Origin of the sequence: Alistipes muris (assembly GCF_943193205.1) — a bacterium.
Classification (GTDB): Bacteria; Bacteroidota; Bacteroidia; order Bacteroidales; family Rikenellaceae; genus Alistipes; species Alistipes muris.
The window spans coordinates 57,672-99,014 of sequence record NZ_CALPDD010000009.1; the positions used below are offsets into that span (position 1 = coordinate 57,672).

Below are 41,343 nucleotides of genomic sequence, written 5' to 3' on the forward strand. Positions count from 1 at the left end.
GATGAGGTCCTGTTTGCGGAGGAACTCGCCTGCGAATTCCAGCGCGCGCTCGTCGATGATGGCTTTCATGATGGTGCCTTCGGTCTTGCAGTCGTTGATGGCGGCGTCATCGCTGCTGGCGGCCGAACCGATGGTCAGCGCGTCGACATAGGCGTCGACCATGCCTTCGTTGCCTTTGTAGGCACGTTTGCGGACTTCCTTGAGGTAGCGTTGAGCCCGGCTCAGGTCACCTTCCCAGGCAGCCAGTTCGGCGGCCATAAGATAGATGTCGGCATAGCGCATGACGATGGGTTTGCAGCCGTCGCCCGTACCGCCCGGATAGTTGTTCATCCATTCGTAGCGATACTTGCCCCAATAGAAGCTCGTGGCGTTGCGCATCTCCCAGCCGCCTTTGGTTCCGTCTTCGTTCTCGACGTCCTGGTTCCAGCGCATGGGCACGCAGGTGATGTCGCGGCGGGTGTCCTGTTTCTCGTATTTCCACCACAGCGTGGGGTTGGGGCCCGTCTGGCCGCCTTTCGACGACTTGTCGCCGATGAAAGGCGAGTTGGCGGTGTGGGGGTAGGCGTGGGCGTAGTTCCAGCGGCCGCGGGCATCGCCGAACGGCTGCACGTAAATCACTTCGCGGGAGCCGCTCACGTGCGAGAAGTCGTTGAATTTGTGCCACAGCTGCTCGAAGTCGGATTCGAGAGCCAGCGAGCCGCTGCCGATGACGTCCTCCAGGTGCCGCAGCGCCTTGGGATAGAGTTCGGCCTTGGACATTTCCTGCTTGGTCGAGAGACGCAGTGAACCGAAGTTGCCGGTTCCGGTCTTGCCGTCGTCGGGACGCCATGCGTAACCTGCGGCGTTGAGTGCGATACGGGCGTAGAGACCTTTGGCGAAAGCCTTGTTGATGCGGTCGGTACGCATGGTCTGCGTTGCTTCATAAGGCCAGTAGAGCATGGGGATGGCTTCCTCGAGGTCGGCCAGCATGGCCTTGTAGAGGTCGTCGCGCTCGGCCTTGGGGTCGTAGAGCGTGGCGGAAGTCAGCGGTTCGAGGTGCAGAGGCACTTCGCCCCACATCTTGATAAGTTCGTAGTAGAAGAACGCACGGTAGGTGAGCGATTCGCCCAGCAGATAGGCCATGTCGCGGTTGTGGGCGACGTTGCCGTACTGCTTCAGTCCCTGGATGGCAAGGTTGGCGCGCTCGATACCGATCATGATCTCGTTATAACCGTTGTTGGTGGTGTTCAACGAACTGTTATCGGTCTTTGTATCGTATTCGGCGAGGTTGCGTTCGTCGACTTTGGCGCCCGAAGCCGTCGACCCCGTTTTGAGCTCGATGTCGGTGTTGTAGCCGTACATGTGGTTCAGACGGGCGTTGTAGGAGTTGGTGTGGGCGAAGATTTCGCTGATGCCGAGTACCGTGTATTCGGCCGTGGTGTAGTTGGCGAATACCTTGGAGGCGTCGAACGACGACTGCGTTTCGACTTCCAGTATGTCGTTCAGACACGAGGTCGCCAAACCTCCCATCAGCAAGAGCGTGGAAATGCTGTATAATATCTTTTTCATATAGGTATGTCTTCTTGAAGTTTTTCAGGCTTTTAGAACGAGAGGTTGAGACCGAATACCCACGAGCGGCTCTTCGGGAACGCCGAGTAGTCGACGCCGGGGGTCAGCGGGGTCGCACGGCGCGTGTCGACCTCGGGGTCGTAGCCCGTGTAGGGGGTCAGGCAGAAGAGGTTGGTGCCCGTTGCGTATACGCGTACGCGGGTCAGCCGGATTTTGCGGGTCAGGTGTTCCGGAACGGTGTAGCCGATCGTCAGCGACGCCAGACGCAGGAACGAACCGTCTTCGATGGCCCAGCTCTGAGCGACGCGTTTGGTCGAGTAGGGGGTCCACATGGTTTTGCCTGCGTTCATCTGTGCCAGCAGGGCGGGGTCGTTCACCAGTTCGCCCGTCGCCCAGTCGATGTTGGTCCAGCGGTTGGAGGGCGCCATGGTGTTCAGTACGTTCTGACCCTGCGTGGTCTTCGTGGTCGAGAATTCGATTTTGTTGGCGTTGTAGATTTCGTTGCCGTAGGAATAGGTGAAGTTGGCGGCAACGTCGAAGCCGTAGGCATAGGCCGTCAGCGAGAAACCGCCGGTGAAGAGCGGCTGCGTGTTGCCGATGCGCGTGATGTCGTTGGTCGTAATCTTCGTGGGGTCGTCGTCGCTCACCTTGGCCAGACGGGGCGCACCCGGACGCAGGCCGTAGTCTTTGCCGAGGATGTCTTCGCTGCTGGCGATACCTTCTTTCAGGGTCCAGGTCTTGCCGTCGTAGTCGAAGTCGTCGACGGTGTACATGCCTTGGTTGACATAGCCGTAGATGTCGCCCAGCGGACGGCCTTTCTTTACGATGTAATCGTAGCCGATTTCGGTCGAGAACATACCTGCCGAGGCGGTGATCTGGTCCAGACCGCCCAGGTCGACTACTTCGTTCTTGTTGAACGAGATGTTGGCGTCGAAGTTGATGCCCCACTTCTCCTTGCGGACCAGCGCGGCGCCCAGCGTTACTTCGATACCGCGGTTCTGCACCTCACCGAGGTTGCGGTATTGTTCCGAGTAGCCGCCCGTGACGGGGAACTTGATCAGCAGGTCCTTGGTGTTCGATTGGTAGAGTTCGACGCTACCGGTCAGACGGCTGTTCCAGAATCCGAAGTCGATACCGATGTTGTGCGAGTAGGTCGTCTCCCACTTCAGGTCGGGATTCGACATCGTCGTGCCGTTGGACCAGATGACCGAACCTTGCGAAATCCACGAGGTCTGCGATGCGCTGAAAAGCGTCTGGGTCTGACCCGAGGGGATGTTGTTGTTGCCGGCCGTACCGAAGCTGTAACGGATTTTGAGGTTGTCGATCCACGTTGCGTTCTTGAGCCATTCCTCGCCCGAGAGACGCCACGAAGCGGCTACCGAGGGGAAATAGCCCCATTGGTTGCCCTTGGCGAACTTCGACGAGCCGTCGGCACGCATCGTGGCCGATACCATATATTTGCCTTTGTAGTCGTAGTTCGCGCGGCCGAAGAACGAGAAAAGAATGTCGTCGTTGGCGTATTTGTTGGCTACCGACAGCGGGTGCTCGCCCGAGGCCATGAATTTCCAGGCCATGTTCGAGTCGAAGAAGTCGGGCAGACCCTCGACTACGGTGTTCATCGTGTTCTGGCTCGTGCGGAGATACTCCATGCCGACCAGCAAGTTCAGATTGTGGTCCTTGGGCAGCAGTTTCTTGAAGTCGTACTGCAAGGTGTTGGTGTTGCGGATTTTATCGCGGTAGATGCCTTCCCACTCGGCCAGCGGCTTGTTCTGATAGCCCGCCGACGCGTAGCGCGATGCGTAGGACGAAATGCCGTAGAAGCGGTCCTTGACTTGTTTGTAGTCGTCCAGACCGGCTTCGATGCGCAGACGCAGGTTGTCGATGATTTCCCATTGGAAGGCGGCGTTGGCGTTCCACGTCGTGCGGTTGTAGCGCGAATCGTTTTCGCGGACGGCCTGGATGGGATGTACGTAGTTGCTGTAGTCGTCGGGGTTGTCTTCTTCAATGATGGCCGCATAGCGCGGAATCGGCGAGTAGACAATGGCGTTCTTCAGTCGCGAGTTGCCCGACTGCGAGCCGCGGTCGTTGAGACCGTTGGCGCCCGAGCCCGTCACATGAACATCCGAATAGCGCACGTTCACGTCGATGGACACACGCTTCACGGGTTTGAACTGGCCTTTGAAGCTGAGGTTGTTGCGTTTGTAGTCCGAGCCGATCATGATGGTCTTCTCGTCGTGGTGCGAGTAGCTGGCCGTCCACTTGTATTTGTCGCCGTTGCCCGATACCGAAAGGTTGTGATCGAATACCGTACCCGTGCGGCCGAACACCTGTTCCACCCAGTCGTTGGCCGGCATGTTGCGGTAGAGGTCCATGTCTTCCCAGGTGCCGTAGTTGGGCGTGTAGTAGCTCTTCGTGTTGCCTTTGAGTACCGAATATTCGTATTGCGTGCGCACGAAGTCATAGGTGTTCTGCGGAACCAGCGCATCCTTGTTGGCCATGTTTTTCACACCGCCGTAGATGTTGTAGTTGACCGTTATGCGGCCCGATTCGCCGCTCTTGGTCGTGACGATGATTACACCGTTGGCACCGCGCGAACCGTAGATGGCCGTCGAGAAAGCGTCTTTCAGCACGTCGATGGACTGGATGTCCGAAGCCGGGATGTCCGAGATGCTCTCCACCGGGAATCCGTCGACAATGTAGAGGGGCGAGCTGTCCTGCGTGATGGAGCCCGTACCGCGTACACGGATGCGGACGTCGGCATCGGGGTCGCCCTCGGTTGCGGTCACCTGCACACCGGCCATACGACCCGACATGGCTTCGCTCACCGAGGCTACCGGCATCTGGGTCAGCGCTTCGCTGTTGATGGACGATACCGAACCCACTACGTCGCGGCGTTTCACGGTGGCATAGCCTACCACCACCACGTCGTCCAGCTGGTTCGAGCTTTCCGAGAGGGTCACTTCGTAGTCGGTCTGCGAGGGTTGGAGCGTCACATAGCTGTCGTCATAGCCGATGAAGCTCACCCGGAGCTGCTTGGCCGAGGCCGGGACTTCGATCCGGAACTTGCCGTTCAGGTCGGTACTCACACCGAGCGTCGTCCCTTCCACCACGACCGATGCGGCCAGCACGGGCCCCATGGAATCCTTGACGGTGCCGGTGACGGTCCGGCTTTGGGCCGAAGCGCTCCCTGCCGCCAAAGAAACGAACGCCAAAACGAGCGCCAAGCGTAGTGCCGCCGTCTTGGTGAAAGAGTAGAATTTCTCTGTCATAGTCAGAAGTTTTTAGTTAGAGTTTTGGGAAATTTTTATCAATTCGTCGGGTTTCGGTTAACGAAATTAAGGATTCCGGTTCCGGCGGGCAGGTAAATTTTATCAATTGTCTGGTAGATTTTGTCAGCCCTGCCATGACAGACGGATACTCCGTCGGCCGGACAGAGTAGCCGGACGGTGCGTATCTCGTTCGTTTTTAGCCCTTAACTTCGTTTCGGCGGCTAAAAACAGGCCGCGGCATCGGTAAAGACATTTATTTAATTTGTCTTTGCCGATGCCGGCCCCGGTTCTTACTTGATTTCGGCGTAGGTGCCTGTCGCAGTCTGCGCTTTGGTGATGTCTTTCACCAGGTAGTGGAGGTAGATTTCCAGATTGGTGTAGAGACCTTGCGGGTCGAGCGTCTTTTCGTTGCCGTCGGCCTTGTTGTCGCTGTCCAGACCGAACAGGTCTTCATAGTAGTCCGGTATGCCGTCGCCGTCGGTGTCCTTGATGCGGTCTATCTCTTCTTGGGTAGCCGTCAGCGTCGGATAGCCTCCCTTGTCGTCGGGCGTGTCGATCAGACCGTACCAGCTTCTCTTCAGTCCGTTGGCGTTGGTCGTCGTTGTGCCTTCGCCCGAAGTGCCCGTGCCGTTCTTTACGTCGGTCAGTACTCGTGCATCGGCTTCATCCTGCCGGAGCGAAGCACCGCAGTACTGCATCATCAGGTTGAATGCTTCGTCGGCCGTGTGGGTCGTCACGCTGCAAGCCTTGCCGTCAGCTTCCACCGGGTAGGCGCTGCTGTTGTAGACGAACTGGTTCAGGTCGGTGGAGGCCGGATGTTTCGTGTTGATGTCCATCGCCTTTTTGTTGTCGGCGGTCAGCGTTTGGCCTTTGGATGCGTCGCCGACGGTGGTGTCGAACTTGTTGTTATTCTCAAGATAGAGGTGCGGAGCTCCCGTTACGGGCGTTGCCAACCCGTTTCCGTCATAGTAGACGTCCGCGTAGAAGAACCACAGACGCTGGCATGCCTTGCTTGCGCTTTCTACGCCGTTCTTGTAGCTCGGGCCGGTTCCTTTGTACGAAGCGGGGCCCCATTTGTAGTAGTTGCCGATGTAGTTCATCTTGATGCCTACGCCGCCGTATCCCGGGAAGTTGCAGAAGTTGTAGACTACGTTGTTGCGGAAGTCCACCAGACGTTTGTCGGACGTGATGCCTTTCTTCTTGGAGTTCTCGCGTCCCTGTTCCTGGTCGCCGTATTGTTCCGGGCCGTCGAAACGCGGGTTGCGCGAATCGTGGTGGGCCAGAATGTTGTGGTGGAACGACGCCGGAGCACCGCCCCAGATGCCTCCGTAGCCGTGCGAGCCTTTGCCGTGCTTGCCGTTGCGGAGCGATTCGTACATCATGCACCATTGCATGGTCATGTTCTTGTTCACATAGAACGAGGCGCATTCGTCGGTCGACCACGACATCGAGCAGTGGTCGATGATGATGTTCTGCATGTCGCGGGCTCCGATGGCGTCCAGACCGTCGTTCCCGGCCTTGTCGCCCGGGCGGATACGCAGATAGCGGATAATCACGTTGTCGGCGGCAATGTTCAGCTCGTAGTTCTTCAGACAGATACCGTCGCCCGGCGCCGTCTGGCCCGCGATGGTCACGTCGCCGTTCTGGATTTTCAGCGTCTTGGCCAGTTCGATGGTTCCCGCTACGTCGAAGACGATGGTTCGGCGCCCTGCTTGTTCGACCGCCGCACGCAGCGAGCCTGCGCCGCTGTCGTTCAGGTTCGTGACGTGGATTACCTGTCCGCCGCGGCCGCCCGTGGTGAACATGCCCGCGCCCTCGGCTCCGGGGAACGCGCGGATTATCCCGTCCTGTTCGTGTTCGGGCAGTTCGGCGTCAAAGCCGATGGCTGCCGACGACTTGGTACGGAACTTGACCGGTGCCGATTCGTCGGAATCGCTCATGTAGGGGTCTGTTTCGTCCGCTACGGCACGAAGCGTGAAATAGTAGTCGGTCAGTTCTTTCAGTTCGCCCAAGGTCACGTTCGTCTCGGTAGTTTCGCCCTCTTTCACGGGGGTGCTCTCTACCGTTGCTTCGTAAAGTTTGTAGGCGTATTTCTTCGCTTTCGCGATGTTGGGCCAGTTGACGGTGGCCGATACCGCCGTGCGGTTGCTCACGGTCGCCGTCGGGGTGGCCAGTTTTTCGTGCGCCCGGGTCTTGAAGCTCACGTATGCCGACCACGGCGAGTCGGTCTTGCCCGTTTCTTTCGAGACGGTCATCGCCCGGAAGCGGTATTCGGTGCCTTCGGCCAGGTCGTCGAACGTGACGCTCAGGGCCGTTTCCGAGCCTTCCTTGATGATTTCGCCGCTCTTGTCGGCCAGTTGGTACTTGTAGCTGCCCGCTCCCTCGACCTCCTGCCATTCGAGCGTCGCCGAGGTGTCGGTCAGTGTTTTCGTGTCTACGGCGGGTTTCGGGGCCGGGAGCATGTTGCTCGATGCGGTCACATACTCCGACCACTCCGAATCCTTGAATTCCGAGTTGGGGCGTGCTTTCGACATGACGCGGACCGAGTAGAGCGTCTCCTCCTTCATCGTGAACGAGTAGGCCGCGGCGAAGACGGTGCCGGTTTCGACCGTTTCGTCAGCGTCGTTTTTCACTTCCCAGCCATATTGGTGGGCGTTTTCCACAGCGCTCCAGCGTACCGTCGCCGTGTCGCCGTCTACCGTGACTACCGGGGACGGGGCCGCAAGCGGGGTTCCTCCGTTCATGGGGTCGGTCCCGTCCGAGCCGCACCCTGCCAGCAGGGCCAGCATGCAGGCTCCGAAGAGCCGTTCGATCAGTTTTTTCATAGATTCCTAATAGGTTATTTGTTTGTTTCGTGTTTCGTCCGGAGAGTCGCAGAAGTTCGGGCGGCGCCTGGTTGGTTCGGTTTCGCCCTCGGCCCGGGAGCCTTTCAGCTGTACAAAATTATTTATCGCTCCGGCCCGGATATTGGATTTTTTGACGTAAAACCGGGACTTTTTAACGGCGCTCCGAAAGGGCCGCACCTATATATTATATGGTATCGTCGGACGGGGTTCCGTTTTCGGCTGTCGCCGGGGCGCAATTCCGTTTCGGCCGTGCGTCGTTCCGGCCGCAGATTTGCTCGGCCTTATTATGAAATTGCGAATTCATTTCGTACCTTTGCATGTTATTCCGTAGCTATGGCAGAAAACGAAAAAGAGTTGCTGGAGCATATCGGCGGGCAGGAGTACAAGTACGGCTTCACCACGCAGATCGACACCGAGCTGATCCGGAAAGGGTTGGACGAGGAGGTCGTGCGCCTGATTTCCGCCAAGAAAGGCGAGCCGGAGTGGATGACCGAGCGGCGCGTGGCGGCTTTCCGTCATTGGCTTACGCTCGAGCCTCCCACGTGGGCCCACCTGACCATACCCCAAATAGATTTCCAGGATATTATCTACTATGCGGCTCCCAAGCCCAAGAAGCAGTTGGAGTCGATGGACGAGGTCGATCCCGAGCTGAAGCGCACGTTCGACAAGCTGGGTATTCCCTTAGAGGAGCAGATGGCGCTCGCGGGCGTCGCCGTCGACGCCGTCATGGATTCCGTTTCGGTGAAGACCACTTTCAAGGAGACCCTCGCCGGGATGGGCATCGTCTTCTGTTCGATCTCCGAGGCGCTGCGCGATTATCCCGACCTGGTGCGCAAGTACCTCGGGAGCGTCGTGCCCTATACCGATAATTTCTACGCTGCGCTCAATGCCGCCGTCTTCTCCGACGGGTCGTTCTGCTACATTCCCAAGGGGGTGCGGTGTCCCATGGAGCTCTCCACCTATTTTCGTATCAATGCGGCCGGCACCGGGCAGTTCGAGCGCACGCTCATCGTCGCTGACGAGGGGGCCTACGTCAGTTATCTGGAGGGCTGCACGGCTCCGCAGCGCGACGAGAACCAGCTGCACGCCGCGGTGGTCGAAATCGTCGTCGAGAAGAACGCCGAGGTGAAGTATTCCACCGTCCAGAACTGGTATCCCGGCGACCGCGAGGGCCGCGGCGGCATCTATAACTTCGTCACCAAGCGTGGCATCTGCCGCGAGAACGCGCGTCTTTCGTGGACGCAGGTCGAAACCGGTTCGGCCATTACGTGGAAATATCCGAGCTGCATCCTCGCGGGCGACAATTCCGTCGGCGAGTTCTACTCCGTCGCCATGACCAACAACCGTCAGCAGGCCGACACCGGTACCAAGATGATTCACATAGGGCGCAATACCCGCAGCCGCATCGTCTCCAAGGGCATTTCGGCCGGGCGCAGCGAGAATTCCTACCGCGGACTCGTCCGCGTGGGCAAGGGGGCCGAGGGGGCGCGCAATTATTCGCAGTGCGATTCGCTGCTCATCGGCGACAGGTGCGGGGCGCACACGTTCCCCGAAATCGACTGCCGCAACCGTTCGGCGGTCGTCGAGCACGAGGCCACCACCTCGAAGATTTCCGACGACCAGTTGTTCTATTGCAACCAGCGCGGGCTCTCGACCGAGGATGCCGTCGGGCTTATCGTCAACGGCTATGCCCGCGAGGTGTTGGCCAAGCTGCCCATGGAGTTCGCCGTCGAGGCGCAGAAATTGTTGGCTCTCAGTCTGGAGGGTTCGGTAGGATGATGCGGGACTCGGAGATGAAAATCGTCGTGTTGAACGGAAGCCCGCGCCGCGGGGGCGTGGTGTCGCAGATGCTGGGGCATGTTGCGGCCCATCTGCCGGAGCAGTGCCGGGCCGAGGAGTTCTTCGTCCACGACTTGCAGGTAAAGCCTTGCACGGGGTGCATGCGCTGCCGCACGCTCGGACGCTGCGTGCTCCCGGAAGACGATGCGCACCGTGTTGCCGAATTGTTGCGCGATGCCGACGCGCTCGTCGTCGGATCGCCTTGTTATTGGGGTAATATGACGGGCGAATTGAAAGTGTTGTTCGACCGGGTGGTCTATGTGATGATGGGCGAGCGGGAGAACGGAATACCCGTGCCGTTGCACCGGGGCAAACGGGCCGTCGTGGTCTCTGCCTGCAATACGGTGTGGCCGTTCAACGTTTGGTTCGGCCAGACCGGCGGTGTGTTCCGTTCCGTGCGCGAGATTCTCAAGTGGAGCGGCTACAAGGTGGTCGGCACCCTGGCCAAGGGCGGTTGCCGCAAGCAGGGCGGGCTGACGCCGCGGGAGATAATGAAATGTAAGAAATTGGCAAAAAAGATATGTTGAGCATTAAGAATTTACATGCGTCGGTCGACGGCAAGGAGATTTTGCGGGGCATCGACTTCGAGGTCAAGGCCGGCGAGGTGCATGCCATCATGGGGCCTAATGGTTCGGGTAAGTCTACTTTGGCGTCGGTGTTGGCCGGTAATGAAAAGTTTACCGTCACGGAAGGTTACGCTACTTTCTTGGGGCAGGATTTGCTGGCTATGTCCATCGAGGATCGTGCCCGTGCAGGATTGTTCCTCGGGTTCCAGTATCCCGTCGAGATTCCCGGCGTCACCATGGCCAATTTCATGAAGCTGGCCGTCAACGAGCAGCGCAAGTTCCGCGGCCAGGAGCCTTTGTCGGCTGCGGAGTTCCTCAAGCTCATGCGAGAGAAAAGCGCAGTTGTCGAGTTGGATGCCAAGCTCACCTCGCGCGCCGTCAACGAGGGGTTCTCGGGCGGCGAGAAGAAGAAGAACGAGATTTTCCAGATGGCCATGCTTGACCCCAAGCTGGCCATCCTCGACGAGACCGATTCGGGGCTCGACATCGACGCTCTGCGTATCGTCGCTACGGGCGTCACCAAGCTGCATACGCCGCAGAACGCCACGGTGGTCATCACCCATTATCAGCGGCTGTTGGATTATATCGTCCCCGACGTGGTGCATGTCCTCTATAAGGGCCGCATTATCCACTCAGGCGACAAGACGTTGGCCCTCAAGCTCGAAAAGGAGGGTTACGACTGGTTGATAAACGAGTATAAGGAGTAATGGCCGCCCTTACCGATATTCTCAGCGGGTTCCGGTCCGTCGGGAGCGAACGGCTCCGCATCGGGGACGATTCCGACGCAGTGCAGCCTTTCGTCGCCGTCGATTCCGCGAAGTTGCGCGTCGAGGTCGCTGCCGGGGTTTCGGCGCGGCTCGTCGTCGTGCACGAAAAGCCGTTGGCTTCGTCGCTCTCTTTCCTGTTGGAGCGCGGGGCGCAGTTGGAGGTCACCGAGGTCTTTCTGGGCGAGGCTTTCGCCGAGGTCCGGACGGTCCAGGCGGCCGACAGTTCGTGTTGCCTGACAGCCGTACAGCTGGCCGGCGCCAACGTTTCCTATCGGATAGACCTCGACGGTGCGCATGCCGCCAGCAGGGTGGGCGGGCTTTTTCTCGCCGCCGAGAGCGAGCATTGCGTCATGGAGCTGCGCACGGCGCACAACGTGCCGGACTGCACGAGCGATTCGCTCATGAAGGGTATCGCAGGCGGCAATGCCGTCGGCGAGTTCCGGGGGCTGGTCTACGTTGCTCCCGATGCCCAGCGGACCGATGCCCGCCAGCAGAGCCGCAATATCTTGTTGAGCGAAACGGCCCGCATCGATGCCAAGCCCCAGCTTGAAATCTATGCCGACGACGTCAAGTGTTCGCACGGCGCCACGGTGGGGCAGATGGATGCCGAAGCCATTCTCTACATGCGGCAACGCGGATTGAGCCTGGCGCAGGCGCGGCGGTTGCAGATAGAGGGTTTCGCAGGCGACGTCGTGCGCCGTTGCGGAATCGGCGAGTTGGGCGAGGTGCTCATGGAGGCCGTCGCCCGTAAAATGGAAACCATGTAGCCATGTTCAGCGTCGACGACATACGCCGGGAGTTCCCGGTGCTCGGCCGCGAGGTCTACGGCAAGCCGCTCGTCTATCTGGACAGCGGCGCGACGGCGCAGAAGCCGTTGCAGGTGCTTGACACCGTCGACCGGCTCATGCGGGAGCAGAACGCCAACATCCACCGCGGTGTCCATTTCCTCTCGGAGGAGATGACCGAGTTTTACGAGGGTGCCCGCTCCCGCATTGCAGGGTGGCTCGGTGCCGCCGAGAAGGAGGAAATCATCTTCACTTCGGGTGCCACCGCGTCGCTCAATACCGTGGCTTACGCATGGGGCGACAAGTTCGTCGGGCCGGGCGACAACATCGTCGTCAGCGAGTTGGAGCACCATTCCAACATCGTTCCGTGGCAGCTGCTCGCCGAGCGCAAGGGGGCCGAAATCCGGGTCCTGCCGTTCGACGACGAGGGTGCGTTAAGAACCGACCTCCTGCCGTCGCTTATCGACAGCCGAACCCGTGCTGTCGCCGTTACGCAGGCATCCAACACATTGGGCACCCGGCCCGACCTGCGGCCCGTGGTCGACGCGGCGCATGCTGCCGGGGCTATCGTCGTGGTCGACGGGTGCCAGGGGGCCGTCCACGGCGGGGTCGACGTCCGGGCGCTGGACTGCGATTTCTATGCTTTTTCCGGCCACAAGCTCTACGGACCTACCGGCATCGGCGTGCTCTACGGCAAGCGGGCCCTGCTCGAATCCATGCCCCCGTTCATGGGGGGCGGCGACATGGTCGACCGGGTGACTTTCGCCCGCACCACGTTCGCTCCCGTGCCGCTTAAGTTCGAGGCCGGCACGGCCAATTTCATCGGCGCCATCGGGTTGGGCGAGGCCGTGGCGTTCATGCAGCGGTTCGACCCGGCCGAAATCGAAGCCCACGAAAGCGCCTTGCTGCGACACGCCGAAGCGCGCCTGCGCGAAATCGACGGTCTGCGTATCTACGGCAGCGCGCCCGGCAAATGCGCCATCGTCTCGTTCAACGTCGAGGGGGTGCATCCCTACGACATGGGGATGATCCTCGACAAGCTCGGCATCGCCGTGCGCACGGGCCAGCATTGCGCCGAGCCCGTCATGGACCATTTCGGCGTCACCGGCATGTGCCGCGCGTCGTTGGCCCTCTACAACACCCTCGCCGAAGTCGATGCCTTGGCCGACGGGGTGCGGCGCGCCGTGCGGATGCTGCGCTGACCTGATATACCTTATATATAATAAAGGAAGAATCCCCTATGTTTATCGTTCTCGAAGGTCTGGACGGCGCCGGCAAGTCGACGCAGATAGCTCTTTTGCGCGACTTTTTCGCACGGCAGGGCGTCGAAAGCGCCTATATCCATTTCCCGCGTTTCGACGCGCCCGTCTACGGCGAGCTGATAGCCCGTTTTCTGCGGGGCGAGTTCGGCAGTGCCGGGCAGGTCGATCCTTATCTGGTGGCGCTGCTCTTCGCGGGCGACCGGGCCGACGCCGCGCCGCAGATTCGGGAGTGGATCGCCGCGGGCAAGGCCGTTATTCTCGACCGTTACGTCTTCTCGAACGTGGGGTACCAGTGCGCCAAGCTGCCTCAGGGCGACGGGCGCCGTCGGCTGGCCCGATGGATTCTCGACCTTGAGTTCGGGCGCAATGCCTTGCCGCGCCCCGATTTGTCGCTCTTTCTCGACGTTCCGTTCGCCTTTACCGAGCGCAAGCTCACCGCCGTGCGCGAGGGCGACGACCGCAGTTATTTGCAGGGTGCCGACGACATCCACGAGGCGTCGCTCGCCTTGCAGCGCAGCGTCCGCGAGGTCTATCTCGACGTCGCCGCTTCCGACCCCGCCTTGCAGGTCGTCGATTGCAGCGATGCGTGCGGCGGCATGGCCGCGCCCGAGACGATTTTCGCCCGGATATGCGATTTGTTGAACCCTCTGCTCCACGCCGATGCGAAGTAACCGGATTTTCAAGTTGTTCGCCCACGTGTGCCGGCTGGTGCTGGCTTGCACTTTCATCTTCTCGGGTTTCACCAAGGTGATCGACCCGTGGGGCACCTCGCTCAAGGTCAACGAGTATCTATCCATCTACGGGTTGGAGCAGCTGCAGGGGGCCAGCATGGCCTTTTCCATCTGGTTGTGCGGCGCCGAGCTGATGATGGGCTGCATGTTGCTTTTCAAGGTGCGCATCCGGCTGATTTCGATTTTCGCCTTGTTGTCGATGTCGTTCTTCACCGTGCTCACCCTGCTCAGCGCGACGCTCATTCCCGTCGAGGATTGCGGGTGTTTCGGCGAGGCCGTCAAGCTCACGCCGTGGCAGACTTTCTTCAAGAATCTGCTTCTCCTGCCTTTGGCACTGGTTGTCTGGTGGCGTTACAGGCCCGACAAGGTTTTCGCATTCAACGCCGTCGAGATCGCGTTGACTTGTTCGTTCTTCATCATGTCCATGTATTTGGGCTATTATTGTTATCGGCATCTGCCGCTCATCGACTTTCTGCCCTACAAGGTCGGGGTCAATATCCGCGAAGCGATGCAGGCCGCCGAGGCCGAGACCGACGCGGCGGAGACCGTGCTCGTCTATCGCAACCTCCGTTCGGGCAAGGTGCGCGAGTTTTCGCTCGATGATACCGAATGGCAGAACGGCGGCGAGTGGGAGTGGGTCGACACCCGTACTTCGGGCGGCTTCTCTTCCGTGCGGCTGATTATCGGCGAGTTCGCCTTGCACGATGCCGACGGCGATGCCACGGAGCAGGTGCTTTCCACGCCCGGGCGGCTTTATATGTTGTGCGTCACGCGCTTCGACCGCCTTTCGCGGCGCTGCGCACGGCGCATGGAGGCGCTGGCCGCCGCTGCTGCCGTCGAGGGGGCACAGGTCGTCTGCCTGACACCCGATCCGCTTTACGGCCGGAAGTGGCATGCGTTCGGCGGGCAGCAGGTGCGCTGTTACAACATCGACGCTTCGACCATGAAAACCATGCTCCGGGCCAACAACGGGTTGGTCGTCCTCGACGACGGAACCATCTCGGCTAAAATGAATTGTCGGGATATTCGTCCGTAGGGGCCGCCGGGTGCGTGTGGTATGAAAGTTGACTTCCGCAGGGGAAGTCAGCTTTTTTCGTATGCGTATTTTCCCCGTTTTGTTTCTCTTGTTGGTTTCGGCCGGATGCGGCCGTCGGTCGGCCGTTCCCGCCGCGGCCGTGCGTCCGGTCAAGGTCGCCGAGGCTTCCGGCGCCGGGTTCCTGCGTAAGGATTTCGCAGGGATGGCCACGCCCGACGATGCAGTGACCCTCGCTTTCAAGCTCTCGGGCCAGCTCACGGAGTTGCCCGTGGCGCAGGGCGAGCGGGTGCGGCGGGGTGCTTTGTTGGCCGAGCTCGACCCCCGCGACGTCGAGTTGCAGGTGTCGGCCACCCGTTCCGCGTTCGAGGAGGCCCGTTCGCAGCAGCAGCGCATGGAGCGGCTGCTGGCCCACGAGGCCGTTTCGCGGCAGGATGCCGAGGCGGCCCGCACCCGTTTCGCGCAGGCCCGGGCGGCTTACAACAATGCGCTCGACCTGCTCAAGGATACCAAGCTCAAGGCTCCTTTCGCGGGCGTCATCGAGGACACTTACGTCGACAATTACGAGCGGGTGCAGGCCGGGCAGGCCATTCTCCGGTTGGTCGATCCGCATACCACCACCGTCAAGTTCACCATGCCCGAGCGCGGGCTCGCCGCCTTGGCCGATTCCTCGACCCGTTTCGAGGTCGTGTTCGACAACTTCCGCGGCATCCGTTTCGCCGCCCGGCTCAAGGATTACGCCCGCACTTCGTCCGACGCGTCAGGTTTTCCCGTTTCGCTCACGTTGAGCGGGACCGATACGCTCCGTTACGACATTTCGCCCGGCATGTCGTGTACCGTCACCATATTTTCGGCCGACCCCGTGCCCGACGCCGTGTCGGTTCCCCTGTCGGCCATCTATGCCCCTACCGAGGGCGGCACTTACGTGTGGGTCGTCGGGCCCGACAGCCGGGTCGAGCGACGGACGGTGACGCTCGGCGAGTTGTTCGGCAGCGACCGCGTTGTCATCGACAGCGGGGTGGTTCCGGGCGAAACGGTCGTCACGGCTGGGGTGTATCAGCTGCATGCCGGCGACGAGGTGCGGATTCTGAAATGATACGGCCATGACCCTCCCCGAATATTCGCTGCGTTATCCGAAAGTCGTCTGGTTCTTTCTGCTTGTGCTGTTGGCGGGCGGTGTCGCCGGGTTCTTCACGTTGGGCAAAAAGGAGGATTCGGTCTTCGTCATCAAGAGCGCGTCGCTCGTCTGCTCCTATCCCGGCGCCACGCCCGAGGAGGTCGAATCGCTCATCACCGAGCCCATCGAGCGCGAGGTGCAGTCGATGCGCCGCGTCCACAAGGTCACTTCCGAATCCTATTACGGGCTCTCGAAGATTCTCGTCGAGCTCGATCCCGCCACTTCCGCGCGCGAGATTCCCCAGCTTTGGGACGAGCTGCGCCGCAAGGTGCTCAACGTCCAGCCGCGTCTGCCCGCCGGGGCTTCGCCCATCACCGTGGCCGACGATTTCGGCGATGTCTACGGCATCTATTACGCCCTCTCGGTCGACGAGGGGTTCACGTGGGGCGAGCTGCGCGAGCAGGCGCAGCGGCTCAAAACCTTGCTCGTCACCGTCGACGGCGTGCAGAAAGTCGCTCTGTTCGGCGAGCAGAAGCCCGTCGTCAACGTCTATGTCGGATTGGCGTCGTTGGCCAATTTCTCCATCCGGCCCGAGACCATCGTCTCTACCATCCGCCAGCAGAACGCCGTGATCGGCAGCGGCGAGAAGCAGGCCGGCGCGCTCGAAATCCGCATCATCGAGGAGGGTTCCTACCGCAGTCTCGACGACATCGCCGACCAGCTCCTGATTTCTTCTTCGGGCAAGCAGTATCGGTTGGGCGACGTCGCGCGCGTGGAGCGGGGCTACGCCGAGCCGCCGCAGACCCTCATGCGCGTCAACGGCCGCCGGGCCATCGGCATCGGCATTTCGACCGAGGCGCAGGCCGATGTCGTGAAGACCGGCGACCGCATCGGCCGTGTCCTCGACGCCGAGACGGCCCGGATGCCCGTGGGTATGGAGCTCACCGTTCTCTATCCCGAGAACCGCATCGCCCGTGAGGCCAATACGACGTTTCTTATCAATCTGGCCGAATCGGTCGCCATCGTCATCGCCATCATCATGCTCGTCATGGGGTTCCGCGCCGGGGTGCTGATCGGCAGTTCGCTGCTCTTTTCCATCGGCGGAACGCTGCTTCTGATGCAGTTTCTCGGCGAGGGGCTCAACCGTACTTCGCTGGCCGGGTTCATCATCGCCATGGGCATGTTGGTCGACAACGCCATCGTCGTCACCGACAACGCCCAGCAGGCGATGCTTCGGGGTGTCGAGCGCATCCGCGCCATGATCGACGCCGCCATCGCTCCCCGCTGGAGTTTGCTGGGGGCTACCTTGATTGCCATCTTCTCGTTCCTGCCCCTCTACCTCGCTCCGTCGTCCGTCGCCGAAATCGTCAAGCCGCTTTTCGTCGTGCTGGCTTTGTCGCTGTTGCTCAGCTGGGTGCTCGCGTTGACGCAAACCCCGCTGTTCGGCAATTTCATGCTGCGGGTCAAGCCCCGCGAGGGCAATCCCTACGACAGCCGTTTTTACCGGGCGTTCGACCGGCTGCTGGGGCGGCTGCTGCGCTGGCGGTGGGGCGTCATCGTCGGGGTGGTCGCTCTTTTCGTCGTGTCGCTCGTGGTCATGGGGCTTATGCCGCAGAACTTCTTCCCCGCGCTCGACAAGCCTTATTTCCGGGCCGACGTCTTGCTGCCCGAGGGGTTCGGCATCCGCGAGACCGAGCGCAGCCTGCTGCGGATGGAGCGGTGGCTCCGCGAGCAGCCCGAGGTGAAGAACGTCTCGATGACCATGGGTTCCACTCCGCCGCGCTACTATCTCGCCAGCAGCGCCGTTTCGCTCCGTCCCAACTTCGGCAATATCCTCGTGGAGCTGCACGACAAGAAGCAGACGGCCGCCGTCGAGGAGCGTTTCGACGCTTATGTCTCGGCGGAGTTTCCCGATGTCTGGCTCCGGTCGTCGCTCTTCAAGCTCTCGCCCGTGCCCGATGCCGCCATCGAGTTCGGGTTCATCGGCAACGACATCGACACGCTCTGCCGTCTGACCGCCGAGGCCGAGCGAATCATGTGGCATACGCCGGGAGCCGTGCGTATCCGCAACAGTTGGGGCAACCGCCAGCCCGCCTGGATGCCCGTCTATTCGCAGATGAAGGGGCAGCGCATCGGCATCGGCCGCAGCCAAATGGCGCAGGGAATCACCATCGCCACCCAGGGTTATACGCTCGGCGAGTACCGCGAGGGCGACCTGTTCATGCCCATCCTGCTCAAGGACGAGAACATCGGTGCCTACAACCTCACCAACTTGCAGGCCCTGCCCATTTTCAACCCCTCCGGGCGCGTCTTTTCGCTCGGGCAGGCCGTCGAGGATTTCCGTTTCGGGTTCCGCCAGGGGGTCATCAGACGCTTCGACCGCCAGCGTGTCATGAAAGCGCAGTGCGACCCCGGACGCGGGGTCAATACCATGCGGCTGTTCGCTGCCCTGCGCGATTCCGTCGCCCGGCAGGTGGTGCTGCCCGAGGGTTATTCGATGAAAGTTTTCGGCGAGCAGGAGAGCCAGCAGGAGTCCAACGAAGCGCTGGCCCGGTACATGCCCTTGACTTTGGTGCTGATTCTCATCGTGCTGCTGCTGTTGTTCCGCAATTACCGTGAGCCGGCGGTCATCCTGTTGATGATTCCCCTTATCTTCATCGGGGTCGTGCTCGGGCTGGCTGTTTCGGGCAAGGTCTTCAACTTCTTTTCGTTGCTCGGCCTGCTCGGGCTCGTGGGTATGAATATCAAGAACGCCGTGGTCCTCGTCGAGCAGATCGGCGTGCTGCGAAGCAGCGGGGCCACGCCTTACGATGCGGTCGTATCGGCCGCCCGCAGCCGTATCGTTCCGGTCGCCATGGCTTCGGGCACCACCATTCTGGGCATGCTGCCCTTGCTGTTCGATTCCATGTTCGGCGCCATGGCCGCCACCATCATGGGCGGGCTTTTCGTGGCTACGCTTCTGACCGTCTGCGTGCTGCCCGTCGTCTATGCCGTGTTCTACAATATTCGCCAGTCATGAAACGTTTGCTTTTCCTTTTCGGGGCATGCCTTTCGTCGCCCCTCGCTGCCCAAACTCCGCTCGACGATTATCGGCAGACCGTTGTCGATTATAGCTGGCAGCTCAAGGCTGCCGCGGCCCGGAGCGAAGCGGCCGTTCAGACGCTCGGGCAGGCGCGCACGGGTTATCTGCCGCGGCTGGCCATGGAGGGGAGTTTCTCCGCCAACGTGCACCATTACGACGGCGTGGAACATTGGACGTTCAGTCTTTTGCCGCAGTTGGTGCAGACCGTCTACGGCGGCGGTTCGGTCAGGGCCGGGGTCGACTATGCCGCGGCGGGTTACGATGCGGCGCTCTGCGACGAGGAGTTTTCGCGGCTGCAGGTGCTCTATGCGGCCGATTATGCTTACTGGAACCTCTCGGCGCTCAATCTCTACGCCGCCGCCATGCGGCAGTATGTTGCGCTGATCGTCTCGCTCAAGGAGGTTGTCGACTGGCGTTTCAAGGAGGGATATATCGCCAAGGGCGATGTGCTGATGACCGATGCACGGTTGAGCGAAGCCCGTTATCAGTTGGTCACGGCCGAGCAGCGCGCCGAGGTGGCGCTGCACAATTTCAATATTTTGCGGGGTGCCGCTGCGGCCGACAGCGTGCGGTTGGCCGACAGCATCCGCGATTCGCTTCCGCTTCCGCAGCGGGTGCCTTTCGGCGAGGCGCTTTCGCTGCGGCCCGATTATGCCGCTGCCGTGTTCAGGGCGGCGCAGGCCGAGGCCGGGGTGCGGGTCGCACGGGCGCCTTTCAATCCGCAGATAAGCGTCGGGTTGGGCGGTTCGTGGAAGCCTTATACGCCCAACCGCACCGGCGCTACCGTGGTCGACGGTTCGGTTTTCGTCAATCTTTCGGTGCCGATCTTCCATGGCGGCGAGCGGCGCAGGGCCATGGGTGCCGCACGGGCCCGGCAGCTCGAAAGCGAGTGGAACGCCGCGCAGATTCGCGACGACATCGAGCGCGAGGAGATGAACGGGTGGACGGCCATCGTCCAAAGCCGCGCGCAGGTCGATGCGTCGGAACGGAGCCTGCGCATCGCCGCCGAGAATCTCGAAATCAGCACCTATTCCTACCGCGAGGGGCTGGTTACGATTCTCGACGTCCTGCAGGCGCAGCTCAGCTGGATTCAGCTCTATACCAACGACCTCACGGCGCGTTACAATTACGCCCTCGCCATTTCCGATTATCGGCGCATCACCGCGGCCGAATAGCGTCGCTGTCCCGTGAGGCCGTCGGGCCGGGGTTATCTTGCCGGTTCCGGTTCGGTGCTCACGATGGCCGTTTCGTGCGATACGGGGGCTATGCGGCGCAGCATCTGCGTCAGTCCGCAGTATTTGTCGTGCGTGAGCGCAATGGCCCGGCTCGCTTTTTCCTGGTCGTCGCCCGTGGCGCATTCGACGTTGTAGACTACATGAAACGAGCGGAACATGCTTTCGGGCAGCACTTCGTCGGTGTTCAGGTCGCCCGAGTAGCTTATTTCCAGTCCCTTGGGTTTCATGTGCATCTTTTCCATCAGGTGCATCGCCGTGCGGCCCGAGCATTGCGCCGCCGCATGGAGCAGCAGTTCCTTGGGGTTCATCTCGTCGCATTGCGGCCCGTCGATGGCCCGGAATTTCCCTTCTTCGGTCAGTCGTACCGTTACTTTTTCAATCATTTTCTTTCGTTTTTTAGTGGTGCGTTTCCCTGCACCGGGCAAATTCCGTTCCCGGAAGGCCGGACAAACAGGTAAAATATTTATCTTTGTACCCGGTTAACTGCTGCTTCGGCGGGCGGTTTCCGGTCGCGGCGGCTTTTGCCCCTGCGGACCCGGATGCCCGCACCGCACGGGCGGCTCATTTGGTTACGGTTCCTATGCGAAAATTTCTTTTGCTGCTGGCTTTTTCGGCGTGCGGTTTCTCCGGCGCCGCGGCCGCACCCGGTTCTCCGCGCGAGTTCATTGTCCGCGGGCACGAGTTGTTCGATCTGGGGCGGTGGAGCGAGGCGCGGCACGAATATTTGGCTGCGCGCGACGCGTTGCGTCCCGGGCAGCGGGGCGATGCCGAGGAGATCGACTTCTTCCTGGCCGCCTGCGCCGTCGAGTTGGGCAGCGACGATGCCGAGGGGGCTTTGATGCGCTTTGCGGCCGAGTATCCCCGTTCCGTCTTCAACAACAACGTCCACTTTGCGCTCGGGTCGTTCTATTGCGCCAAGGGCGAAACCCTCTTGGCCCGCGAGGCTTTCCGCAAGACCGATTACAAGGCGCTGAGCGCTTCGCGGCGCGAGCAGTTCGACATCCGCATGGGGTGCGTCGAGTTCGCCGACGGCAATTACGATTTGGCTTACGGTCATTTCGACCGCATCGGTCCGCGCAGCCGGTACTTCGACCACGCGCTTTATTACAAGGCTTATATCGACTACGCCTGCGAGCGTTCGGGACGTGCCAAGAAGGGCTTTTTGCAGTTGGAGCAGAGCGACGCCTACCGCGAGCTGATTCCTTATTACCTGCTTCAGATCGAGTTCCGCGAGGGGAATTACCAGTATGTCGTCGAGCGGGGCGAGGAGTTGGCCCGGCGTTCCGTGCCCGAGCGGCGGGCGGAGTTGGAGCGCATCATCGCCGAGTCGTGGTTCCGGCTCGAAGATTATTCGCAGGCCATCGCGCACCTCGAATTGCTCCGTCAGTCGGGCGGCGAGTTCGACCGCGAAGCCAATTATCTCATGGGTTTCTCGCTCTACCGTATCACCCGTTATCCCGAGGCCGCTGAGTGGTTGCGCAAGGCGTGCGGCCCCGAGGACGCGCTCACGCAGAATGCGTCGTACCATCTGGCCGACTGTTATCTGCGGGCCGGCGACAAGCAGAGTGCCATGCAGTCGTTCGCCATGGCCAACGACGAGCGGTTCAACGCCGTCATCGCCGAGGACGCCTTGTTCAATTACGCCAAGTTGCAGTACGAGTTGGGCGGCGGGGCTTTCAACGGCGCCATCAACATGCTCACCAAATATGTCGAGCGGCATCCCTCGTCGGCCCGTGCCAACGAAGCGCGGACGCTGCTGATAGCCGCCTATTACAATTCGCGCGATTACGATGCGGCTTACAATGCCATCAAGGCTTCGCCTGCGGGCGATTCCGAGGTGCGGACCGCCTTGCAGAAAATCGCGTACTTCCGCGGGCTGAAGGCTTACGCCGACGGGAATCTGACCGAGGCACAGCGTTGTCTCGAGGAGTCGGCGGCCGTGGGTGTCAGTTCCAAATATACCGCGCTCAACAACTTCTGGCAGGGTGAAATCGCCTTTGCCCGGGGCGACAAGGCGGTAGCCGCCGCCAAGTACAACGCCTATCTCAAGCGCGCTCCGCAGTCCGGCCGGGAGTATGCTTTCGCGTGGTACAACCTCGGTTACTGCGCTTTTTCGCGCGGGCAGCTCTCGTCCGCTGGCGAGGCGTTCGCCAAGTTCCTCCGTTTCCATAAGGCCCGGGACCGTTACCGGGCCGATGCCCACAACCGCCAGGGCGATATTTGTTATGCCGAGCGGCTGTTCGAGGCTGCGGTCGAGGAGTACGAAAAGGCCATCGCCATCAATACCGCGCCCGAGAAGCATTATGCCGCCTACAAGCGCGCCATTACGTTCGGTTTGCAGGGGCTCACGGACCAGAAGCTCCGGGCGCTCCGGCAGATTGCCGACGCCCGAACGGGCGAGTATGCCGATGCCGCTTCCTGCGAGTTGGGCCGTTCCTACATCGTCATGGAGCGTTACGCCGAGGGGGCCCGGCAGCTCGAAAAGTTCCTCGCCGATTATCCCGCTTCGCCCCATCGCGTGCAGGCTTGTTCCGACCTCGGGCTCGCTTACCTTAATCTGGGCGACCGTAAGAAGTCGCTGCACTTCTACGAGTTGGTCGTCACGTCGGCGCCCCATTCTCCCGAGGCCCGCGAGGCTCTGCGGGGTATCCGCGAGATTTACGTTTCCGAGGGCGATGTCGACGGTTATTTCAAGTATGCCGCCGAGGCGGGTATGGAGAGCGACGTGACTTCCATTTCGCGCGATTCGCTTTCGTTCGCCGCCGCGCAGAAGCTCTATCTGACCAACCGCCACGAGGTCGCCGCCCGTTCGCTGCGCAGTTATGTGCGCAGTTATCCCAAGGGCAGTTACCGGGCCGATGCCCTTTATTATCTGAGCGATTGTTACCTCCGGCTCGGTCAGCGCAAGGAGGCCATAAGTTCCCTTTCGGAGTTGGCCGCTCTGGGTACCAACAAGTATAGCGTCACCGTGTTGGAGCGCCTTTCCGAGATGACTTGGGCCGACCGTCAGTACGACAAGGCCGCCACGGCCTATCGCAAGCTCTACGACGTCGCGCCCACGGCCGCTGACCGGCAGAAAGCCATGACCGGTTACGTCCGGGCTACAGTCGCTCTCGGCGATCCCGCCAAAATCGCCGACATGGCGGCTGACGTCTGCGCCCGTTCCGATGCCGGAGCCGTGGCCTTGCGCGAAGCGCGTTTCGCATGGGCCGAACAGCTGCGGACCGACAAGCGGCGCGACGAGGCTGCGAAACTCTACAAGACGCTTTCCGCCGACGTTCAGACCCGCGAGGGGTCGGCCGCGGCTTATTATCTGATCGAGGATACTTTCGCCGCAGGCGACATGGACCGGGCCGAGAAGGAGATTTTCACCTTCTCCGAGCGTGAGCCGCAGGCTTACTGGCTCGCCAAGGCTTATATCCTGTTGGGCGACGTCTACGCCCGGCGCGGCGACGACTTCCAGGCCCGCGCTACCTGGCAGAGCGTGGCCGACGGTTATTCGCCTGCCGACGACGGCGTGGTGGCCGAAGCCAGGGCCCGGATTCAAAAAATGAACTGACCATGAAAAAATGCTTCATAGCCGCCGCCTGCATCGCGGCTTCGCTCGGGACTGCTTCGGCGCAGGTCGAAAAGGTGGTCGAGGTGACCAAGACTTACGTGCCCGGGTTGCAGAGCGCCGTCAAGCTCCCGGTCCAGCCCGACATGACCGATACGGTGCTCATGTATCCCGACATCGACTATTCCATCGCGCCGCTGTCCATCGAGACTTCGTTCCGCACTCGGCCCATCCGCCCCGCTTCGGTCACTTATTGGGAGTTCAACCGTCCGCGGAGGTGCTACCTCAAGGCCGGGGCGGGGTACCCGCTCAATTCCGAGCTCGATTTCTACGTTTCGTCGCAGAACCACGATACCGGTTACGCGTTGGGTTATCTCAACCATGCGGGGCGTTATGCCAACATCCGCAACGACTTCGGTTCGGTCTGGAATTCCATCCGCATGACCAACCGCGTCGGTGCCGCCGCAGGGTATTATGTCGGCAAGCATGTTTTCGAGGGCGAGCTCTCCTATGAGAACCGTTTGTTCCATCGCTATGGCCGTCACATCCCCGTCGGCGTGGCTTTCACAGACCTGCCGTCGGCCGGGGCGGTCGTCGATTACGGCGATGCCGACCTCAAGCTGCGTATCGGCGACGATTTTCTCGATTTGAGCCGGTTCAATTTCGAGGTCGCGCTCGCAGGGGGTATCTTCTTCGATCATTCGGACGTCGCCCGGCGGGCCAGCCAGAATCATCTCGGGGCTTCGGGGCGTTTGGCCCGGGCGTTCGGCAAGCATTGGTTTTCGCTCACGGCCGGGTACGACCGTTTCGACGGGCGCAAGAATCTGAAAGGCGAGCGGCAGCAGCAGATTCAGGCCGGGGTGCGTTACGGTCACGACGGCGAGGTGCTGCGGCTGGAGGTCGGCGCCGATTATTACCACGACAACAAGAAAGGGGCGGAGAATCAGAACTATATCCTGCCTTTCGCACGCGTCCATTTCACCCTCGGGGCCCGCGAGTTCAAGCCTTTTGTCGAGGCCGACGGCAAGGTTCGCGAGAACAGTTTCCGTTCGCTCACGCGGCAGAACCCCTACGTCGCAGGCGGGGTGCAGACCGACGACGGGCGGGGGCTTTGGCTCGACAAAAGTTCGGTCGACTACAACGCGCGGCTCGGTTTGGGCGGTACGCTTTGGCGCAACCGCTTCGATTACCGCGTCTATGTCGGTTTTTCCATCCGCGACCACCATGTTTATTGGTACGGCGAGTTGGCCGCCGACCGTCAGAAGGAGGGTTTTTCGGGGGCTTTGATGCCCGTCCAGTCGCGGCAGACCGTCTCTTCGCTGCACGGCGAAATCATCTATCGGCCCGTCAGTCAGATGCGTATCGACCTCGGCGTGCACGGGTTCATCTATAACGACGAGCCTTTGCGGTTCGACGGCCGGCGCATCGGGCTCGGCAATGGCGAGCCGCAGTTCCGGGCCGACGGAGCCGTGAGGTACCAGGGGCGGAAGATCGCTTTCGGAATCCGAGCCCTCGCCGAGAGCAAACGGCTGTGGACCATGTTCATTTCCCGCAACGGCGAGCATTCGGCCGGGCGTTACGTCGTGCCGTTCGCCGTCGACCTCGGGGCCGATTTCGAGTGGAAGATTTCGGGCCGCGTCGCCGTTTTCGTCGAGGGCCGTAATTTGCTCGACCGCAAGCTCTACGAGTATCCTTGGTATCCCGAGTACCGCGTCAATTTCACCGCAGGGGCCAAGGTCGTATTTTAGCCCGCTTCCTTATAGCGTCAAAGGCGGAATTCCCGAGGGAATTCCGCCTTTGCGTATGGGCATGAAAAAAGGGTGAGCTACTTATATCGCACCGCTGCGACCGCATACCCTTGCTCGATTCCTCGCCTGGGGGATTCTGCAGGAGCTGGTCGTATAAGACTCACCCGACCGCAAAAGTAGGAAAATTTTATATCTTTGCAAAAAATCCGCGGACAATGCGTAAAAAAATCTTTTTCATCCTGGCGGCTTGCGGCGCGGCGGTTCTGCTCGCCGGGGCGGTCGTCTTCTTCCAGTTCAAGGGCAATGCCGTGCGCGCCGAAAGCGAGTTCTTCGTCAGTGCGCAGGCCGATTACGGGCAGCTTGCCGATTCGCTGATGCCCCGTATCAGGCACCGCGCCGCGTTCAGGTTCTACGCCCGCCGAATCGGTTTGGCCGACAGCTTCAAGCCGGGTCATTACGTCCTCAGCCGCGGTATGAACGTCATCCGTATAGCCCGCATGCTCAAGCTCGGGTTGGAAACTCCCGTCCGGGTCACCATCAACAACGTGCGCACTCCCGCCCAGCTGGCTCAGAAGCTCTCCCGTCAGCTCGACGCCGATTCCGCCGCCTTGATGCAGGTTTTCACTTCTCCCGAGCAGGCCGCCAAGGTCGGTTTCGACAGCGTCACGTTCTTTTCGATGTTCATTCCCGATTCCTACGAGTTCTATTGGACCGTCTCGCCCGAAGAGTTCGTGCGCGGTATGAAGCGGGAGTACGAGCGCTTTTGGACACCCCGGCGCGATTCGCTGCGCAGGCGCAGCGGGCTGAGCAGGCTGGAGGTCTTGACCTTGGCTTCCATCGTCTACGAGGAGACCCGGCAGTCCGACGAAATGCCCCGCGTCGCCGGGGTCTACGTCAACCGGCTCAACTGCGGGATTCCGCTTCAGGCCGATCCTACCGTCAAGTACGCCATGCAGGATTTCACTCTCCGGCGTATCCTCTACAAGCACCTCCGATTCCCCTCGCCTTACAATACCTATATTAATAGGGGTCTCCCGCCGTCGCCCATCTGCATGCCCGGCAAGAACGCCATCGACGCCGTGCTCAATTTCGAGAAGCACGATTTCATCTTCTTCTGCGCCCGGCCCGAGTTCGACGGTTACCACAATTTCGCCCGCACGTTCGACGAGCACATGAGGAACGCCCGTGCTTACAGCGCCGAGCTCAACCGGCGCAATATCAGGTGACCGGCGGTTCGGTCGACTGAAAAAGCCCTCCTGGAAAGGCGGGCTTTTCGGTTCGGCCGCGGGCGGGCTTCTATTTCCGGACGGTGTCGGAATTTTGGTTGTAGGCTTTCGCCACACACTTCCATTCGCCGTCAATTTTCAGCAGCAGGAGATAGTCGGTGAAGTCGATGCGGCCTCCCCAGCCCTCTTCGAGCACGCGGACGACGGCGAGCGTCTCCTCGACGGCCACAACGTCGATGCGGGCCTTGAACCCTTCGCCGCCGCTGACGCTGTCGACGTTGCGGTAGAATTGTTCGATGGAGCCGCGTTCCAACGCTCCGTCGAGAAAGCCGAACAGCACGGCATCGTCGGTGAAGAGTTCGCGTGCATGGCTGCTGTCGCCCTCGGCCACGCTTCTGACAAATTTCATGGCGGCTGCCTCGACAGCCTCGTATTCCTGGATCGGATTGCGCATGGAGATTGTGTTTTTTGGAGTTTTACGGCTGCAAAGTTAACGGGTGCCGCCGACCGGTGCAAGTACCGAAAAATGATTCGGATACTGAAAAAATTATCGGTATACTTCCCGTATGGAGGAATATCATTATTTTTGTGTCGTAACCCGATTGAACGGCTATGTACGAAAGAAAAATACCCGTCGACCTGAGTTGTCCTCTGCGGCTGACCATGAGTCTGATCAATTCAAAATGGAAGTCGTGCATCCTCGATGAACTGCGGCACGGACCGATGCGCCCCAGCGAACTGCATAAAGCGCTGCCGGAAGCGGCGCCCCGCGTGTTGGATCTCCAACTCAAAGAACTGGCGGAAGACGGTTTGGTCACGAAAACCATCTTCGCGGAACTTCCGCCGCGTTCGGAATATGCCATCACCGGGCTGGGGCGGTCGCTGCTGCCGATCATAGATGCCATGATTGCCTGGGGTGCGGAGAATCGGCTGCTGTTCAAACGGAAATTCGGGAAAACCGACTGACCGATAGGTTGTCATGTTTGCACCGGCGGGGCATTGTCGTGTTCGGCAGGCGGGCGGACGTTGCTGCAAAGCGTTTTATTTACCGATAGTTGCCCGTTTTTCGCCGTTTTTTACCTATATTTGTCGGCGATGCTTTGTAAAATCTACGGACAGAATCCTTCGGAGCGGGAATTGCAGCGGGTCGTCGGTGCGCTCGGCAGCGACGGCATCGTCATCTATCCCACCGACAGCGTCTACGCTTTCGGCTGTTCGTTGCGTTCGGTCAAGGCCATCGAGCGGCTGCGGCGGCTGAAGGGGAAGAACGAGTTCGCCCTCGTCTTCGCCGACCTCGCGCAGGTCGCCGAGTTCTGCCGCGTCGACAACGCCGCGTTCCGGATTTTGCGGCGCAATCTGCCCGGTCCCTTTACTTTCGTCTTGCCCGCTTCGTCGCGCGTGCCCGACAAGACGCTCGGCAGGCGCAAGACCATCGGCGTGCGGATTCCCGCCCATCCCGTGGCCCGGGCGGTCGTCGGGGCGTTGGGGTGCCCGTTGGTCACGGCTTCGGTCCGCGTGGACGACGATGTCACGGAATACATGACCGACCCCGAGTTGCTCCACGAGCGTTACGGCCGCGAGGTTTCGTTGGTCGTCGACGGCGGGGTGGGGGACCTCGTCCCGACTACGGTCGTCGACCTCTCGGACGGCGAGCCCGAAATCCTGCGCGAGGGCAAGGGCGAGTTGCAGTAGTGCATTTATGTAAATTCAGATATTCGACATGAAAAATTCTTTTTGGGGCGATGCCGCCCTTTACGGTGCTTTTCTCGGTTTGGCCGAAATCGGGTTCGTTACGTTGAACCTTGTTTGCCCTTTCAAGGGGCTCGGTCTGTTGCATTTCGTCGTCTTCGTCGCTTTGTTGGTGGTCTTCACCCGGCGTCGGGTCCGGCTTTACGCTTCGGAGGAGCTGGGTTACAGCTACGGCGAGTGCCTGTTGTATATTTTGTGCATGTCGCTTTTCGCCGGGGTGCTCGTAGGGGCTTATACGGCTCTCGCCGCCAATTTCTTCTTCCCCGAAAAGTACCAGGCTTTGGTCGACCAGTCGCTTTCCGTGCTCTCGCAGACCGGGGTTTATAGCACCGACATGCTCCGGCACATGCAGTCCATGATGCGGCGGATGATTTTCTCGCCGCTTTGGGTGCTCTTTTCCAATGTTTTCGGCTATGCTTTGAAGGGTACTTTCTTCGGGTTGTTCGTCGCGGCTTTCACCAAGCGCAATCCCTCCATGTTCGGTCCCGAGCACACTTCCGGCCATGAGTAATCCCGATATTTCGGTCGTCGTTCCTCTCTACAACGAGGAGCAGTCGCTGCCCGAGCTCGCCGCGTGGATCGACCGCGTGGCCCGCGACCACGGCCTTTCCTACGAAATTATCTTCGTCGACGACGGTTCGTCCGACGGTTCGTGGGACGTCATCGGACAGCTCCGGCAGCAGTTTCCCGCCGTCCGGGCCATCGGTTTCGCCCGCAATTACGGCAAGTCGGCCGCGCTCTTTTGCGGGTTCGAGGCCGCGCAGGGCGAGGTCGTCTTCACCATGGACGCCGATTTGCAGGATTCGCCCGACGAGATTCCCGCCATGCGGCGCATGATTCTCGACGAGGGCTACGACCTTGTCTCCGGGTGGAAAAAGAAGCGTTTCGACCCCATCGGCAAGCGGTGGCCCAGCAAGTTCTTCAATTGGACCGCGCGCGTTGCGTCGGGTATCCGGCTCCACGATTTCAATTGCGGTCTCAAGGCTTACCGCCGCAAGGTCGTCAAGTCCATCGAGGTCTACGGTGAGATGCACCGTTTCATCCCCATCCTCGCCCGCAAGGCCGGGTTCCGCCGCATCGGCGAGAAGGTCGTCGAGCACCGTCCCCGCAAGTACGGGCAGTCCAAGTTCGGGCTCGAACGCATGCTCAAGGGTTACCTCGACCTCATCACCGTCTTGTTCATGTCCCATTTCGGGCGGTCGCCCATGTATTTCTTCGGCGGGCTCGGCACCCTCATGTTCCTTTTCGGCGGCGGCACTACCGTGTGGGTCATCGCCGCCAAGCTGTGGAAGCAGGCCCATGGTCTGCCGCTCCGGCCCGTCGCCGACCAGCCGCTGTTCTACCTCGCCATGTTGGCGGTAGTCCTCGGTGTCCAGCTCTTTTTGGCCGGGTTTCTGGGCGAGCTCATCAACCGCGGTTCTTCCGACCGCAACAAGTATCTGATCGATAAAAATATGTAGTTATGATACAGCGTATTCAGACCCTTTATCTGTTCATCGTCTCGGCGCTCATGGCCGTCACGCTCTTCGTGCCGTTGGCTTGGTTCGCAGGCGATGCCGGGGAGTTCCGGCTCTGCGCCTTTGCGCTCCGCGAGGTCGGCGGCCAGGCCGTTCAGCCGACCCTCTACATGGGAGTGCTCCTCGCCGTTGCGTGTGCCTTGCCTTTGGTCACTCTCTTTTTGTTCCGGCGGCGGTTGCTTCAGTTCCGGCTGTGCGTCGCCGAGGCCGTCCTGCTGGTCGGGGCCGCCGTCATGGAGGGGGTCTACTATTTCCTCAGCTGGCGGGTCTTCTCCGGGCTGACATTCCATTTGCAGGGTGTCTATGTCTCCATCGCATTGCCCGTCGTCTGCCTTGTTTTCGTGTGGCTCGCCGCCCGTGCCATTTTGCACGACGAGTTGCTCGTCCGCGCTGCCGACCGCATCCGTTGAGGGGTGTTTTCTCCGTTTCGCACCGGTTCGTTTCCGCGAACCGGTGTTTTTTTGCCCGTCCGGTCCTTTTCCGATATAAAAAAGGTGGCAGGAACTTTGTTCCTAAATAAAAAAAAATTATCTTTGGGGTAGTTTTCTCAGGCCGGGTGCCGAGCTCCGTTTTCGGGTGCTTTGCCAGGGCCGGAAAACCTATATGAATGTGAACAATATTGTTATTATGTAATGGTATTGGTCGTGTGAACGGAATCCTCAAATTGTTTTATTAAAAATTGCGTGTTTATGAAAAATTTTAATTTCTGGCGTTCGCTGTTTTTCGCAGCGTTGGCAGTTGTCGGGTTCGCCGCCTGTTCGGACGACGATGACAACGGCGGAAACAGCAATGGCGAAGCTTCGCTTACGGTCAACGGCAAGCAGTCCACGACTATCGGCGTAAAGGCTGCCGCCGGCGATACCGAGGCTGTCGAGGTCGTTTCGTCCAATCCGTGGACCCTCGCTTTCGAGACCGAGCAGGATTGGTGCGTGCCCAGCGTTACGGCTGCCAAGGGCGGTACTTCGTCGCTCAAGTTCACGGTCACCGCTTTGCCCGAGGGCGTCGAGGAGCGTTCCGCTACGGCTATCCTTTCGTCTAACGGCGAGATTCTCGGCGTGCCTTATACGGTTAAGGCAACAATCATCATCCAGCAGTCACCGAGTGGTCAGGCGCCTGTTCTGATTTACAAGGAGACATTTGGTACGGATAAAGTCGGGTCCAATACCGATGTCGATAAGTATACGAAATGGAACAAGACGGGCGAAGGTGCCGCAGATGTCACCTACACCGGTTCAAAAACTTCCGTTCGTGATTCAAACCCCAACAATTCGGATAGTTACGAAGGTGCTTCGGGTGCTCCGATCCTCTTTTTCGGTGCCTCTCCTGCTACGTTCATTGTGCAGAACATTACGTTGACGCCTGAACAGACTAATCTCCAGTTGACGTTCGGCGGTCAGCAGACCATTAATTATAGCGCAAAAGACTATACGTGGTCGAACGCGAACTTGCTTGTTGCGCTCAGCGCTGACGGTACGACTTGGTCTACTATTCAGTATACGACCAACGATGGTGATCAGAACCGCGATGGGAATAACTGGGTGTTGGCTACCGCCAATTTCACACTCAAGGCTCCGACGACCAAACTCTTTATTCGTTTCTTGTCGCCTGTGCTCTCATCGAACCTGCGTATTGACGATATTACCTTGGAGACGGGTCTGGGGGGCCAGGTAGTTGATTTGGCAGCCGGTGATCCCATTCCGACCGTGACTATTTCCGAGATTACCGCTCCCGGCACCTACGAGGTCAAGGATGCTACGGTTATCGCCAATTATGCTACTGGGTTCCTCATGCAGGATGCTACGGGTATGATGCTGGTTTATTCGGGTAATGGTGTTACCCCTCCGGCTGTCGGCAAGATTGTAACCGTTAAGGGTACTGCGGCTGCTTATGGCGGCGTGTTCCAGTTCAGCGATGATTCTACGGTGACGGAAACCGGTCAAGGTACGGTTCCGCCTGTTCCCGCAGTTACCGAAATCACGGCGGACAACATCGCAGAATTCATGACTTCTCCCAAGGTTACGTATGTTAAGCTGACGGGAACTTTTGTTATCGACGGCAGCTATCGCAATCTGATTTTTCCTTTCGAGACCTCTTATAAAGGGTCTATTCAGGCTCCGGCTGCCGATTTCCCGCACGACTTGGCTCCTTTCGATGGTCAGTTGGTCGATATTACCGGATGGTTCCTCAATAATGCCGCAGGTACAACTTACCTTTCGGTTCTCATGACGAACATTGAGAAGAACGCTAGCGTTCCGGTGCTTGCTTTCACTACCCAACCTAAGCCTTTTGCCGGTAATGATCCTCAGATACAAAAGATTGAGTTCGAGGCAACGAACATTCCTGCCGATCAGCTTGTTACTTTTGAATTCACTGGAGACAATGCCGACAAATTCAACGTAGAAAGCCAAGATGCTACTTCTGTTACGATCAAGGCTGTCGGTAACAACGATTCTGATGAGGTTTATACCGCTACGCTCACTGCTTCTTATAATGGTACAACGTTGGCACACGTTGCGGTAAAACAGACTAATACTACCAATACGAAGGGTATTTTTACTTCGATATCCGGTACGCTTCCGACTGCAAATAATACGACAGCTGGTTATTATGCGGATAACGCTAAAATTAACGATAGCGAAGAGGCTGTCAGTGTTTTGAAACTCGGTACGGGGTCTAAAAACGGCGCATTTACAACTGCAGCTTTGGGAATTACGGGTAGTAAAAAACTCTCGTTCTACGCAGCTGCATGGAGTGGAAAAACGGCTACGTTGTATGTTCGGGTTAATAATGGCGGTTCTGTTGCACCCGGATCGGTGGCATTGGCGTCCAATAGCGGTGTATCCGGTTCTTCGCCTTATACCATTACTTTCAACGATGCTACTGAATACTTTACTGTCGAATTGACCGATCTTACGGCAGAGTCGACGATTACTTTCTCGACAAATGCCACATTTGAGGGCGGAAAAGAGGATAAGAATACGGGTCGTGCGCTTATCGCTGGTATCCAGATTTACTAATTCGTTTTCTACCTTTCCTAAACCCAACTCTTGGCGGGGCATTGTCTCCGTCAAGAGTTTGGTTTCTTTGAAACTCTTTTTTCTCTTTCGTAATTTCCCGGAATGTCTCTTTTCAAGAATTTCCATTTGCCCGCGTGGTTGTTTGCGGGTGTTCTTCTCCTTTTCGCGGGATGCGGCGGGAGCGATGACGATTCTCTTATCGTCGTGCGGCTCGACGCAGAGACCGTGAATTGCAACACTACATCGAACAGAATCATCGCCGTCGGCGACGCCATGACGTTCGTCGCCACCATCCTCTCGCAGGACGTCGGCGATGCTTGGTGTTCGTTTTCTTCGTTCGATACATTGATCGAACCCCAGTTCTCCAAATCGGGTCATGTCGGTACCCCGATGAACCTCTACCTCCTCCGCAACGAGACCGACCAGGTCCGCGAGGCGCTCATCCGCGTAACGTTCGCCAACGGTTTCAGCGCCGATCTCACTTTAAGGCAGGGTGCTTTTTCGCCTACCGCCGACTTCGACCGTCAGTGGGGCGAGCAGCCTTTCTTCCGCGAGGGCGATACTTATATATATAAGACTTATTATACCACCCTCACCCGCGGCGGGTACGTCCGTAATTACTCCGTTTGTTACGATACCCAGAAGCGCGTTTCCCATTGGGTTGCTTATCCCTTGACAACCAATTATGTGACGCCTAATCTTGGGCGGCCTAAGCCCGAGCCGTGGGCCTACGATCCGAATAAGTATTTGCCTGTTATTCCGGAATCGGCGCAAGCCTATATTCTCCAAAGTTATGGTTCCGGCGATGCGCGCGGCCACCAGCTCCCGTCTGCGGATCGGTACAGCACCAAGGAAACTAACGCCATGACTTATTATGCGGTCAACATCATGCCTCAGAACGGCAATTTCAACGGCGGTGTTTGGTTGGATTTGGAGAATAAGGTTCGCGATAACATGACGCGCAATCCGTCCGATACGATTTTCGTGGTAACAGGAACTTATTTCGCCAGCGGACGCACGATTACCGACCGCGCAGGCAAGACGGTGGCCGTTCCGTCCAATTGTTGGAAGGTGTTGCTGCGCGGTTCCGGCGGCAAGGCTGTTTGGGATTGTTCTGCCGACGAGCTCTACGGCATCGGGTTCTGGTTCGCCAACGATGCTTCCAATACCGCGTCGTTGCGGAGTTACGCCACTTCCATCGCCGACATCGAGCGCAAAACCGGGTTCGCGTTCTTCCGCAACATCCCCGCCGGGGCTGCCGACGCCGTCAAGGCGCAGAACCGTCCCTCCGATTGGAGCCTATAAAATTATTCAATATCATCCGTCATGAAGAAAATCCTTTTCACAGGTCTGTTCGTCGTCTTGTTCGCGGCAGGCATCGCGCAGAAGCCGTACAAAATCGTCTTCTACAACTTCGAGAACCTTTTCGATACGGTCCGCGATCCCGACATCTTCGACGAGGAGTTCACTCCCGGGGGGCTCAAAAACTGGAATTCGGCCAAGTACAACAAGAAAATCGGCAACCTTGAGCGCGTCTTGTTCGACATCGCTGCCGCGGACCGTGATTTCCCCATCGTCATCGGCGTCTCCGAGATAGAGAACCGCAACGTCATGGAGGACGTCATCGCGCAGCCCAAGTTGGCCCCGGCCAATTATCGTATCGTCCACTTCGATTCGCCCGACGCACGTGGCGTCGACGTCGGTTTTTATTATCGGCCCGACAGGTTCAAGTTGGAGGGCAGCGCGCCCATTCCGTTCCGCATGCCCGAGTTGCCCAATTTCCGTACGCGCGACTTCGTCACCATGTGGGGAACCATCGAGGGCGAGCCCTTTTTCTTCCTCGTCAGCCATTGGCCCTCGCGTCTTGGGGGCAAGGAGGCTTCCGACCCCAAGCGTTTCGCCGCCGCCCGTCAGGTGCGGGCCATCGTCGATTCCGTCCAGCAGGCCAATCCCGCTACCAAGGTCGTTGTCATGGGCGACCTGAACGACGACGCTACCGACGACAGCATCGTCATCGGTCTGAGTGCCAAGGGCAAAATCAAGGATTTGCAGCCCGGCGACATGTTCAATCCCTATATCGCCTTGCTCAAGGCCGGTTACGGGACGTTGGCTTATCGCGATGCGTGGAACCTCTTCGACAACATCATCGTCTCCGGCAACCTCGTCGATGCGCCCGCCGGGACCCTGCGTTTGCTTTCCGTCGGTACTTCCAAGTTCTACGGCGGCATCTTCCGGCGGCCTTACATGCTCCAGCGCGAGGGTCAGTACAAGGGTTATCCCCTGCGTACGTTCGTCGGCAACAATTTCCAGGGCGGGTTCAGCGACCACTTCCCCGTCTTCATCTATATCGGCAAACAACAGTGCAAACAATAACCTTATGAAACTGAAATCTTTACTTCTCCTTCTCTTCGCTGCGGCCGTTTGTTCCGGCGCGTATGCGCAGGACGGCGGTATCCGTGGCAAGGTCGTTTCGCGCGGCAGCCGCGAGGCGTTGGGCAACGTGCGCGTCACGCTCGAATCCACCGGGTTGTCCGCCGTCACCGACAACAACGGTAATTTCGTCTTCGAGAACCTCCCGCAGGGCGATTACCGCGTCGCGTTCGAGGCTCCCGAGTTCGAGGAGCTCGAGTTGCGCGTCCGCGTCGGGCAGAACATGCGCGATTTGTCCGCGGTCGTCGTCTCGCCGTTGATGACTTCCGACGGTTTCGACGATTCGGTCTTCGCCGAGTTCGACAGCGATTCTTCGGCTTCCGACGAGCAGGCCCTGCCGTCGTCGCTTTCTTCGTCCAAGGACCTCTTCAACAGCGTCGCTTCGTATCGTTTTTCCGAGATGCGTTTCAACGTCCGGGGTTACGATTCGCAGTATTCCGACATCTACCTCAACGGTATCCGCTTCAACGACGCCATGACCGGTTACGGCCCTTGGTCTTTGTGGAGCGGTCTCAACGACGCTACCCGCAACCAGAATACCGTCGCCGGGCTCGCTTCGTCCGATTTCGGTATCGGAGGCATCGCCGGTATGACCAACGTCAACGCGCGTGCTTCCCAGATGCGTAAGGGGTTGCGCGTCAGCGTCTCCAACGGCAATCAGATGTATCGTTTCCGCGCCATGGTCTCCTATGCTTCCGGGCAGTTGGACAACGGGTGGTCTTACGGTGTTTCCGTCGGTACGCGCCAGGGGGGCAATGGTTACGTCGACGGGGTGTATTACAATTCCTATTCGTATTTCCTCTCCGTCGAGAAGCTCTTCCGCGACAGCCATCGGTTGGCCCTCACCGCTTTCGCTTCGCCTTCGGAGCGCGGCGCGCAGCAGGCTTCGACCGACGAGGCTTACCGGCTCTTCGGCAGCAACTATTACAATCCCAACGTCGGTTACCAGGACGGTAAGCTGCGCAATTCCCGCGTTCGCAATACTCACGAGCCTGTCGTCATGCTCAATTATACGTGGGATGCTTCCGAGCGTACCCGTTTGAACGCCGCTACCGCCCTGCGTTTCGGTAAGAACGGTTATTCCGCTCTTACTTGGAAGGACGCCAGCGACCCCCGCGGCGATTACTACCGTTATCTGCCTTCGTCGCTCCTCAGCCAGATCGTTCCCGGCGTCACGTCGCCCGAGACCGAGTACGAGTACCGTTTCCGCGCCCAGCAGCTCGCGCAGAATTTCACCGGTATGTTGCAATACGACCGTTTCTTCCGCGAGAACCGTTTCATCGACAATACCTTGGCCGACCAGTTCGCGTCCAGCACGGACGAGCAGTTCAAGAATACCATCGGTTCCCAGTTCCGTTCCAACCTCATCCTCGAGGAGCGCCACACCGACCAGCTCGACTATAACCTCGCGCTCGACGTCAACCATCAGATTCGCAATAATATGCAGATTGTCGCCGGGGCCAACCTCCGCGTCAACCGTACTTGGTATTACGACGAGGTGAAAGACCTGCTCGGCGGCGATTATTGGTACGACATCGACAAGTTCGCCGAGCGCGACATGTCGCACAGCGCTGTCAATTACCAGAACGATTTGGATTATTATTACCAGACCGGTCACGCCCGCATCGCCCGCGTGGGGGACAAAATCAGTTACAATTACCGCGCTCACCTGCTCGAAACCAGCGCTTGGGCGCTTTATACCTACGCTGTCGGCGGGTTCTCGATGAACGTCGGCGGTAAGGTCGGTTATTCGTCCATGCACCGCGAGGGTCTGTGGCGCAAGGGTCTGTTCCCCAACAATTCGTTCGGCGATTCCAAGACGCTCGATTTCCTCATTTACAGCGGTAAGCTCAATCTGTCGTACCGTTTCTCCGGTGCCCATTCGCTCGAAGCCGGGGTCGCTTTCATGCAGAACGCCCCCAAGTTCGTCAATTCGTTCGTCTCGCCCCGTACCCGCAATACGACTACGCCGGGCGTTTCCGCCGAGCGGATTTTCGGTGCCGACCTTACCTATAACCTCAATCTGCCTTATATCAAGGCGCGGGTTTCGGGTTATTACTCCGCCATGACCGACCAGACCAAGGTCATTTCGTTCTACGACGACGTCGAGCGTTCGTTCACCAACTTCGCCATGAGCGGTATCGACAAGCGTTATTACGGTGCCGAAGCTGCCGTCTCCGTGCCTATCTGGAACGGTATTTCCGCCGTCGGCGCCGTCAGCTGGGGCGATTACACCTATACGTCCAATCCCGATTTCATCCAGACCATCGACAACAGCGAGGTCGTCGCCCGCGGTGACCGCGTCAATTGGAAGGGCATGCACGTCGAAAGTTCGCCGCAGTTGGCCGTCAACGTGGGGCTCGATTACCGCGGCCCGCGCAATTGGTTCGCATCGGTCAATTTCAATTACTACGACAACCTCTACCTCTCGATGAACCCGTTGTACCGTACTTCGCAGGCGACGCAGTATTATTCCAACATCATCGCCAGCGAGGTCAACAAGCCCGACATGGACATCGCCAAAATCAAGGCTGCGGCCAAGGGTATCGAGGAGATGCGGGCCCAGGAGAAGTTCGGCGGGTTCTTCACGCTCAGCGCCAGCGTCGGCAAGAATTGGTACATCCGCCGTCAGTACATGTTGGGTTTCAGCCTCGAGGTCAAGAACATCCTCAACGACCAGGACATCCGCACCGGCGGTTACGAGCAGATGCGCCTGCGCCGCGTGCGCACTCCGGAGGGTGTCAAGTTCTCCCGCTTCGATTCCAAGTATTTCTACATGCTCGGGACCAATTATTATCTGAACGTCTATTTCCGTTTCTAACCTCGTTTAGCGATTCTGCATTATGAAAATCAATAAGTTATTTTTCGTCGCGGTGTTCGGCATCCTGTGCGCGGGGTGTTACAACGATTTCGATACGCCCGCTCCCGCCAAGGTCTGGACCGACGAGGATATGTCCGCGCTCGGGCTCGAACCCATTTCCATCAAGGAGATGAAGAACGTTTTCATCAACGAGTTCGGTTCGTTGGAGAACACCGGGTCCAACAATAGTTGGGCTGATACCAAAACCGTCAAGTTCGGGGCTCCCTCTACGTCCATCGAGGCCGATTTCTCCAACATCCGTTTCCGCGAGGACATCGCCAGCCGTTATATCAAGGGCAAGGTCATTTCCAGCGATGCGCAGGGCAATGTCTATAAGTCGCTCTACATCGACGACGGCACCGCCGCCATCGAGCTCAAGCTCTGCGGTACGCTCTACACTACTTTCAGGCTCAACCTCGGGACCATGGAAAGTACGTGGGTCTACGTCAAGCTCAAGGATTTCTACCTCGGTAATTACCGGATGATGCTTTCGCTGGGCGACGCTCCCTCCAATGCGCTCAATACGGGTCTGCGCGATAAGTATTACGCCAATTCCAATTTCGAGAGCGTCGATATGTGGGCCAATCTCAACAATCCCACTTTCAACCGCGTGCTCGCGGGTGGTCCTTGTCAGTTGGATGCTACCAATATCAAGGTCGTCAACGCTTCCAATTATGCCCAACTGGGGCAGGACGATTACGGTCGTCTGATTCGTTTCGAGGGGGTGAAAATCCGTTATGCCAACGTCACTTATCAGGACGAGGAGCGCGACGCCGAGGGCAATATCAAGCGCGACGCCGAGGGCAAGATTATCTGGGGCCCTACCATTACCGCTCCCGCGTTCGGTTCCAACGGCGACCCGTTCCCCAATTGGATCGTCACCGATTCGGGTTCGCCCGTCTTCAGCGCCTGGTATCATTGGGCTTATACGCGCAACAACGTCAGTCTCTACGGTGCCGTCCTCATGACTTTGAACGACGCCGCTACGGGGTCGGCTTCTCCCGGTGCTTACTCCATCCGCACCAGCGGTTATGCCCGCTTCTCCATGCAGCCCGTTCCGCGCAACGGTACCATCGGCAATGTTTTGGGTATCTACAGCATCTATTCCCAGCGGCTCAACGATTACGCGCAGTATCAGATTACCGTCAACCGCATCGAGGACCTCGAATTCCCCGAGGAATCGTTGCTCTCGCAGGAATGGATCGACCACAATACGCCCGACGCTTCCTACAATCCGCCCGTCAAGGACGGCAGCGGCGAGTACGACGAGTAGTCCCGTTTTCCCGGGACTGCGGTCTTTCCGCCGCGTTCCCGTTTTCTCCAAGAGGTGCCCGAAGGGCACCTCTTTTTTCGTGTTCTTATCTTTCCGCCCATCCCGACCGCCTCGTCCTGTTGCCCCTTCTTCTGCTATTCCGGATTCTCATCCACGTCATCCCGGATGCCCCCTCCTTGCCATTCTGGGTACCTTTCCCCTCTTTGTCATTTTGAGCGTCCTCTCTTTGTCATTCTGAGCGTCCTCTCCTTGTCATTCTGAGCGCAGCGAAGAATCTGTTTTCCTGCCCTGTCATTGCTGGAAGCAAAAGTGCGGGCGCCGTCGTAAATATTTTTCGTCTCTCGCTGTCGGATTCGCCGTAAAATCGTTACCTTTGTCTCCGGCAGTCTTCTCTCGGGGTTGCCGACATTCGGACTTAAAGCGCATCGGCTTTACTTTCTTACTGATGAAACTTGGCGGTTTTTGACGGTGTAGGAGTAGCAAGGTTGGTGCTCGCGTCGTTTTTCGGCGTGGGCATTCGTATTGTTCTCTACACCGGGTACGCCAAGACCTCATCAGTGGATCGTGCGAAGTGTCCCACGCTTTTTTGTTGTCCGGGAAACGATGAACCTAATCCGAATTCGATGAAGATTCTTGTTTGTTTGCTGGCCTTCGCGTGTCTGTGGGCGCCCGGCCGTTCCTTCGCCGCGCAGCGCGACAGCCTCGGGCACGGTCGTTTGGCCGTCGCTGCCGTTCCTTTGATCATGGGCGGTGCTGCCATGACTTTCTGCGACCGCGATTTCCGCGATTTGCGCAATAGTTACGCCGTCGGGTTCCGCCACGATTACGACGATTATCTCCAGTACGCGCCTTTGGCGTTCGCTTGGGGGTTGAAGGCTTGTGGCGTCAGGAGCCGCAGTTCTTGGGGGCGGATGATCGTCTCCAACGCCTTTTCCGCCGCTTTGATGGCTGCCATGGTCAATTCGCTCAAATATTCCGTGCGGGCCGAGCGCCCCGACGGCTCCACCCGCAATTCTTTTCCGTCGGGGCATGCCGCTACGGCTTTCATGGCTGCCTCTATTCTCCATAAGGAGTTCGGCCATCGCAGTCCGTGGTTCAGCGTCGGGGGGTACGTTGCCGCCGCCGCTACCGGCATCACGCGCCAGCTCAACAACCGCCATTGGATGAGCGACATCATGGTCGGCGCAGGCATCGGTATCCTCTCCGTCGAGTTGGGTTATCTCTTCGCCGATTTGATTTACCGGGAGCGGGGTATTGCCGACATCGGTTCTTTCCCCGATTTCGACCGTTTCCGGCGGCCGTCGTTCCTTTCGTTGCACGCCGGGGCTACTACCGCTTTGGGAAGTTATCCCGTCTTGTCCGGCAGGGAGGTCCGTTTCGCAGGCGGCCCTACGGTCGGGGTCCGCGGCGCTTGGTTCGCGACGCCTTACGTCGGGGTCGGCGGGCGGCTCGCCGTCGGCAGCATGCGGTTGGCCATCGACTCGGAGGCGCAGAACGAGTCGCAGTATGGGGCGTCGGTCGCCGTCGGGCCTTGTTTTTCCTATCCGCTCACGGCCCGTTGTGCCGTCGGGTCGCATTTGTCCGGCGGATACGAGTATTTCAAGCGGATGCGCAGTTCGTTCGGCGATTTGGGCGACCGCGGCGGTGCGTCGATAGGAACCGGGGTTTCCGTGACTTGCGTTGCCACGACAGGTTTCGGCGTGCGGTTTTCGGTCGATTACGACCTTGTTTCGCCCGTGCTCCGCGGGTCCGAGGAGTGGCTGCATAAGCTGACCGTCGGCATGGAGGTCTGCACGCTTTTCTGAGCAGTCGTTGTTTGCTGAGCCCGGCAAAACATTGGTGCGTAGTTCGCATAGCAAAACGTCCGCCGCTCGATTGAGCGGCGGA

29 protein-coding genes and 1 other RNA gene (1 of these 30 cut by a window edge) are annotated in these 41,343 nt (G+C 59.3%); 24 read left to right on the plus strand and 6 right to left on the minus strand.

Annotated elements, in window-relative coordinates; translation table 11 throughout:
- From NFR47_RS06420 to NFR47_RS06430, 3 genes are all read right to left on the minus strand, one after another.
- Positions 1 to 1,548: the 5' portion of a RagB/SusD family nutrient uptake outer membrane protein gene (locus tag NFR47_RS06420; RefSeq protein WP_251214745.1), read on the minus strand. The gene continues 474 nt to the left of window position 1, outside the view; only the first 1,548 of its 2,022 coding nucleotides appear in the window; the start codon lies at positions 1,546 to 1,548; its stop codon lies off the left edge, out of view.
- Positions 1,549 to 1,580: 32 nt separating this feature from the next.
- Positions 1,581 to 4,817 carry a SusC/RagA family TonB-linked outer membrane protein gene (locus NFR47_RS06425; RefSeq protein ID WP_251214746.1) on the minus strand — a complete coding sequence of 1,079 codons (3,237 nt, stop codon included), beginning with the start codon at positions 4,815 to 4,817 and terminating at the stop codon, positions 1,581 to 1,583.
- Positions 4,818 to 5,107: 290 nt separating this feature from the next.
- Positions 5,108 to 7,642: a fibronectin type III domain-containing protein gene (locus tag NFR47_RS06430; RefSeq protein ID WP_251214747.1), complete on the minus strand. Its 2,535-nt coding sequence runs from the start codon at positions 7,640 to 7,642 to the stop codon at positions 5,108 to 5,110.
- A gap of 354 nt (positions 7,643 to 7,996) precedes the next feature.
- On the opposite strand from NFR47_RS06430, the gene sufB reads away from it, so the two are divergent.
- From sufB to NFR47_RS06480, 10 genes are all read left to right on the plus strand, one after another.
- The gene (gene sufB, locus NFR47_RS06435) at positions 7,997 to 9,442 is read left to right on the plus strand and encodes a Fe-S cluster assembly protein SufB (RefSeq protein ID WP_251214748.1); all 1,446 of its coding nucleotides are present in this window, start codon (positions 7,997 to 7,999) and stop codon (positions 9,440 to 9,442) included.
- A 14-nt stretch (positions 9,443 to 9,456) separates the two neighbouring features.
- Positions 9,457 to 10,029: a flavodoxin family protein gene (locus NFR47_RS06440; RefSeq protein ID WP_251214749.1), complete on the plus strand. Its 573-nt coding sequence runs from the start codon at positions 9,457 to 9,459 to the stop codon at positions 10,027 to 10,029.
- Complete coding sequence (sufC, locus tag NFR47_RS06445) at positions 10,023 to 10,775, plus strand: Fe-S cluster assembly ATPase SufC (protein WP_251214750.1); 753 nt, start codon at positions 10,023 to 10,025, stop codon at positions 10,773 to 10,775. Before NFR47_RS06440 ends, sufC begins: the two co-directional genes overlap by 7 nt.
- Positions 10,775 to 11,602 carry a SufD family Fe-S cluster assembly protein gene (locus tag NFR47_RS06450; protein WP_251214751.1) on the plus strand — a complete coding sequence of 276 codons (828 nt, stop codon included), beginning with the start codon at positions 10,775 to 10,777 and terminating at the stop codon, positions 11,600 to 11,602. Before sufC ends, NFR47_RS06450 begins: the two co-directional genes overlap by 1 nt.
- A gap of 2 nt (positions 11,603 to 11,604) precedes the next feature.
- Positions 11,605 to 12,822, plus strand: coding sequence for an aminotransferase class V-fold PLP-dependent enzyme (locus NFR47_RS06455; RefSeq protein WP_251214752.1), 1,218 nt, complete (start codon positions 11,605 to 11,607; stop codon positions 12,820 to 12,822).
- Between the two features lie 38 nt (positions 12,823 to 12,860).
- On the plus strand, positions 12,861 to 13,553 hold the full coding sequence (gene tmk, locus NFR47_RS06460; RefSeq protein WP_251214753.1) for a dTMP kinase: 693 nt from the start codon (positions 12,861 to 12,863) through the stop codon (positions 13,551 to 13,553).
- Positions 13,543 to 14,649, plus strand: coding sequence for a BT_3928 family protein (locus tag NFR47_RS06465; protein WP_251214754.1), 1,107 nt, complete (start codon positions 13,543 to 13,545; stop codon positions 14,647 to 14,649). Before tmk ends, NFR47_RS06465 begins: the two co-directional genes overlap by 11 nt.
- Before the next feature lie 61 nt (positions 14,650 to 14,710).
- Positions 14,711 to 15,742 (plus strand): efflux RND transporter periplasmic adaptor subunit, encoded by a 1,032-nt coding sequence (locus NFR47_RS06470; protein ID WP_251214755.1) that lies wholly within the window; start codon positions 14,711 to 14,713, stop codon positions 15,740 to 15,742.
- Positions 15,743 to 15,749: 7 nt separating this feature from the next.
- Positions 15,750 to 18,782 carry an efflux RND transporter permease subunit gene (locus tag NFR47_RS06475; RefSeq protein WP_251214756.1) on the plus strand — a complete coding sequence of 1,011 codons (3,033 nt, stop codon included), beginning with the start codon at positions 15,750 to 15,752 and terminating at the stop codon, positions 18,780 to 18,782.
- Complete coding sequence (locus NFR47_RS06480; protein ID WP_251214757.1) at positions 18,779 to 20,020, plus strand: TolC family protein; 1,242 nt, start codon at positions 18,779 to 18,781, stop codon at positions 20,018 to 20,020. Before NFR47_RS06475 ends, NFR47_RS06480 begins: the two co-directional genes overlap by 4 nt.
- 32 nt (positions 20,021 to 20,052) lie before the next feature.
- On the opposite strand, the gene NFR47_RS06485 is transcribed toward NFR47_RS06480, so the two are convergent.
- The gene (locus NFR47_RS06485; RefSeq protein WP_251214758.1) at positions 20,053 to 20,463 is read right to left on the minus strand and encodes an OsmC family protein; all 411 of its coding nucleotides are present in this window, start codon (positions 20,461 to 20,463) and stop codon (positions 20,053 to 20,055) included.
- A 197-nt stretch (positions 20,464 to 20,660) separates the two neighbouring features.
- Here NFR47_RS06485 and NFR47_RS06490 point away from each other — a divergent pair, with 197 nt between their 5' ends.
- Together NFR47_RS06490 and NFR47_RS06495 are read left to right on the plus strand one after the other, a co-directional pair.
- A complete protein-coding gene (locus NFR47_RS06490) occupies positions 20,661 to 23,639 on the plus strand; it encodes a tetratricopeptide repeat protein (protein ID WP_251214759.1) in 2,979 nt (992 codons plus the stop codon).
- Positions 23,640 to 23,641: 2 nt separating this feature from the next.
- Positions 23,642 to 25,384: a TonB-dependent receptor gene (locus NFR47_RS06495; protein ID WP_251214760.1), complete on the plus strand. Its 1,743-nt coding sequence runs from the start codon at positions 23,642 to 23,644 to the stop codon at positions 25,382 to 25,384.
- A gap of 68 nt (positions 25,385 to 25,452) precedes the next feature.
- Here the strand turns inward: NFR47_RS06495 and ffs are convergent.
- Positions 25,453 to 25,550, minus strand: an RNA gene (gene ffs / locus NFR47_RS06500) — signal recognition particle sRNA small type.
- A gap of 49 nt (positions 25,551 to 25,599) precedes the next feature.
- Here ffs and mltG point away from each other — a divergent pair.
- Positions 25,600 to 26,610, plus strand: coding sequence for an endolytic transglycosylase MltG (gene mltG / locus NFR47_RS06505; RefSeq protein ID WP_251214761.1), 1,011 nt, complete (start codon positions 25,600 to 25,602; stop codon positions 26,608 to 26,610).
- Positions 26,611 to 26,680: 70 nt separating this feature from the next.
- On the opposite strand, the gene NFR47_RS06510 is transcribed toward mltG, so the two are convergent.
- Complete coding sequence (locus NFR47_RS06510; RefSeq protein ID WP_251214762.1) at positions 26,681 to 27,064, minus strand: nuclear transport factor 2 family protein; 384 nt, start codon at positions 27,062 to 27,064, stop codon at positions 26,681 to 26,683.
- A gap of 158 nt (positions 27,065 to 27,222) precedes the next feature.
- Between NFR47_RS06510 and NFR47_RS06515 the strand changes: the two genes are divergently transcribed.
- From NFR47_RS06515 to NFR47_RS06565, 11 genes are all read left to right on the plus strand, one after another.
- The gene (locus tag NFR47_RS06515) at positions 27,223 to 27,576 is read left to right on the plus strand and encodes a winged helix-turn-helix transcriptional regulator (protein WP_251214763.1); all 354 of its coding nucleotides are present in this window, start codon (positions 27,223 to 27,225) and stop codon (positions 27,574 to 27,576) included.
- 129 nt (positions 27,577 to 27,705) lie between these two features.
- Positions 27,706 to 28,302 (plus strand): L-threonylcarbamoyladenylate synthase, encoded by a 597-nt coding sequence (locus NFR47_RS06520; RefSeq protein ID WP_251214764.1) that lies wholly within the window; start codon positions 27,706 to 27,708, stop codon positions 28,300 to 28,302.
- Between the two features lie 28 nt (positions 28,303 to 28,330).
- Positions 28,331 to 28,870 (plus strand): DUF4199 domain-containing protein, encoded by a 540-nt coding sequence (locus tag NFR47_RS06525; protein ID WP_251214765.1) that lies wholly within the window; start codon positions 28,331 to 28,333, stop codon positions 28,868 to 28,870.
- Positions 28,863 to 29,819 (plus strand): glycosyltransferase family 2 protein, encoded by a 957-nt coding sequence (locus NFR47_RS06530; protein ID WP_251214766.1) that lies wholly within the window; start codon positions 28,863 to 28,865, stop codon positions 29,817 to 29,819. The genes NFR47_RS06525 and NFR47_RS06530 overlap by 8 nt, the downstream gene beginning before the upstream one ends.
- A gap of 2 nt (positions 29,820 to 29,821) precedes the next feature.
- Positions 29,822 to 30,286 (plus strand): DUF4293 domain-containing protein, encoded by a 465-nt coding sequence (locus tag NFR47_RS06535; RefSeq protein ID WP_251214767.1) that lies wholly within the window; start codon positions 29,822 to 29,824, stop codon positions 30,284 to 30,286.
- Positions 30,287 to 30,565: 279 nt separating this feature from the next.
- Positions 30,566 to 32,893: a hypothetical protein gene (locus NFR47_RS06540; RefSeq protein WP_251214768.1), complete on the plus strand. Its 2,328-nt coding sequence runs from the start codon at positions 30,566 to 30,568 to the stop codon at positions 32,891 to 32,893.
- Positions 32,894 to 32,995: 102 nt separating this feature from the next.
- Positions 32,996 to 34,198 carry a DNA/RNA non-specific endonuclease gene (locus NFR47_RS06545; RefSeq protein WP_251214769.1) on the plus strand — a complete coding sequence of 401 codons (1,203 nt, stop codon included), beginning with the start codon at positions 32,996 to 32,998 and terminating at the stop codon, positions 34,196 to 34,198.
- Positions 34,199 to 34,219: 21 nt separating this feature from the next.
- A complete protein-coding gene (locus NFR47_RS06550) occupies positions 34,220 to 35,266 on the plus strand; it encodes an endonuclease/exonuclease/phosphatase family protein (protein ID WP_251214770.1) in 1,047 nt (348 codons plus the stop codon).
- A gap of 4 nt (positions 35,267 to 35,270) precedes the next feature.
- Positions 35,271 to 38,144, plus strand: a complete 2,874-nt coding sequence (locus NFR47_RS06555) for a TonB-dependent receptor (RefSeq protein WP_251214771.1) — start codon at positions 35,271 to 35,273, stop codon at positions 38,142 to 38,144.
- A 22-nt stretch (positions 38,145 to 38,166) separates the two neighbouring features.
- Positions 38,167 to 39,456: a DUF5689 domain-containing protein gene (locus NFR47_RS06560; protein ID WP_251214772.1), complete on the plus strand. Its 1,290-nt coding sequence runs from the start codon at positions 38,167 to 38,169 to the stop codon at positions 39,454 to 39,456.
- A gap of 623 nt (positions 39,457 to 40,079) precedes the next feature.
- The gene (locus tag NFR47_RS06565; RefSeq protein WP_251214773.1) at positions 40,080 to 41,261 is read left to right on the plus strand and encodes a phosphatase PAP2 family protein; all 1,182 of its coding nucleotides are present in this window, start codon (positions 40,080 to 40,082) and stop codon (positions 41,259 to 41,261) included.
- Positions 41,262 to 41,343 lie beyond the last annotated feature (82 nt).

Bases quoted from the DNA above. Each gene is read 5' to 3' on its own strand.
- NFR47_RS06450 (WP_251214751.1), top strand. From the start codon at position 10,775: ATGGCCGCCCTTACCGATATTCTCAGCGGGTTCCGGTCCGTCGGGAGC.
- NFR47_RS06535 (WP_251214767.1), top strand. From the start codon at position 29,822: ATGATACAGCGTATTCAGACCCTTTATCTGTTCATCGTCTCGGCGCTC.
- sufB (WP_251214748.1), top strand. From the start codon at position 7,997: ATGGCAGAAAACGAAAAAGAGTTGCTGGAGCATATCGGCGGGCAGGAG.
- sufC (WP_251214750.1), top strand. From the start codon at position 10,023: ATGTTGAGCATTAAGAATTTACATGCGTCGGTCGACGGCAAGGAGATT.
- NFR47_RS06440 (WP_251214749.1), top strand. From the start codon at position 9,457: ATGAAAATCGTCGTGTTGAACGGAAGCCCGCGCCGCGGGGGCGTGGTG.
- NFR47_RS06485 (WP_251214758.1), bottom strand. From the start codon at position 20,463: ATGATTGAAAAAGTAACGGTACGACTGACCGAAGAAGGGAAATTCCGG.
- NFR47_RS06475 (WP_251214756.1), top strand. From the start codon at position 15,750: ATGACCCTCCCCGAATATTCGCTGCGTTATCCGAAAGTCGTCTGGTTC.
- NFR47_RS06530 (WP_251214766.1), top strand. From the start codon at position 28,863: ATGAGTAATCCCGATATTTCGGTCGTCGTTCCTCTCTACAACGAGGAG.
- mltG (WP_251214761.1), top strand. From the start codon at position 25,600: ATGCGTAAAAAAATCTTTTTCATCCTGGCGGCTTGCGGCGCGGCGGTT.
- tmk (WP_251214753.1), top strand. From the start codon at position 12,861: ATGTTTATCGTTCTCGAAGGTCTGGACGGCGCCGGCAAGTCGACGCAG.
- NFR47_RS06560 (WP_251214772.1), top strand. From the start codon at position 38,167: ATGAAAATCAATAAGTTATTTTTCGTCGCGGTGTTCGGCATCCTGTGC.
- NFR47_RS06515 (WP_251214763.1), top strand. From the start codon at position 27,223: ATGTACGAAAGAAAAATACCCGTCGACCTGAGTTGTCCTCTGCGGCTG.
- NFR47_RS06525 (WP_251214765.1), top strand. From the start codon at position 28,331: ATGAAAAATTCTTTTTGGGGCGATGCCGCCCTTTACGGTGCTTTTCTC.
- NFR47_RS06545 (WP_251214769.1), top strand. From the start codon at position 32,996: ATGTCTCTTTTCAAGAATTTCCATTTGCCCGCGTGGTTGTTTGCGGGT.
- NFR47_RS06540 (WP_251214768.1), top strand. From the start codon at position 30,566: ATGAAAAATTTTAATTTCTGGCGTTCGCTGTTTTTCGCAGCGTTGGCA.
- NFR47_RS06495 (WP_251214760.1), top strand. From the start codon at position 23,642: ATGAAAAAATGCTTCATAGCCGCCGCCTGCATCGCGGCTTCGCTCGGG.
- NFR47_RS06550 (WP_251214770.1), top strand. From the start codon at position 34,220: ATGAAGAAAATCCTTTTCACAGGTCTGTTCGTCGTCTTGTTCGCGGCA.
- NFR47_RS06555 (WP_251214771.1), top strand. From the start codon at position 35,271: ATGAAACTGAAATCTTTACTTCTCCTTCTCTTCGCTGCGGCCGTTTGT.
- NFR47_RS06565 (WP_251214773.1), top strand. From the start codon at position 40,080: ATGAAGATTCTTGTTTGTTTGCTGGCCTTCGCGTGTCTGTGGGCGCCC.
- NFR47_RS06465 (WP_251214754.1), top strand. From the start codon at position 13,543: ATGCGAAGTAACCGGATTTTCAAGTTGTTCGCCCACGTGTGCCGGCTG.
- NFR47_RS06520 (WP_251214764.1), top strand. From the start codon at position 27,706: ATGCTTTGTAAAATCTACGGACAGAATCCTTCGGAGCGGGAATTGCAG.
- NFR47_RS06430 (WP_251214747.1), bottom strand. From the start codon at position 7,642: ATGAAAAAACTGATCGAACGGCTCTTCGGAGCCTGCATGCTGGCCCTG.
- NFR47_RS06490 (WP_251214759.1), top strand. From the start codon at position 20,661: ATGCGAAAATTTCTTTTGCTGCTGGCTTTTTCGGCGTGCGGTTTCTCC.
- NFR47_RS06425 (WP_251214746.1), bottom strand. From the start codon at position 4,817: ATGACAGAGAAATTCTACTCTTTCACCAAGACGGCGGCACTACGCTTG.
- NFR47_RS06510 (WP_251214762.1), bottom strand. From the start codon at position 27,064: ATGCGCAATCCGATCCAGGAATACGAGGCTGTCGAGGCAGCCGCCATG.
- NFR47_RS06470 (WP_251214755.1), top strand. From the start codon at position 14,711: ATGCGTATTTTCCCCGTTTTGTTTCTCTTGTTGGTTTCGGCCGGATGC.
- NFR47_RS06455 (WP_251214752.1), top strand. From the start codon at position 11,605: ATGTTCAGCGTCGACGACATACGCCGGGAGTTCCCGGTGCTCGGCCGC.
- NFR47_RS06480 (WP_251214757.1), top strand. From the start codon at position 18,779: ATGAAACGTTTGCTTTTCCTTTTCGGGGCATGCCTTTCGTCGCCCCTC.